The 44,477-nt window shown below is 61.3% G+C and carries 46 protein-coding genes; 24 read left to right on the forward strand and 22 right to left on the reverse strand.

Going from position 1 to position 44,477, the window contains the following annotated elements:
* Window positions 1-58: 58 nt before the first annotated feature.
* Both TU75_RS21415 and prlC read right to left on the reverse strand, forming a co-directional pair.
* Entirely contained in the window at window positions 59-325 is a 267-nt protein-coding gene (locus TU75_RS21415) for a YheV family putative zinc ribbon protein (RefSeq protein ID WP_003233693.1), read from the reverse strand.
* Window positions 322-2,373, reverse strand: a complete 2,052-nt coding sequence (gene prlC / locus TU75_RS21420) for an oligopeptidase A (RefSeq protein WP_060550045.1) — start codon at window positions 2,371-2,373, stop codon at window positions 322-324. The genes TU75_RS21415 and prlC overlap by 4 nt, the downstream gene beginning before the upstream one ends.
* A gap of 102 nt (window positions 2,374-2,475) precedes the next feature.
* Between prlC and TU75_RS21425 the strand changes: the two genes are divergently transcribed.
* Together TU75_RS21425 and TU75_RS21430 are read left to right on the forward strand one after the other, a co-directional pair.
* Window positions 2,476-3,018 (forward strand): gamma carbonic anhydrase family protein, encoded by a 543-nt coding sequence (locus TU75_RS21425; protein ID WP_060550046.1) that lies wholly within the window; start codon window positions 2,476-2,478, stop codon window positions 3,016-3,018.
* Window positions 3,015-3,674: an HAD family hydrolase gene (locus tag TU75_RS21430; RefSeq protein WP_060550047.1), complete on the forward strand. Its 660-nt coding sequence runs from the start codon at window positions 3,015-3,017 to the stop codon at window positions 3,672-3,674. The genes TU75_RS21425 and TU75_RS21430 overlap by 4 nt, the downstream gene beginning before the upstream one ends.
* A 51-nt stretch (window positions 3,675-3,725) precedes the next feature.
* On the opposite strand, the gene TU75_RS21435 is transcribed toward TU75_RS21430, so the two are convergent.
* Complete coding sequence (locus TU75_RS21435) at window positions 3,726-4,802, reverse strand: aminopeptidase (RefSeq protein WP_060550048.1); 1,077 nt, start codon at window positions 4,800-4,802, stop codon at window positions 3,726-3,728.
* A 110-nt stretch (window positions 4,803-4,912) separates the two neighbouring features.
* On the opposite strand from TU75_RS21435, the gene TU75_RS21440 reads away from it, so the two are divergent.
* Complete coding sequence (locus tag TU75_RS21440; RefSeq protein WP_060550049.1) at window positions 4,913-5,335, forward strand: PA0061/PA0062 family lipoprotein; 423 nt, start codon at window positions 4,913-4,915, stop codon at window positions 5,333-5,335.
* Here the strand turns inward: TU75_RS21440 and TU75_RS21445 are convergent, their stop codons facing one another.
* Both TU75_RS21445 and TU75_RS21450 read right to left on the reverse strand, forming a co-directional pair.
* Complete coding sequence (locus tag TU75_RS21445) at window positions 5,336-5,575, reverse strand: DUF1161 domain-containing protein (RefSeq protein ID WP_003233678.1); 240 nt, start codon at window positions 5,573-5,575, stop codon at window positions 5,336-5,338.
* A gap of 162 nt (window positions 5,576-5,737) precedes the next feature.
* The gene (locus TU75_RS21450; protein WP_003233675.1) at window positions 5,738-6,169 is read right to left on the reverse strand and encodes an OsmC family protein; all 432 of its coding nucleotides are present in this window, start codon (window positions 6,167-6,169) and stop codon (window positions 5,738-5,740) included.
* Between the two features lie 217 nt (window positions 6,170-6,386).
* On the opposite strand from TU75_RS21450, the gene TU75_RS21455 reads away from it, so the two are divergent.
* Window positions 6,387-7,388, forward strand: a complete 1,002-nt coding sequence (locus TU75_RS21455) for an LLM class flavin-dependent oxidoreductase (RefSeq protein WP_060550050.1) — start codon at window positions 6,387-6,389, stop codon at window positions 7,386-7,388.
* Window positions 7,389-7,447: 59 nt separating this feature from the next.
* On the opposite strand, the gene TU75_RS21460 is transcribed toward TU75_RS21455, so the two are convergent.
* Window positions 7,448-7,672 (reverse strand): DUF1161 domain-containing protein, encoded by a 225-nt coding sequence (locus TU75_RS21460; RefSeq protein ID WP_003233670.1) that lies wholly within the window; start codon window positions 7,670-7,672, stop codon window positions 7,448-7,450.
* A 115-nt stretch (window positions 7,673-7,787) separates the two neighbouring features.
* Window positions 7,788-8,000: a dodecin gene (locus tag TU75_RS21465; RefSeq protein ID WP_003233668.1), complete on the reverse strand. Its 213-nt coding sequence runs from the start codon at window positions 7,998-8,000 to the stop codon at window positions 7,788-7,790.
* 157 nt (window positions 8,001-8,157) lie between these two features.
* Here TU75_RS21465 and TU75_RS21470 point away from each other — a divergent pair, with 157 nt between their 5' ends.
* Window positions 8,158-8,484: an ElaB/YgaM/YqjD family protein gene (locus TU75_RS21470; protein ID WP_003233664.1), complete on the forward strand. Its 327-nt coding sequence runs from the start codon at window positions 8,158-8,160 to the stop codon at window positions 8,482-8,484.
* Here the strand turns inward: TU75_RS21470 and TU75_RS21475 are convergent.
* Window positions 8,481-9,380, reverse strand: a complete 900-nt coding sequence (locus tag TU75_RS21475; protein WP_003233662.1) for a LysR family transcriptional regulator — start codon at window positions 9,378-9,380, stop codon at window positions 8,481-8,483. The two genes, TU75_RS21470 and TU75_RS21475, sit on opposite strands and share 4 nt — an antisense overlap.
* A gap of 110 nt (window positions 9,381-9,490) precedes the next feature.
* Between TU75_RS21475 and trpB the strand changes: the two genes are divergently transcribed.
* The 3 genes from trpB to TU75_RS21490 all read left to right on the forward strand — a co-directional run bounded on the left by trpB (window position 9,491) and on the right by TU75_RS21490 (window position 12,096).
* Window positions 9,491-10,717 (forward strand): tryptophan synthase subunit beta, encoded by a 1,227-nt coding sequence (gene trpB / locus TU75_RS21480; RefSeq protein ID WP_060550051.1) that lies wholly within the window; start codon window positions 9,491-9,493, stop codon window positions 10,715-10,717.
* Window positions 10,717-11,526 (forward strand): tryptophan synthase subunit alpha, encoded by an 810-nt coding sequence (gene trpA / locus TU75_RS21485; RefSeq protein WP_015373397.1) that lies wholly within the window; start codon window positions 10,717-10,719, stop codon window positions 11,524-11,526. The genes trpB and trpA overlap by 1 nt, the downstream gene beginning before the upstream one ends.
* A 135-nt stretch (window positions 11,527-11,661) precedes the next feature.
* Window positions 11,662-12,096 carry an anti-virulence regulator CigR family protein gene (locus tag TU75_RS21490; protein WP_060550052.1) on the forward strand — a complete coding sequence of 145 codons (435 nt, stop codon included), beginning with the start codon at window positions 11,662-11,664 and terminating at the stop codon, window positions 12,094-12,096.
* Window positions 12,097-12,327: 231 nt separating this feature from the next.
* Here TU75_RS21490 and TU75_RS21495 read toward each other — a convergent pair whose 3' ends face one another.
* From TU75_RS21495 to TU75_RS21520, 6 genes are all read right to left on the reverse strand, one after another.
* On the reverse strand, window positions 12,328-13,632 hold the full coding sequence (locus TU75_RS21495; protein ID WP_003233649.1) for an MFS transporter: 1,305 nt from the start codon (window positions 13,630-13,632) through the stop codon (window positions 12,328-12,330).
* Window positions 13,633-13,809: 177 nt separating this feature from the next.
* Window positions 13,810-14,958, reverse strand: coding sequence for a galactonate dehydratase (gene dgoD / locus TU75_RS21500; RefSeq protein WP_003233648.1), 1,149 nt, complete (start codon window positions 14,956-14,958; stop codon window positions 13,810-13,812).
* Between the two features lie 48 nt (window positions 14,959-15,006).
* On the reverse strand, window positions 15,007-15,627 hold the full coding sequence (locus tag TU75_RS21505) for a 2-dehydro-3-deoxy-6-phosphogalactonate aldolase (RefSeq protein ID WP_003233647.1): 621 nt from the start codon (window positions 15,625-15,627) through the stop codon (window positions 15,007-15,009).
* Window position 15,628: 1 nt separating this feature from the next.
* Entirely contained in the window at window positions 15,629-16,594 is a 966-nt protein-coding gene (locus TU75_RS21510; protein WP_060550053.1) for a 2-dehydro-3-deoxygalactonokinase, read from the reverse strand.
* A 99-nt stretch (window positions 16,595-16,693) separates the two neighbouring features.
* Window positions 16,694-17,026 carry a DOPA 4,5-dioxygenase family protein gene (locus tag TU75_RS21515; protein ID WP_003233643.1) on the reverse strand — a complete coding sequence of 111 codons (333 nt, stop codon included), beginning with the start codon at window positions 17,024-17,026 and terminating at the stop codon, window positions 16,694-16,696.
* A 31-nt stretch (window positions 17,027-17,057) separates the two neighbouring features.
* Entirely contained in the window at window positions 17,058-18,008 is a 951-nt protein-coding gene (locus tag TU75_RS21520; protein WP_060550054.1) for a choline sulfate utilization transcriptional regulator, read from the reverse strand.
* A 103-nt stretch (window positions 18,009-18,111) separates the two neighbouring features.
* Between TU75_RS21520 and betC the strand changes: the two genes are divergently transcribed.
* The 3 genes from betC (at window position 18,112) to TU75_RS21535 (ending at window position 22,318) form a co-directional block, all read left to right on the forward strand.
* A complete protein-coding gene (gene betC / locus TU75_RS21525) occupies window positions 18,112-19,626 on the forward strand; it encodes a choline-sulfatase (RefSeq protein ID WP_060550055.1) in 1,515 nt (504 codons plus the stop codon).
* An 18-nt stretch (window positions 19,627-19,644) separates the two neighbouring features.
* The gene (gene choX, locus TU75_RS21530; RefSeq protein ID WP_015373393.1) at window positions 19,645-20,559 is read left to right on the forward strand and encodes a choline ABC transporter substrate-binding protein; all 915 of its coding nucleotides are present in this window, start codon (window positions 19,645-19,647) and stop codon (window positions 20,557-20,559) included.
* A 190-nt stretch (window positions 20,560-20,749) separates the two neighbouring features.
* The gene (locus tag TU75_RS21535; protein WP_060550056.1) at window positions 20,750-22,318 is read left to right on the forward strand and encodes a SulP family inorganic anion transporter; all 1,569 of its coding nucleotides are present in this window, start codon (window positions 20,750-20,752) and stop codon (window positions 22,316-22,318) included.
* 23 nt (window positions 22,319-22,341) lie between these two features.
* Here TU75_RS21535 and aroE read toward each other — a convergent pair whose 3' ends face one another.
* Together aroE and hemF are read right to left on the reverse strand one after the other, a co-directional pair.
* The gene (gene aroE, locus TU75_RS21540) at window positions 22,342-23,160 is read right to left on the reverse strand and encodes a shikimate dehydrogenase (RefSeq protein ID WP_015373391.1); all 819 of its coding nucleotides are present in this window, start codon (window positions 23,158-23,160) and stop codon (window positions 22,342-22,344) included.
* Window positions 23,160-24,092, reverse strand: coding sequence for an oxygen-dependent coproporphyrinogen oxidase (hemF, locus tag TU75_RS21545; protein ID WP_060550057.1), 933 nt, complete (start codon window positions 24,090-24,092; stop codon window positions 23,160-23,162). Before hemF ends, aroE begins: the two co-directional genes overlap by 1 nt.
* A gap of 161 nt (window positions 24,093-24,253) precedes the next feature.
* Between hemF and TU75_RS21550 the strand changes: the two genes are divergently transcribed.
* Window positions 24,254-25,231: an NADPH:quinone reductase gene (locus TU75_RS21550; protein ID WP_060550058.1), complete on the forward strand. Its 978-nt coding sequence runs from the start codon at window positions 24,254-24,256 to the stop codon at window positions 25,229-25,231.
* A 96-nt stretch (window positions 25,232-25,327) separates the two neighbouring features.
* Here the strand turns inward: TU75_RS21550 and tsaC are convergent, their stop codons facing one another.
* From tsaC to TU75_RS21565, 3 genes are all read right to left on the reverse strand, one after another.
* Window positions 25,328-25,885, reverse strand: coding sequence for an L-threonylcarbamoyladenylate synthase type 1 TsaC (tsaC, locus tag TU75_RS21555; RefSeq protein WP_003233629.1), 558 nt, complete (start codon window positions 25,883-25,885; stop codon window positions 25,328-25,330).
* A gap of 72 nt (window positions 25,886-25,957) precedes the next feature.
* Window positions 25,958-27,061 carry a DNA-processing protein DprA gene (gene dprA / locus TU75_RS21560; RefSeq protein ID WP_060550059.1) on the reverse strand — a complete coding sequence of 368 codons (1,104 nt, stop codon included), beginning with the start codon at window positions 27,059-27,061 and terminating at the stop codon, window positions 25,958-25,960.
* A 59-nt stretch (window positions 27,062-27,120) separates the two neighbouring features.
* Complete coding sequence (locus TU75_RS21565) at window positions 27,121-27,900, reverse strand: hypothetical protein (protein WP_060550060.1); 780 nt, start codon at window positions 27,898-27,900, stop codon at window positions 27,121-27,123.
* A 135-nt stretch (window positions 27,901-28,035) separates the two neighbouring features.
* Here TU75_RS21565 and def point away from each other — a divergent pair, with 135 nt between their 5' ends.
* The 5 genes from def (at window position 28,036) to TU75_RS21590 (ending at window position 32,598) form a co-directional block, all read left to right on the forward strand.
* Window positions 28,036-28,542, forward strand: a complete 507-nt coding sequence (gene def / locus TU75_RS21570) for a peptide deformylase (protein WP_003233625.1) — start codon at window positions 28,036-28,038, stop codon at window positions 28,540-28,542.
* A gap of 69 nt (window positions 28,543-28,611) precedes the next feature.
* Window positions 28,612-29,565, forward strand: coding sequence for a methionyl-tRNA formyltransferase (gene fmt, locus TU75_RS21575; RefSeq protein WP_060550061.1), 954 nt, complete (start codon window positions 28,612-28,614; stop codon window positions 29,563-29,565).
* A complete protein-coding gene (gene rsmB, locus TU75_RS21580) occupies window positions 29,562-30,872 on the forward strand; it encodes a 16S rRNA (cytosine(967)-C(5))-methyltransferase RsmB (protein WP_060550062.1) in 1,311 nt (436 codons plus the stop codon). Before fmt ends, rsmB begins: the two co-directional genes overlap by 4 nt.
* A gap of 22 nt (window positions 30,873-30,894) precedes the next feature.
* Complete coding sequence (gene trkA / locus TU75_RS21585) at window positions 30,895-32,268, forward strand: Trk system potassium transporter TrkA (RefSeq protein ID WP_003233620.1); 1,374 nt, start codon at window positions 30,895-30,897, stop codon at window positions 32,266-32,268.
* Window positions 32,269-32,286: 18 nt separating this feature from the next.
* A complete protein-coding gene (locus TU75_RS21590; RefSeq protein ID WP_060550063.1) occupies window positions 32,287-32,598 on the forward strand; it encodes a hypothetical protein in 312 nt (103 codons plus the stop codon).
* Between the two features lie 132 nt (window positions 32,599-32,730).
* Here the strand turns inward: TU75_RS21590 and TU75_RS21595 are convergent, their stop codons facing one another.
* Together TU75_RS21595 and TU75_RS21600 are read right to left on the reverse strand one after the other, a co-directional pair.
* Window positions 32,731-33,618, reverse strand: a complete 888-nt coding sequence (locus TU75_RS21595; protein ID WP_003233616.1) for a lysophospholipid acyltransferase — start codon at window positions 33,616-33,618, stop codon at window positions 32,731-32,733.
* A gap of 40 nt (window positions 33,619-33,658) precedes the next feature.
* Complete coding sequence (locus TU75_RS21600) at window positions 33,659-34,216, reverse strand: DNA-3-methyladenine glycosylase I (RefSeq protein ID WP_060550064.1); 558 nt, start codon at window positions 34,214-34,216, stop codon at window positions 33,659-33,661.
* A gap of 81 nt (window positions 34,217-34,297) precedes the next feature.
* Between TU75_RS21600 and glyQ the strand changes: the two genes are divergently transcribed.
* The 4 genes from glyQ (at window position 34,298) to TU75_RS21620 (ending at window position 38,697) form a co-directional block, all read left to right on the forward strand.
* Window positions 34,298-35,251: a glycine--tRNA ligase subunit alpha gene (gene glyQ / locus TU75_RS21605; RefSeq protein ID WP_003187265.1), complete on the forward strand. Its 954-nt coding sequence runs from the start codon at window positions 34,298-34,300 to the stop codon at window positions 35,249-35,251.
* The gene (glyS, locus tag TU75_RS21610; protein ID WP_060550065.1) at window positions 35,248-37,302 is read left to right on the forward strand and encodes a glycine--tRNA ligase subunit beta; all 2,055 of its coding nucleotides are present in this window, start codon (window positions 35,248-35,250) and stop codon (window positions 37,300-37,302) included. The genes glyQ and glyS overlap by 4 nt, the downstream gene beginning before the upstream one ends.
* The gene (gene gmhB, locus TU75_RS21615) at window positions 37,302-37,841 is read left to right on the forward strand and encodes a D-glycero-beta-D-manno-heptose 1,7-bisphosphate 7-phosphatase (RefSeq protein ID WP_173664773.1); all 540 of its coding nucleotides are present in this window, start codon (window positions 37,302-37,304) and stop codon (window positions 37,839-37,841) included. Before glyS ends, gmhB begins: the two co-directional genes overlap by 1 nt.
* An 85-nt stretch (window positions 37,842-37,926) precedes the next feature.
* Entirely contained in the window at window positions 37,927-38,697 is a 771-nt protein-coding gene (locus TU75_RS21620; RefSeq protein WP_003233608.1) for a lysophospholipid acyltransferase family protein, read from the forward strand.
* Between the two features lie 178 nt (window positions 38,698-38,875).
* Here TU75_RS21620 and TU75_RS21625 read toward each other — a convergent pair whose 3' ends face one another.
* Window positions 38,876-40,501: a sensor histidine kinase gene (locus TU75_RS21625; protein ID WP_060550068.1), complete on the reverse strand. Its 1,626-nt coding sequence runs from the start codon at window positions 40,499-40,501 to the stop codon at window positions 38,876-38,878.
* A gap of 372 nt (window positions 40,502-40,873) precedes the next feature.
* Here TU75_RS21625 and TU75_RS21630 point away from each other — a divergent pair, with 372 nt between their 5' ends.
* The 3 genes from TU75_RS21630 (at window position 40,874) to TU75_RS21640 (ending at window position 44,355) form a co-directional block, all read left to right on the forward strand.
* Window positions 40,874-41,596, forward strand: coding sequence for a response regulator transcription factor (locus tag TU75_RS21630; protein WP_060550066.1), 723 nt, complete (start codon window positions 40,874-40,876; stop codon window positions 41,594-41,596).
* Window positions 41,597-42,184: 588 nt separating this feature from the next.
* Window positions 42,185-43,741 (forward strand): recombinase family protein, encoded by a 1,557-nt coding sequence (locus tag TU75_RS21635; RefSeq protein WP_082630516.1) that lies wholly within the window; start codon window positions 42,185-42,187, stop codon window positions 43,739-43,741.
* Window positions 43,738-44,355 (forward strand): plasmid partitioning protein RepB C-terminal domain-containing protein, encoded by a 618-nt coding sequence (locus TU75_RS21640; RefSeq protein ID WP_231981878.1) that lies wholly within the window; start codon window positions 43,738-43,740, stop codon window positions 44,353-44,355. The genes TU75_RS21635 and TU75_RS21640 overlap by 4 nt, the downstream gene beginning before the upstream one ends.
* The last annotated feature ends 122 nt before the right edge of the window (window positions 44,356-44,477 follow it).

Here is a 44,477-nt window from a genome sequence, read left to right on the forward strand (position 1 = left end):
ATCCACCGCCATCAGGAGCAAGCCCCCTCCCACAAGTTGAATCGTGTACGAAGGGTTTTTAGTCTTTCTTCAGCTTGGGATTGGGAAAGAATTGCACCGCCTGGACCTTGGGGTCGGCCGGCGCCTTGAGCGCCGAAGTATTGACCCGCGTACCCAGTTCCTTGGGCACCGACAAGCCCTGGTCATTCAATGTGTCGGTATACCCGCAGGCCACGCACTCGCGGTGCGGCACGTCGTCTTCGGTCCACATTTTCAGCTTGTCCGGCTCGCTGCACGCCGGGCAGACCGCCCCGGCGATGAATTGCTTCTTGGTGATCACCGTCATGCTGCTGCGTCCTCACTCAGGCCGCTGTGGCGCAGCAGCGCGTCAATGGTCGGCGCGCGCCCACGGAAGTCGACGAACAGCACCATCGGTGCCTGGGAACCACCGCGCGCCAGGATCGCCTCGCGAAAGGCGCGACCGGTGTCGGCGTTGAGCACGCCGTCTTCTTCGAATTTGGAGAACGCATCCGCCGACAGCACTTCAGCCCACTTGTAGCTGTAATAGCCCGCCGCATAACCGCCGGCAAAGATGTGAGCAAAACTGTTGGGGAAACGGTTGTAGGCCGGCGGACGCATCACCGAAACCTCGTCACGCACGCCTTCGAGCACCTGCGCGACGCTACGACCATCGCCGTGGGTGGCGTGCATTTCAAAGTCGAACAGCGAGAACTCCAGCTGACGCACCATCATCAGGCCGGACTGGAAGTTCTTCGCCGCGAGCATTTTTTGCAGCAGGTCCTGAGGCAGCGGCTCGCCGGTCTCGTAATGACCGGAAATCAGCGCCAAACCTTCGGGCTCCCAGCACCAGTTCTCCATGAACTGGCTCGGCAACTCCACCGCATCCCAGGCCACGCCGTTGATGCCAGACACGCCGGCATGCTCGACGCGGGTCAGCAGGTGGTGCAGGCCATGACCGAACTCGTGGAACAGCGTGGTGACTTCATCGTGGGTCAGCAGCGCAGGCTTGCCGCTGTCGGCCGGGGTGAAGTTGCACACCAGGTTGGCCACCGGGCTTTGCAGCACGCCGTCGAGGGTGCGGCGGCGGTCGCGCGCGCCGTCCATCCAGGCGCCGCCACGCTTGTTGGCGCGAGCGTACAGGTCGAAGAAGAAACGCCCGACGTGCTGGCCGTTTTCCTTGATTTCGAACAGGCGCACGTCCGGGTGCCAGGTATCGAAGCCTTTTTGCTCGGCGATCTCGATGCCATACAGGCGTTGCACAATGGCAAACAGGCCGCCCAGCACCTTGTCGATCGGGAAGTAGGCGCGCAGGGCTTCCTGGGACACGCTGTAGCGCTGCTCGCGCAGTTTTTCGCCGTAGAAACCACTGTCCCAGCTTTGCAGGTCGGCGCAGCCCTGTTCGGCGGCGTAAGCCTTGAGCTGTTCCAGGTCCTGGGCGGCAAACGGTTTGCTGCGCTTGGCCAGGTCACGCAGGAAGCTCAGCACCTGGTCGCTGGACTCGGCCATCTTGGTGGCCAGGCTCAACTCGGCGAACGACGCAAAACCCAACAGCTGGGCCAGCTCCTGACGCAGATCGAGAATCTGTTCCATCACCGGACCGTTATCGTTCTGACCAGCATTCGGGCCCTGGTCTGACGCCCGGGTGCAGTAGGCGGCGTAGACTTCTTCACGCAGGGCGCGGTCGTGGGCGTAGGTCATTACTGCGTAATAGCTGGGGAATTCCAGGGTGATCAGCCAGCCGTCGAGGCCTTTGGCCTGGGCAGCGGCGGCCATTTGCGCCTTGGCCGAGTCGGTCAGGCCGGCGAGGGTGGTTTCATCGGTAACGTGTTTGGTCCAGGCCTGGGTGGCGTCCAACAGCTGGTTGGAAAACTTGCTGCCCAGCTCCGAGAGTTTGCTTTGCACTTCGGCGTAGCGTTTCTGCTGTTCAGGCGGCAGGTCGATACCCGACAAGCGGAAATCGCGCAGGGAATGCTCCAGGATGGTTTTTTGCGCCACGTCGAAACCGGCGGCTTCCGGGCTGTTGGCCAAGGCTTCGAATGCCTGGAACAACGCGCGGTTCTGGCCCATTTCGGTGGAATAGGCGCTCAACGCCGGCAAGCAGCTTTCGTAAGCTTGGCGCAACTCGGCGCTGTTGCACACGGCGTTCAGGTGGCTGACCGGGCTCCAGGCGGCGCCCAGGCGGTCATTGAGTTCGTCCATCGCCAGGACCAGGCCCGCCCAGGTAGGATTTTTACCCTGGCTTTGCAGGATGCCTTCAATGGCAACGCGGTTGTCGGCGAGGATCTGTTCGATGGCCGGTTGCACGTGCTCGGCACGGATCGCTGAGAACGGCGGCAGGTCGTAGGACTGCAAAAGCGGGTTGTTCGCGCTCACGGTGGGCACCTTGGCTGAAGAAAACGGATAGGACAAAGATGGGGCCATCTTAATTACAATCAACACCCATCGCAGCTATCAGCACATAAGAGAGAGGCTATCGTGACCCTTCGCACCTATCAGAACCACACGCCGACCCTTGGCGCCGGGGCTTTTGTCGATATTTCGGCGGTGGTGATCGGCGATGTCGAAATCGGCGCCGACAGCTCGGTCTGGCCGCTGACCGTGATTCGCGGCGACATGCACCGCATCCGCATCGGTGCGCGCACCAGCGTGCAGGACGGCTGTGTGCTGCACATCACCCACGCCGGGCCGTTCAACCCGGACGGTTTCCCGCTGCTGATCGGCGACGATGTGACCGTCGCCCACAAAGTCATGCTGCATGGCTGCCGGATCGGCAACCGAGTGTTGATCGGCATGGGCAGCATCGTGATGGATGGCGCCGTGGTTGAGGACGACGTGATCATCGGCGCCGGCAGCCTGGTGCCGCCGGGCAAGACACTCGACAGCGGCTTTTTGTACGTGGGCAGCCCGGTCAAACCCGTGCGCGCGTTGACGGACAAGGAGCGCGCGTTTTTCACCTACAGCGCCGCGAACTACGTGAAGCTCAAGGACCTGCACCTGGCGGAGGGGTTCGACCAGTGAGTCTGCGTTACTCCACCGTGCTGTTCGACCTCGACGGCACCCTCACCGACCCGCGCGAAGGCATCACGCGCTCGATCCAATACGCGCTGGCCAAGCTCGGCATCGACGAGCCGGACCTGACCAGGCTTGAACACTTCATCGGCCCGCCGTTGCTGCAGGCCTTCATGCAGTTCTACGGCTTCGACGAGGCCAAGGCCTGGCAGGCGGTGAATTTCTATCGCGAGCGCTTCAAGGTCACCGGACTGTATGAAAACCGCGTGTTCGAAGGCGTGATGCCGTTGCTGGAAGCGCTGAACCAGCAGGGGCGCCAGCTTTACGTAGCGACCTCCAAGCCGTGGGAATTTGCCCGGGAAATTGCGCGACACTTCGACTTTGCCAGGCACTTCAAGGTCATCTACGGCAGCGAGCTGGACGGCACGCGTACCGACAAGGTCGAGCTGATTGCACACCTGATGCGCGAGGAAGGCCTGGACCCGGCGGCAATCCTGATGATCGGTGACCGCAAGCACGACCTGATTGGCGCGCGCCGTAATGGGCTGGACTCGGCGGCGGTGGGGTATGGGTTTGGCAGTTTTGAAGAGCTGAGCGCAGAGGCGCCGACCTGGCATTTCGAGACGCTGGATGAGATGCATCAGGGGTTTTTGCAGCGCCTGTGAGACCGCTATCGGGAGCAAGCCCCTTCCCACATTTTGGCCGTGAACACCCGGCTAATGTGGGAGAGGCTTGCTCCCGATAAGACCAGCACTGGCAACCCCCTCCAACTGCCTGAGCGCCGCCTTGCGCTGCGCCACCGGCAACCCACCCAGCCTCTGGACTGCCGCATAAAACTTCACCCAGTCCCCACCTTGCTGCCTGAACAACCCGGCAAACGCCGGCACCCACTGGTCATACAGTCCGAACGGCAGCAACCGCGCATTGTTCAGCGGCTGGTCGATCCACGCGTCATAGCGCTTGTCGCCTGCCCACTGGCTGTCGCGCAGGTGCCGATACTCGCTGCGCAGACGCTCGAACTCCGCCGCCTTGGCCTGGCGCATGGCATCGGCGGCCAGAGGCTGTGCGTAGAGCTTCTCCAGGCGCGTGCGGGTGTCGAGGATCAACCGGATGAACTGGTCACGCTGCTGCGACGTCGCCAGGCTGAGCGGCGCCAGCCCTCTTGCGGCGCGCCATTGGCGGGTGCCTTCCTGCTCGACGAAGGTGGCAAATGACTCATTGAATTCGGTGTCGTCCTTCACATAGAAGCGCTGGTGCGCCAACTCATGAAAGATCAACGTGGCCAGGCGCTCATCGCCCCAGCTCATCATCGAACTCATGATCGGGTCGTTGAACCAGCCCAGGGTGGAGTAGGCCTCGACGCCACCGATGGCGACATCCAGGCCCTGTTCTCGCAACAGCGCCGCCTCACCCCGCGCCGCGCCCTGGTTGTAGTACCCGCGATAGGCCACGCACCCGGCGATGGGGAAGCAATGGTTCTGCGGCGACAGGGAAAATTCCTGCGTGGCAAAGACATTCCACACCACATACGGTCGGTGGATGTCAGCGTACAACCGGTAACTTTGATTGTCCGGCAGGTGCAGGTGCTCGCTGGCAAATGTGCGGGCTTTTTGCGACTGGGCGAGGTGTTCACGCAAGACCTGGGGCCGGGACGGGTCGGCAATAACGGCGGCCACCGGCTCCCGCGCGTGTAACAACTGCCATTGGCCGTCGGCCAGTTGGCTGTAATAACCGACGCTGGAGCAACCGCCGAGCAACAAGAGCAGCATCGCGGGAAATAAACGCCTGACCATGCGGCGGCTGCTCCTGAGTAATGGGGTCGCCAGACTATCGCGCTTGAAGGTGATTTTTCCACGCGATGACGTGTTTATACTCAAACCTCGTCCCGCGTTGAGTCCCCACCATGCGCCAGCTTCTGATTCCCGCCGCCGCTCTATTGCTCAGCGCCTGCGCGTTGACGCCCTTGCCAGCCGTCGACCCGCAGCAGGCGTGGGTCGATTTCACCACCCCCACACCCGGTGCCAAGCTGGTGATGGCAGAGCGTCTGGACGGGGAGAAACTCGATGACGGTCGCTTCTTCCAAATGCCCCCCGGCCCTCACGAACTGATGGTGCGCTTTGATTTTGAAGTGCCGGCAGGTGGCGGATTGGGCGGCCTCAGCCAGATGATGTACCGCACCTGTTTCATGACGCTGCAGTACAACCACTTCAAGGCCGGCCAGCGCTACGTGCTGGAAGGACGCTCGCTGGCGTTCACGCCCAACATCCGCCTGTATGACACTGCGCGTCAGCTGCTGGCCGAAGAACGCAGCGTCAACTGCCTCTGATCAGTCGTTGTTTTTCTGATAGATGATGCGCTTGGTGCCGTTTTCGCACGAACCGACAATCATGGCGCTGTCATGATTCTTGGCTTCTTCGGCCGTGATGATTTCCAGGGTGTAGGACGGAATCGCCTTGGCCTGGATATTCACTTCGATCTCTTTTCTAAGCTCTTCACAATCTTTTGGTGCGGCCACAGCCGATGTGGCCAATACACCGCAGATGATTGCCAAGGCAAAACGTTTCATGTGTGTAGCTCCCTGAATGCATGCGCACGGGTGTGCGCCTAGGCTGCATATGGCTATAGGACCACATTTGCGAAACGGGAGTTCTGATTTAACGCACAACTGAAGAGGTGGGAGGAGACTTGCTCCCTCCCACATCAGACCTGCAGTGTTTTGCAGGCTGCGTCAGTTAACGAGCGTGCCGTCCAGGGTGATGGTGGCGTTCAGCACCTTCGACACTGGGCAACCCTCTTTGGCCTTCTTGCTCAGCTCATCGAACTGCGCCTGGCTGGCGCCGGGAATTTTGGCCTTCAGCACCAGGTGAACGGCGCTAATGGCGAAGCCACCTTCAACCTGATCCAGGGTTACTTCTGCCTGGGTGTCGATGCTGTCAGCCTTGAGGCCAGCGTCGCCAAGGATCATGGAAAATGCCATGGAGAAACAGCCGGCATGGGCAGCACCGATCAGTTCTTCAGGGTTGGTGCCCTTGCCGCCCTCGAAACGGGCCTTGAAGCCGTAGGGCGCTTCGCGAAGTACGCCGGTTTCCGTGGAGATGGAACCCAGGCCAGTCTTGAGATCACCTTCCCAATGCGCGGATGCTTTTTTAACGATACTCATAGCGGTCTCCTCGAACGGTGGTTTTACGTAGTCAAGGATTCTGAGGTTAGACGGCGCGGCAAAGTTCATCTTGTCGGAAAAACCTAGCGATTTAGTAGGAAATTTCCTAGCCTGCTATTGAATCTCGGGTATATGCCCTCATTTTACAGAGCATGCACATGAAGCGGCAGGTTTGGTTCGTCTTGAAAGCCTGCGCCCCTATTGGAGAAGCAGGCTTATGAAATCGCTGTCCGACGTAAAGTTCTCGACCCTTGACTTGGTGCCCGTGCGGGCCGATGGCAGCCCGGCGCAGTCGTTGCGCAATTCCCTGGACCTGGCCCAGCACGTTGAAAAATTCGGCTATAACCGTTTTTGGGTGGCCGAACACCACAACATGGACGGCATCGCCAGCTCGGCCACCTCGGTGTTGCTCGGCTACCTGGCCGGTGGCACCTCGACCATCCGCGTCGGCTCCGGCGGCGTGATGCTGCCCAACCATGCCCCGCTGGTGATTGCCGAACAGTTCGGCACCCTGGAAAGCCTCTACCCGGGTCGCATCGACCTGGGCCTGGGCCGCGCGCCCGGCTCCGACCAGATGACCGCCCGCGCCCTGCGCCGTGAGCGCTCCGGCAGTGCGGATGACTTCCCGCAGGACGTGGCCGAGCTGATGGCCTACCTCGGCCCCCGCACCCCCGACCAACGCGTGATCGCCGTGCCCGGCACGGGTACGAATGTGCCGGTGTGGCTGCTCGGCTCAAGCCTGTTCAGCGCGCAACTGGCCGGTGAGCGCGGTTTGCCCTACGCCTTCGCCTCCCATTTCGCACCCCGTCTGATGCACGAGGCAGTGCGCGTCTACCGCAATCACTTTCAGCCTTCAGCCGTGCTGGACAAGCCCTACGTGATGCTCGGCATTCCGTTGGTGGCCGCCGACACCGACGAGCAGGCCGACTACCTGGCCACCTCGATGTACCAGCGCATCCTCGCGTTGATGCGCGGGCAAAGCCTGGTGCAGCGCGCGCCGGTGAACACCATGGACGGCCTGTGGCTGCCCCACGAAAAAGACGCGGTCGGCAGCTTCCTGGGCCTGGCCATGGTTGGCGGCCCGGCGAAAATCCGCGCCAGGCTTGAGGTGCTGATCGAGCAGACCGGCGCCGACGAGCTGATTTTCACCAGTGACCTGTACGAGCACGCCGACCGGATTCAATCCTACGAGCTGCTGGCGCAAGTGATGAAGGGCTGAACCCCAGGCGTAAAAAAACCGACGCACCTGCGTCGGTTTTTTATGTCTGAAGCACGGGATCAACCGCGCTTGTAGACGATTTCCTTGGTGCCGCCTTCACAGCTGCCAATCACTTGGGCATCGGCCGCTGCGCCTTTCTCGACGACATCCAGCGAATAATGCTGAACGCCTTTAGCGTCAAGCTTCGCTGCGAGTTCGCTTTTCAGCTCTTCGCAAGGCTTGCCCGCCGCCAGAGCTGTGCCTGCAATGCTCAACAAACCTACTGCCAACAGAAACTTTTTCATCCGTTACTTCCTTGCGCTGATCAAATTGAGCGTGCCGACGCATGCAGCGTCGGCACCCAATGTGTGTAGCGCAGGTTATGGCAATCGGCCAGCGGGCAAAGTTCAACTCACCCGATTAACTACTGGCAATGCGAAAGCCTACCTTGAGGGTGACCTGATAATGGGCAACCTTGCCGTTCTCGATATGACCACGGGTTTCAGTCACCTCGAACCACTCCAGATGCGTCAGGCTTTTGCTGGCCTCAGCCAATGCGTTGTTGATCGCATCTTCAATGCTGGTGGTGGACGAACCAACCAGTTCGACTTTCTTGTAGGTGTGATTACTCATGGCGTTTCTCCTAAAGGTCGTCAATCAAGACTAGCAGTGAATGTTCGTACTGCTTGAGGCGACCATTGGCAGGAGAAAGTTCAGAATTACTGCACTTTCTGAAACGGGCGCAGTCGGTATCTACACACGCCACTCAATCACTTTCAGGAGAGTTCACATGGCCAACACTTCTTTACGCAAAGCGTCGCTGGAAAGCATGGAAGCGGAGATTTCGAGCCTGCTCAAGTCCCTTGAGAGCCTCAAGGACGACGCGTCGGATGAGTCGCGCAAAACGCTGAAGGCCCTGAAAAGCAACGCCGAGAATGCTCTCAAGCACTCTCGCCACCTGATCAGCGACGCCTACGAAGAAAGCAAAGTCAAACTGCGCGAAACCGGCGTTGCTACCCGTGACTACGCACAAGAGCACCCATGGACTACCGCCGGTGTTGCGGTAGGCGCACTGGGTCTGCTGGCAGCCTACCTGCTGTGCAAACGCGGTGACTAATACGTGGTCTGGCGCGCCAGCTCAGCCTTGAGCCACTGCGCCAATTGCCCTGCGCGCCCGTCTGCGGCGCGCTTGGGCAGCCACAGCGCCAGGTGCGCCGGGGTTTCACTGAAGCCCCATGGCGCCACCAGCCGACCCGCACGCAGGTCCTCTGCGACCAGTGGCTGCGGTGCAATTGCCACCCCAAGTCCCGCCACTGCTGCTTCCAGCAAATAATACAAATGTTCAAACCCCTGGCCGAGTTTCAACGCGCCGGGTTCGATGCCGTGTGGCTGCGCCCAACTGGGCCAGGCTTGCGGGCGCGAGGTGGTGTGCAGCAGCGGTTCACCACACAAGGCTGAAGCCGGGGCCTGGCGCAGTCTTTCGTAACCGGCAAAACGCGGGCTCATGACCGGGCCAATGCGCTCGCTGGCCAACTCGAACACCTGCATGTCAGCCGGCCATGGCGGCTCGGCAAACACCAGCAGGGCATCGAGGCCTGGGCGACGGGGATCCAGATCACCATCCCCCGCCGAGAGGTGCAGTCGCAGGTCCGGCAGGTCGGCGTTCAAACGGCCCAGGCGCGGGATCAGCCAGCGCGCGAGCAAGCTTCCCGAACAACCCAGCACGAAGGGTGCATCGGCGCTGTGGCGGGTCAGTTCGTTGCACACCTCGCGCAGCCGCTCGAAGGCCTCGGCGCTTACATCGCGCAGCCGTGCGCCAGCATCTGTGAGTTTAAGGCCACGACCGTCCTTGACGAACAAGCTGACGCCCAGGTGCTCTTCGAGTACTTTGAGCTGGCGACTCACTGCGCCGTGAGTCACATGCAGCTGCTCGGCTGCCTGGCTGACGCTGTTAAGCCGCGCAGCGGCTTCAAACGCGCGCAGGGCGTTGAGCGGGGGAAGGTCTCGGCTCATCTGTGAGTTTTCCTGACAGGTTGCGGCGATCTTATCGGTTTTCAGCCTGGAGTGTGAGGGGTAGAGTGGACCTCATTGCGTCTCTCACCCCATTTTTCCTGGAGCGTCCCATGATTGAGTCCCAGACCGACCTGCGCAACGGCCCAGACCTTAACGGCCTGTTTGGCGGCTTCGGCGGCCGCTACGTTGCAGAAACCCTGATGCCGTTGATCCTTGACCTGGCCCGCGAATACGAAGCGGCCAAGATCGATCCGGCCTTCAATAAGGAACTGGCCTACTTCCAGCGCGACTACGTCGGACGCCCGAGCCCGCTGTACTTCGCCGAACGCCTGACCGAATTCTGCGGCGGCGCCAAAATCTACCTCAAGCGCGAGGAGCTCAATCACACCGGCGCGCACAAGATCAACAACTGCATCGGCCAGATCCTCCTGGCACGGCGCATGGGCAAAAAACGCATCATCGCCGAGACCGGCGCCGGCATGCACGGCGTGGCCACCGCCACCGTGGCTGCGCGCTTCGGCCTGCAGTGCGTGATCTACATGGGTACCACCGACATCGAGCGCCAACAGGCCAACGTGTTCCGCATGAAGCTGCTGGGCGCTGAAGTCATCCCTGTGGTGGCCGGCACCGGCACGCTCAAGGACGCGATGAACGAAGCGCTGCGCGACTGGGTGACCAACGTCGACGACACCTTCTACCTGATCGGCACCGTGGCCGGCCCGCACCCTTACCCCGCCATGGTGCGTGACTTCCAGGCCGTGATCGGCAAGGAAACCCGCGACCAGATGCTCGCCCAGGAAGGCCGCCTGCCGGACAGCCTGGTGGCGTGCATTGGCGGCGGTTCCAACGCGATGGGCCTGTTCCACCCGTTCCTGGACGACAAGAGCGTGGACATCATCGGTGTCGAAGCGGCCGGCCATGGCATCGAAACCGGCAAACACGCCGCCAGCCTCAACGGCGGCGTACCGGGCGTGCTGCACGGCAACCGCACCTTCCTGCTGCAGGACGACGATGGTCAGATCATCGACGCCCACTCGATTTCCGCAGGCCTGGACTACCCCGGCATCGGCCCGGAACACGCCTGGTTGCATGACATCGGCCGCGTCCAGTACACCTCGGTGACCGACGACGAAGCCCTCGAAGCGTTTCACAAATGCTGCCGCCTGGAAGGCATTATTCCTGCACTGGAAACCGCCCATGCCCTGGCCGAAGTATTCAAGCGCGCACCGAAGCTGCCCAAGGATCACTTGATGGTCGTCAACCTGTCGGGCCGCGGCGACAAAGACATGCAGACCGTGATGCACCACATGGAACAGTCCAAGCAGGAGAAACACTGATGAGCCGCCTGCAAACCCGCTTCGCGCAGCTGAAAGAACAAAACCGCGCCGCCCTGGTAACCTTCGTCACCGCCGGCGACCCGGGGTATGACGCCTCGCTGGCGATCCTCAAAGGCCTGCCCGCGGCTGGCGCCGATGTGATCGAACTGGGCATGCCCTTCACCGACCCGATGGCCGACGGCCCGGCGATCCAGCTGGCCAACATCCGCGCACTGGAAGCCAAACAGAACCTGGCGAAAACCCTGCAGATGGTGCGCGAGTTCCGCAAGGACAATAACGACACTCCGCTGGTGCTGATGGGCTACTTCAACCCCATCCACAAATACGGTGTGCCGACGTTCATCAGCGACGCCAAAGACGCCGGGGTCGATGGCCTGATCGTGGTCGACATGCCGCCCGAGCATAACGGCGAGCTGTGCGACCCGGCGCAGGCCGCAGGCATCGACTTCATCCGCCTGACCACGCCGACCACCGACGATGTGCGTCTGCCCACGGTGCTCAACGGCAGTTCCGGCTTTGTGTACTACGTGTCGGTGGCCGGTGTGACCGGTGCCGGTGCTGCTACCCTGGAACACGTCGAAGAAGCCGTGAGCCGCCTGCGCCGCCATACCGACCTGCCGATCAGCATCGGTTTTGGTATCCGCACGCCGGAACAAGCCGCGGCCATCGCCCGCCTGGCGGACGGTGTGGTGGTGGGCTCGGCGTTGATCGACCACATCGCCAACGCCAGCAGCCACGAGCACGCTATCGATGGCGTGTTGAGCCATTGCGCGGCACTGGCCGAAGGCGTGCGTAACGCGCGTAAGTAAGCGTCCCGTCAGCGCGAGGTAAAGTTCCTGATACAGAGGAATCAACCCGCGAGGGCACGGCCTAAACAGCAAGATCCAGGGATTTCGAACCTCGTTCGAAGTCCCTTTTTTTGTGTGTGCCCTGAGGAATCCCCGATGAAGATGCCCAAATCCGTGATTGCAGGTCTAGGCGTGCTGGTACTCGGCGCCAGCGCCCTGGTGCACGCCGCGCCGCCCGACCCACGCGGCGAAGGTCCCGGCCGTGATGGGCCACCCGGCCCCCATGAGCAACATGGCCCGCAGGACGACCGCCGAGGCGGCCCGCCGCCACGGGATTTCGGCCCGGTGCGTCAGATCATCCACGACAACCACGACCAGTTCGCACGCGGCGCGCCACCGCCACCCGACGTGCGCCTGGAACGCGGCCGGCCGTTGCCCCCCGGCTACTACGGCGAACGCCTCGGCCCCCGCGAGCTGGAGCGCCTGCCGCGCTATGAGGGCTACGAATGGCGCCGTTCCGGCCCGGACGTGGTGTTGATCGCGGTGGGCACCGGCATCGTCTACGAGATCCTTGCCAACGTACTCAACTGAGCAGACTTCGTGTGGCAAGCAGGCTTCTATTGTGAGCAGGCTTTTGTGGCGAGCAGGCTTGTCCTGCGTTGGGGTGCGCAGCAGCCCCCAAAACCGTGCTCTGCGCAGTGTCAGTTACACCGCGTTTTGCTGGATGGGGGGCGCTACGCACCCCAACGCGGGACAAGCCCGCTCGCCACAACAAGCCCGCTCGCCACAGGAATTCCGCTCGCCACCGCAGGCGGTTAGGGTTTACAACTCGATCCGTTCGACCTTGCCCACCAGCAGCACGTAGGACAACGCCCCAAGCAGCGCCAGCACGGCGATGTAGGTAATCGCCGGCGCAAATGAATCGCCGCTGGCCAGAAAGCCGATCACGATCGGCGTGGCAATCGCCGACAGGTTGCCGATGAAGTTGAACACACCGCCGGTCAGTCCCAGCAAACGTGCAGGGGCCAGGGTCGACACCAGCGACCAGGTGATCGACGCCAAACCATTACCGAAGAACGCCAGCGCCAGGAAGGCAATCACCCACGCCGTCGAATCCACGTAGTTGGCGCCGATAATCGCGGTGGAAATCAGCAGCCCGCTGATGATCGGCAACTTGCGTGCAAAGCCCACCGACGCTCCCCGGCGGATCAGCCAGTCGGAAAAAATCCCGGAACACAGCACGCCCACAAACGCCGCGAGAAAGGGCAGAGAGGCCAACAGGCCGGACTTGATGAAATCCATGCCACGGTATTTCACCAGGTAGGTGGGGAACCACGTCAGGAAGAACCACAGCGTGGAGTTCAGGCAGAACTGGCCCAGGTAGATGCCCCAGAGTTTGCGCTTGCTCAGCACAATGCCCAGGTCGACCCAGCTGAACGGCGCCTTTTTGGTCTGCGCCTGCATGTCCACCAGGCCGCCGCCGTCGCGGATCAGTTGAATCTCCGCCGCGTTGGCGCCGTTGAAATCCTTCGGCTCGCGGTACACCGCATACCAGATCAGCGCCCACAGGATGCCCACACCGCCCGTGGCGACAAACACCATGTGCCAGCCAAACCGGTGTTGCAGCCACGCCAGCACCGGCGTCAGAAACGCCAGCCCGACGAACTGCCCCGAGGTGTAAAAACCAATCGCCGTGGCCCGCTCGCGCTCGGGGAACCAGGTGGTCACCACGCGGCTGTTGATCGGATAAGCCGGAGCCTCGAGCGCACCGACCGCCATGCGCAACACGAACAGCGCGATAAAGCTGGCGGCGAAGCCCAGCATCACTGTGGCAATCGACCACAACAGCAAAGCGGCGGTGTAGAGGATGCGCGGCGGCACCCGGTCGACCAGCCAGCCGCCGGGAATCTGCATGGCGGCGTAGGTCCAGCCGAACGCGGAGAAGATCAGCCCGACATGCACCGGGTCGATCCCCAGGTCGCTGGTCAGAGCCGGTGCGGCAATCGACAGGTTGCTGCGGTCGAGGTAATTGATCACCACGGTGATGAACAGCAGCAAACCGATGAAGTAGCGCTTTCGGCTAGGCGTGACGAGAGAAGCCTGTCCGGTGAGGGATTCAGGTTGCATGGGGAGTGCCTCTTTTTATGTTTATTGAGGACAAATCTTGCTGACGGAACCACGGTCAATGTGGGAGCTGGCTTGCCTGCGATGGCGGTGAGTCAGCTTGCATCTCTGGCACTGACCCACCGCTTTCGCAGGCAAGCCAGCTCCCACATTTTTTTACCGCGTTCCGTCAGAGGGACATCACCACTCGGCAAAGCTGCCGTCGGCATGGCGCCAGATCGGGTTGCGCCAGCGGTGGCCGATGGCCGCGCGCTCGATCACGTATTCCTCGTTGATCTCGATGCCCAGGCCCGGGCCATTGGGGATCTTCACAAAGCCCTGGTCATAGTCGAACACGCCCGGGTCGCGCACGTAGTCGAGCAGGTCGTTGCTCTCGTTGTAGTGAATGCCCAGGCTTTGTTCCTGGATAAACGCGTTGTAGCAGACCGCGTCCAGCTGCAGGCAGGCCGCCAGGGCGATCGGGCCCAGCGGGCAGTGCAGGGCCAGCGCCACGTCGTAGGCTTCGGCCATGTTGGCGATCTTGCGGGTTTCGGTGATGCCGCCAGCATGGGAGGCGTCCGGCTGGATGATGTCGACATAGCCTTCGCTGAGCACGCGCTTGAAATCCCAGCGCGAGAACAGCCGCTCGCCGAGGGCAATCGGCGTGCTGGTCAGCGGTGCCAGCTCCTTGAGGGCCTCGTAGTTTTCGCTGAGCACCGGCTCTTCGATGAACATCAGCTTGTACGGGTCCAGCTCTTTCATCAGCACCTTGGCCATGGGCTTGTGCACGCGGCCATGGAAGTCGACGCCGATACCCACGTTGGGGCCGACCGCATCGCGCACGGCCGCCACGTTGGCCAGGGCCAGGTCGACCTTGTCGAAGCTGTCGACGAACTGCAGTTCTTCGGTGCCGTTCATTTTCACGGCGGTAAAGCCACGGGCCACGGCCTCTTTGGCGGCACGGGCAGTATCGGCCGGGCGGTCGCCGCCGATCCACGAATACACGCGAATCTTGTCACGCACCTGGCCGCCGAGCAGGTCGCTGACGGACACGCCGAGGGCCTTGCCCTTGATGTCCCACAACGCCTGGTCGATACCGGCCAGGGCGCTCATGTGCACAGCGCCGCCACGGTAGAAGCCGCCGCGATAGAGCACGGTCCAGATGTCTTCGATATTGCGCGGGTCTTTGCCGATCAGGTAGTCGGACAGTTCTTCAACAGCCGCCGCCACCGTGTGGGCGCGGCCTTCGACCACCGGCTCGCCCCAGCCGGTCACGCCCTGATCGGTTTCGACCTTGAGGAAGCACCAGCGCGGCGGGACGATAAAGGTCGTCAATTTGGTGATTTTCATCTGTTATCTCTCTTATCGATGCGGCGCCTGTGGGCGCGGAACTTGCTATCAGCTCAGGGCTTTCCAGGCGGCGACATACGCCTGGGCGCGGCTCGCGACCTGATCCACTGTCATACCCGGTTTGAACAACCCGGAACCCAACCCGAAACCCTTGGCGCCGGCGTCGCTGAACACCTGCATGTTGTCCGGAGCAATACCGCCCACCGGCAGCAGCACCGTGCCCGCCGGCAATACCGCGAGCCAGGCCTTGATCACCGCCGGGCCCATTTGCTCGGCCGGAAACAGCTTCAGCACATCGGCGCCCTCGGCCAGCGCGGCGAACGCTTCGGTGGGCGTGGCCACACCCGGCGACAGGTACAGGCCGGCCGCTTTTGCCGCACGCAACACCTTGGCATCGCTGTGGGGCATGACGATCACCTGGCCGCCGGCCGCCTTGACCTGCTCGACCTGCTCCGGCGTCAACACCGTGCCGGCGCCGATCAGGCAATCGGCGGGCAGGCTGTCGCGCAGGGTGCGGATGCTGGTGTACGGGTCCGGCGAATTGAGCGGCACTTCGATCACGCGAAAACCTTCGTCGTACAGCGCCTGGCCGATGGCCTGCGCTTCGTCAGGACGTACGCCGCGCAGGATCGCGATCAAACCGTTTTGTGCCAGTGCTTGCTTGAGCATGTCAGGCCTCCGTTGCTGGTTGAGTGAGCCCGGCCGCCACGGCCAATTGCCACAGGCCGCGCTCGGTGGCTTCCTGCGCCAGGCTGACGTGGGCGAAGCCGCAGAGGGCGAGGGCGCGTTGATAGCGGGTGCAGAGGGCGGCGGCGCCGACCAGGATGATTGACTGGTGTTTTGCGCTGCCCGGCAGCCCGGCGAGTTCATGGCCAATCATCAGACCGGAGAGGTAATCCGCCTGCTGCTCGGGCGAAAGCTCGGCGGTGAGGCCCAGGGTACGCGCGCTGAACAGGGTGGACAGCAAGCCGCGCTGGCCATCGGCCGACAGCGCCACGTGCACGCCCCGGTCAAAGGCTTCTGCCTGGAACTGTTCACAGGGCTTTTGGGTACGTCCCAGAATGCTGTGCTTACTCACTATCGCAAACAGCTCACCGGTCATGAACGTGTCGAAATGGGTAATGCGACCCTCGGCCACCTTGACCCATTTGCAATGGCTGCCGGGTAGGCCGATCAAGACGTCACCCCCCACCGGCAGGCTCTGCAGCACGCCCAGCACCTGGGTTTCTTCGCCGCGCATCACATTGGGCAAGCCGTCCGGCTCGATCACACCGGGCACAATGTGCACCTCGACACCCCGCAGGCTGCGCACCCGGTGCAAGGCCTGGCCCAGGCTGGAGACGTCGACGGGTGTCGTGCGATAGACCGCTTCGCTCCAGCCCTGGGCGCTGCCGACCATGCCGCAGGCGATCACCGGCAGATGGGGCGCAGCGTCGAGCCAGTCGCCACAGGCCGCATCAAAGGCCAACTCGAAGCCATCGGCGCAGCGCATGCCGGCGATATCGCGGGCCTCGGTGGGCAAATGCATGATGCCGGACGCCAGCGCACGCTGTTCCAGCACTACGCCTGCCGGGCCGAGTTTGTAAGCACGAAGGGAGCTGGTTCCCCAATCGAGCGCGATCAATTGCGCCTGCATCGCTTCACCTGAGTGTTCTGAGCGGATGGGCGAATATAAACCCAAGGCAGCGCAAATCTCAATATATAAATATCTGTCCCATATATAGGGAACTGGCAGTTATGTATTAAACGCGCTCAGGTTCAGCTCACGCATTGCCCCCATCCAGATTGCGTAGTCGGTGTGGTCCTTGAGGTCGTCGCCGGTGTCCGGATGCAGGAATACCACCAGGCCATTGCGATGGATCACCAGCCAGGGCAGCACCACGCCGATGTATTCGACGTCGAACGTCAGCTGGCAGCTCCAGTCCGGGTGCGGGCCCACTGGCCGTTCGTGCAGGCGCCCCATGCGCAACGGGAACAGCGCCGCGGCGTCTTCGCACAACGTGCGGGCCTGCTCGAGGGTGCTGGCGTCGAAGTAGATATGGGCGTGATAGCCCTTGATGCGTTGCATGGCGGCCTCCATAGCGAATGTGCGCCAGATGCTAGACCGCAATCGAGGGCAGGGCCAGTCCGCTCAGCGATTGTGCGCTGCTGGCCTGTTCCGCCAGCAGCCAGTCGACAAATCGCTCCACCAGCTGCCCGCGTCGTTTGCGCTGGGGCTGCACCACGTAATAGCCGAAGCGCGAAATCACCGTGTCGCTGATCGGTCGGCACAGCCAGTTCTGTTCCAGCAGGTTATCCACCAGGTGTCGCCAGCCGATGGCCACGCCCTGACCGGCAATCGCCGCCTGGATCAGCAGGGTGTAGTTGTCGAAACGCAGCTGGCCGGGCGTGGGTGCCGCGGCAATCCCCAGCTCGCGGAACACGCCACCCCAGTTGAACCACTGGCTGTTGGTCTCCTGGCGCAAGTGCAGCAGCGGGTGCTCGGGCAAGGTCTGCACGGTCAGTGGCCGCGTCTGATCCTTGAGCCACTGCGGGCTGCACACCGGGAATACTTCCTCGTTGAACAGCCACAGGCTGTCGCCCTGCTTGAAGCGGCCGTCGCCAAACAGCACGGCCACGTCGATATCACTGCGCAGGCTGGCGTGGTTGCGCTCGCTGGTCACCAGGCTCACGTCCACCTGCGGGCAGGCCTCGTGAAAGCGGTGCAGGCGCGGCATCAGCCAGTAGGCGGCGAAGGCAAAGTCGGTGGCCACCTGCAGCACTTCGTGCTGGTCCTGCTGGGTGATCGCGCTGAGGCCCTGATTGATGCACTGCAGGCCGCCCTGTACATGCTCGAACAACAGCGCGCCGGCATCGGTCAGTTCAATGCCGCGATAGATGCGATCAAACAGGCGGATCGCCAGTTGTTCTTCGAGGCGCTTGATCTGCTGGCTGATCGCCGGTTGGGTGGCGCCCAGTTCCATCGCCGCTGCCGTAAAACTGCGGTGGCGCGCTGCGGCTTCGAAGGCGCGCAGCAGGTCGAGGGACAAGTCGCCGAGGGCTTCATACATAAGTTGTGCTTATCCTAGACATTGCTTTTCATGGGCTTTACCCCGTTTTTCATGGGCTGCATGCTCAATGGCATAAACACCGCCTATGGAATGCCGATAGATCATGAAGCGCAAGAACATTCTTTTCATCATGGCCGATCAAATGGCCGCGCCGATGCTGCCGCTCTACGGACCTTCCCCGATCAAGTTGCCCCACCTGAGCCGTCTCGCCGCCCAGGGCGTGGTGTTCGACGCCGCCTATTGCAACAGCCCGCTATGCGCACCGTCGCGCTTCACGCTGGTCAGCGGCCAGTTGCCGAGCAAGATCGGCGCCTACGACAACGCGGCGGACTTTCCCGCCGATGTGCCGACCTACGCCCACTACCTGCGCCGCCTGGGCTACCGCACCGCGCTGTCGGGCAAGATGCACTTTTGCGGCCCCGACCAGTTGCACGGTTTTGAAGAGCGCCTGACCAGCGACATCTACCCCGCCGACTACGGTTGGGCGGTGAACTGGGACGAACCGGATGTGCGCCCCAGCTGGTTTCACAACATGTCGTCGGTGCTGCAGGCCGGGCCTTGCGTGCGCACCAACCAGCTGGATTTCGACGAAGAAGTGGTGTTCAAGGCCCAGCAGTATTTGTTCGATCACATTCGCGAGGACGGCGACCGGCCGTTCTGCCTGACCGTGTCGATGACTCACCCCCACGACCCGTACACCATTCCCAAACCGTTCTGGGACCTCTACGACGACAGCGACATCCCGCTGCCCGTGACGCCTGCGCAGAATGACCTCGACCCGCATTCCCAGCGCCTGCTCAAGGTGTATGACCTGTGGGACAAGCCGCTACCGGTCGACAAGATCCGCGATGCGCGCCGCGCCTATTTCGGCGCCTGCAGCTACATCGACAGCAACGTCGGCAAGCTTCTGCAGACCCTGGAAGACACCGGCCTGGCGGACGACACCCTCATCATCTTCTCCGGCGATCACGGCGACATGCTCGGCGAGCGCGGCCTCTGGTACAAAATGCACTGGTTTGAAATGGCCGCTCGCGTGCCGCTGCTGGTGAGTGCGCCGGGGCAGTTCGCGGCCGGCCGCGTCACCTCGGCCGTGTCCACCGCCGACCTGCTGCCGACCCTGGTGGAACTGGCCGGCGGCGAGCTCGACCCGCGTCTGCCGCTGGATGGCCGCTCGCTGGTGCCGCATTTGCAAGGCAAGGGCGGGCACGACGAGGTGTTTGGCGAATACATGGCCGAAGGCACTATCAGCCCCTTGATGATGATTCGCCGGGGCGCCTGGAAATTCATCTACAGCGAAGACGACCCGTGTCTGCTGTTCAATGTGCACAACGACCCGCACGAGCGGGAAGACCTTGCCCAGTCACCGGAACACCGGCCGCTGTTCGAGGCGTTTTTGACAGAGGCGCGGGCCAAATGGGACATCCCGGCGATCCACCAGCAGGTGCTCGCCAGCCAACGCCGTCGCCGCCTGGTGTTCGAGGCACTGACCCAGGGCAAGCTCAAGAGCTGGGACCACCAGCCGCTGGTGGATGCCAGCCAGCAATACATGCGCAACCACATCGACCTCGACGACCTGGAGCGCAAGGCACGTTATCCACAACCCTGCCAGAACCAATAAACAGACAGAGGGAAGGTCATGCAAAAGTTGACGGTGATACTGGGCATTCTGGCGCTGGCCAGTGCCAATGCGCACGCGCAAGCAGGCTGTGAAACGGTGAAGATGGCGGATCCTGGCTGGAGCGACATTGCCGCGACCAACGCCATTACCGGTTTTTTGCTGACGGGCATGGGCTATAAACCCAAGGTCGATACCCTGGCGGTGCCGATTACCTTCGGCGGGCTCAAGGATGGCAAGGTGGATGTGTTCCTCGGCAACTGGATGCCGGCGCAGCAAGGCTTCTATGACAAGTTCGTGGCCAATGGCGATGTGGTGCAACTGGCGAAAAACCTCGACGGCACCGAGTTCACCCTGGCCGTGCCGGATTATGTCTGGGACGCGGGCGTGCATGATTTTGCCGACCTGAACAAGTTCGCCGACAAGTTCGACAAGAAGATTTACGGCATCGGCTCCGGCGCACCGGCGAATATCTCGCTGCAGGAAATCATCAAGAAAAACGACTTCGACCTGGGCCAGTGGAAGCTGATTGAATCGAGCGAACAGGCGATGCTCGCCGAAGTGTCGCGGGCGGTGAAGAAGCAGCGCTTCGTCACCTTCCTTGGCTGGACGCCGCACCCGATGAACGTGCAATTGAAGATGCATTACCTCAAGGGCGGCGAGCAATACTTTGGCGACACCGGCAGCGTGTACACCCTGACCCGCAAGGGCTACGCGCAGTCGTGCCCGAACGTGGGCAAACTGCTGACCAACCTGAGTTTTACCCAGGACATGGAGAACAGCATCATGGCGCAGGTGGCCAACGACAAGGTCAGCAACGCCGATGCCGCGAAGGCGTGGATCAAGGCCAACCCGGCGGTACTGGACAAATGGCTTGATGGGGTGAAGACCGTGGACGGCAAGGACGCGCTGGCGGCAGTAAAAGCCCAGCTCTGAAGCGCCACCGCTGCCCCCTTTGTGGGAATGGGCTTGTGTAGGAGCTGGCTTGCCTGCGATGGCATCGCCTCGGTGTTACTGAAATACCGAGTTGCCTGCATCGCAGGCAAGCCAGCTCCCACATAACCCCTCCCACACGGGTCAGTGGGTGCTGATAATCTTGAGTCAAACCTTTCAAGCCGAGTTACAGATGCCCCGGCCTACTCGTTACACACTCTTTCCCTTCCTCGCCTGGCTGCCACATCAAACCCGCGCCAGCGTTGGACGCGACGCGCTGGTCGGTCTGAGCGGCGCGGTACTCGCCCTGCCACAGTCGATTGCCTACGCGCTGATTGCCGGCCTTCCCCCCGAATACGGCCTGTATGCAGCGATCCTCCCGGTGCTGATCGCCTGCCTGTGGGGTTCGTCCTGGCACCTGATCTGCGGGCCCACGGCGGCGATTTCCATCGTGCTCTACGCCAGCGTCAGCCCTTTGGCCGTACCGGGCTCCCGGGACTACATCAGCTTGATCCTGCTGCTGACATGCCTGGCCGGCGTGTTCCAGTGGTTGCTCGGCCTGCTGCGCTTCGGTGCGCTGGTGAATTTCGTCTCGCACTCCGTGGTACTCGGTTTCACCCTCGGCGCTGCTGTGGTCATCGCATTGGGGCAGTTGCCCAACCTGCTGGGGCTTGAGTTGCCGAGCCAGACCACCGCCCTCAACAGCCTGCTGGCACTGATCGAACATCGCGGCGAGTGGGACCACGCCTCGCTCATCCTGGGCCTCAGTACGTTGCTGCTGGGCGCGCTCCTCAAGTACCGGGTGCCGCGCTGGCCAACGCTGTTGATCGCCCTGACCCTGAGCAGCCTGGCCGCATGGCTGTGGCCGGCGATGTTCGGGCAGGTGGCGCGGGTGAGTGGGTTTATCGGCAAGCTGCCGCCATTCAGCCCGTTGCCGCTGGACCTGGACGTGATCCTGCGCCTGCTGCCCAGCGCCGTGGCGGTGGGCATGCTGGGGCTGGTGACGAGCCTGTCGATTGCGCGCGCCTTGTCGGCGCGCTCGCAGCAATTGCTTGATGCCAACCAGGACGTTCGTGCGCAGGGCTTATCCAATATGGTCGGCGGATTTTTCTCCGGCTATTTGTCAGCCGGCTCCTTCACGCGTTCGGGCCTCAACCTTGAAGCAGGCGCCTGCTCGCCACTGGCCGGGATGTTCTCGGCGCTGTGGGTGGCGTTGTTTGCGTTGTTTGGCGCAGCGCTGATCGCCCGGATCCCGATCCCGAGCATGGCGGCGAGCATTCTGCTGATTTGCTGGGGCCTGGTGGACCGACGCGCCATTGGCGCCTTGTTCCGGGTCAGTCGCGCGGAGTTCGTGGTGATGAGCCTGACGCTGCTGGCGACCTTGCTGTTGGAGTTGCAGACGGCGATTTACGCAGGGGTGCTGGCTTCGCTGTTTTTCTACCTCAAGCGCACGTCGCAACCCAGCGTCCAGCATTGGCGCGACGGTGAAGAGGATGTGCTGCGGGTGGGCGGATCGATCTTTTTTGGCGCCAGCCATTACCTGCAGGTGCGCCTGCAACGACTCGCGGGCAAGCGGGTGGTGATCGAGGCGCAGCAGATCAATTTCATCGACTATTCGGGGGTGGAGATGCTGCACCAGGAAGCACGGCGGTTGCAGGGCTTGGGGCGTAGCCTGACCTTGCGCCAGGCTCGGCCACAGGTGGTAGAGGAGCTGAAAAAACTGGAAGGCGCCGACCGTTGCCCCATCCATTTCGAAGGCTGAGCCCCTCCACAATTGGAGGGGTGTCAGGCCAACTGTCGGCGCAGTTCAGCCAGCACCGGCGCCGAATCCGGGCGCACACCGCGCCAAAGGAAGAACGCTTCGGCCGCTTGCTCAACCAGCATCCCCAGGCCATCCATCGCAACCGCCGCGCGGTGTTCAGTGGCCCAACGACAGAACGCGGTAGGCTGCTGGGCATACATCATGTCGTAGCAAAAGGTCCTGCCCGGCTCGATCAGGCTTCCCGCAATCGGCGGTACATCGCCTGACAAGCTGGCCGAGGTGGCGTTGATGATCACGTCCACCGGCTCTCGCAGCCAGTCGAAACCGCTGGCCGACACCGGGCCCAGGTCGTCGAACAGCTCGGCGAGCGATTCGGCTTTTTCCACGGTGCGGTTGGCGATGATCAGCGAGGCCGGTCGCTCGGCCAGCAACGGCTCCAACGCACCCCGCACCGCGCCACCGGCGCCCAGCAGGAGGATGCGCTTGCCTTGAAGCGTCAGCCCGGCGTTGACCGTCAGGTCGCGCACCAGGCCGGCGCCATCGGTGTTGTCGCCCAGCAAAGTGCCATCGCCCAGTTGGCTCAGGGTGTTCACCGCGCCGGCGCGCCGGGCGCGTTCGGTCAGGCTGCTGGCCAGGCGAAATGCCTCTTCCTTGAACGGCACGGTGACATTGGCGCCCCGGCCCTGCTGAAAGAACTCACGGGCACAACCGGCGAAATCCTCCAGCGGCGCAAGCAACGTGCTGTAGTCCAGTTGCTCGCCGGTTTGCTCGGCGAACATCCGGTGAATCAACGGCGACTTGCTGTGGCCGATGGGGTTGCCGAACACCACGTAACGGTCCATCACAGGGCTGCCTTGGGCGGCGTAATGCCCAGCCAGTCACGGTCCTGCAGAAAGTAGTCGGTGAGGCGCGCTTCTTCGCTGCCGGCTTCGGCCTTCCAGTCGTAGCTCCAGCGCACTTGCGGCGGCAACGACATCAGGATCGACTCGGTACGCCCGCCTGATTGCAGGCCGAACAGGGTGCCACGGTCGTAGACCAGGTTGAATTCGACATAGCGGCCCCGGCGGAACTCCTGGAATTGGCGCTGCTGCTCGGTGTACGCCATGGCCTTGCGGCGCTGCAGGATCGGCAGGTAGGCGTCGATGTAGGCGTTGCCGATGGCCTGCATGAACGCAAAGCAGGTGTCGAAATCCCACTCGTTCAAGTCATCGAAGAACAGCCCGCCGATGCCGCGCGGCTCATTACGGTGCTTGATGTGGAAGTAGGTGTCGCACCAGGCCTTGTAACGCGGGTACACGTCGGGGCCGAACCGCGCGCAGGCCTCCTCGGCCACGCGGTGCCAGTGGATGCAGTCTTCCTCAACACCGTAGTAGGGCGTGAGGTCGAAGCCGCCACCGAACCACCACACCGGCTCTTCGCCTTCTTTTTCAGCGATGAAAAAGCGCACGTTGGCGTGGGACGTCGGCACATGCGGGTTGTGCGGGTGGATCACCAGCGACACCCCCAGCGCCTCGAAACCGCGACCGGCAAGCTCCGGGCGATGGGCACTGGCGGAGGGCGGCAAACCGCTGCCGAATACGTGGGAAAAGTTGACGCCGCCTTTTTCGATCACCGTACCGTTCTCGATCACACGGGTGCGCCCACCGCCGCCGGCAGGGCGGGTCCAGGCGTCTTCGATAAAGCGAGTATCCGTCTCGAAAGCTTCCAGGGCGCTGCAGATGCGGTCTTGCAGGTCGAGCAGGTAGGCTTTGACAGCCTCGGTGCGGGTAGTCATGAGATCACCTTGAATCGGGCAAAGCTGCGCGAGGCCATGGGGCGTCGGCGGCAAATGGGCGCACAGGATAACACCGCACCCGCTGCCGCCGCAGTTGACGAAGATCACGCTTAGGAGTCCGATAGGAGGCTACGCGAATTCGAACTTGAGGAGATGTGCAGATGGCCAAACGTATCCAGTTCAGCGCCCATGGCGGCCCCGACGTGCTCGAGTATGTGGACTACACGCCCGCAGAGCCCGGCCCACAACAGGTACGGGTGCGCAACGAGGCCATCGGCCTGAACTTCATCGACACCTATTTCCGAAGCGGCCTCTACGCCCCGCCGGCCCTGCCATCGGGCCTGGGAGCAGAAGGCGCGGGCGTGGTCGATGCGGTGGGCAGCGAAGTCAGCCAATTCAAGGTGGGCGACCGCGTGGCCTACGGCAGCGGTCCGCTCGGCGCCTACAGCCAATTGCATGTGCTGCCGGCCGCCAACCTGGTGCACCTGCCGGGCGATATCAGCTTCGAACAGGCGGCCGGCGCGATGCTCAAGGGCCTCACCGTGCAATACCTGTTGCGCCAGACCTACGAGGTGAAGGCAGGCGAAACCATCCTGTTCCACGCCGCCGCTGGTGGCGTGGGCTCCCTGGCCTGCCAGTGGGCCAAGGCCCTGGGCGTGAAGTTGATCGGCACCGTCAGCTCGCCGGAAAAAGCCGCGCTGGCCAAATCCCTCGGCGCCTGGGAAACCATTGACTACAGCAAGGAAAACGTCGCACAGCGTGTGCTGGAATTGACCGACGGCAAAAAGGTGCCGGTGGTGTACGACGGCGTGGGCAAGGATACCTGGCTGACGTCCCTGGACAGCGTGGCGCCACGGGGTCTGGTGGTGAGCTTCGGCAATGCGTCGGGTGCCGTGGACGGGGTGAACCTGGGGATTCTGTCGGCGAAGGGCTCGCTGTATGTCACCCGGCCAACGCTGGCGACCTACGCCGGCAACGCGAAGGACTTGCAGGTGATGGCCGATGACCTGTTTTCGATGATCAAGAGCGGCAAGGTGCGCATTGATATCAACCAGCGCTATTCGCTGGCGGAGGCGGCAAAGGCGCAGACGGAGTTGTCGGGACGGCGGACCACAGGGTCGACTATTTTGTTGCCCTGAGGACCTCATCGCGGGCAAGCCGCTCCCACAGGTTGACCGAGTTGGAATGCGATCAAGTGTGGGAGCGGGCTTGCCCGCGATAGGCACAACGCGGTCTCAGGAAGGCCGCACCACCTCACCCGTGACCAGGTTGCGAATCAGGCTCGGGTTCTTGCGCCCACCCAACGCGCCCCCCAGCACCCGATCCACCTGCCCACGGAAATACTGCTCCACGCGAATGCGCGAGCGGGCGGCCGGGCGGCCCTGGGGGTTGGCCGAGGTGGAAATCAAAGGCCCCACCAGCGAGCACAGGTCTCGTACCAGCGGGTGATCGGTGACCCGCAGCGCGACGGTGTCATGCACACCGGTCACCCATTCGGGCAACAAATCCTGATGAGGCACCAGCCAGGTGTTAGGCCCCGGCCATGTGCTGGCCATACGGTCGATCCAGTCCTGCGGGAAGTCTTCGAACAGAAAGTCGAACTGGCGAATCGTGTCCGCCACCAGAATCAGGCCCTTGTCCACCGAGCGGTTCTTGATCGCCAGCAGACGGTCCACCGCTTCTTCGTTCCACGGGTCACAGCCCAGGCCCCAGACGGCTTCGGTTGGATAGGCGATCACTGCGCCTGCGCGAATATCCCGTGCGGTTTCCAGCACACGCCACCTGTTGACCATTTGCTCACTCTCCAGACAAAAGCTCTGCGCAGTTTACCGATCTTCCCTACAAAACCCAGCTACAAAACCTTGTTATAAAACCCGGCAGCGCGCAAGCCAGCGCCCGCTTTCGCAGATCACCTGACCTTCGAGCTCCAGTTCCGTGAGGGTGGCGAGCACCTGGGACAACGGCCGCCCGCTGGCTATCGCCAAGGCCTCGCTGGTGTGGGGTGCGGCGTGCAGCAGCGCCACCAGCGGATGGGTGACCGGCAGGGGTGCAGGGCGTGACAAGGCCTGCCAACCGCGCAATGCTTCGAGGATATGTTCGATGGTCTCCACCAGCACCGCGCCATCGCGGATCAACTGGTGACAGCCCTTGGCCCCGGGATGATGGATGGACCCTGGAATCGCATACACCTCACGCCCTTGCTCGGCCGCCAGTTTCGCCGTGATCAGCGAACCGCTGGCCATGCTCGCTTCCACTACCAGCACCCCCAGCGACAGACCACTGATGATGCGATTGCGTCGCGGGAAGTTGCCGGCCTGGGGCGCAGCGTCCAGCGGAAACTCGGAAACCACGGCGCTGCCCTGGTCAATCATCGCTGCGGCGAGCCGTCGATGGCGCTGTGGATAAAGATTTTCCAGGCCGGTGCCGAGTACACCGATTGTCTGACCACCCACGTCCAACGCGGCCTGATGCGCAGCGCCATCAATGCCCAGGGCCAGGCCGCTGGTGATGACAAAACCGGCGCTCGCCAGGCTGCGGGAAAATGCGGCAGCGGTGTCCATGCCGGGACGCGAGGCACGCCGGCTGCCGACCATCGCCAGTTGTGGTTTTTCCAGGATCAGCGGGTCGCCGGCGACGAATAAAAGCGGTGGCGCGTTATCGATCTCGGCAAGCAGCGCGGGGTACTCGGGTTGGTCCCACATCAGTAAATGCTGGCCCGCACGCTCAAGCCAGGCCAATGCCACAGCGGCGCCCTCGCGAATTTCGGGGCTGCGCCGGGCGTCGGCACTGCTGGCCGGCAAGCCGAGTGAACGCCAGGCACTGGCCGGCGCACTGATGGCGCTGGAGGCCGATCCGAACGCTTCGATCAGCAAGCGAAAACGCTTCGGACCGAGTTCAGGCAACCTGTGCAGGCGCAGCCTTGCTTCCAGTTCTGACGGGGATATTTCGTGGTGGTTTGGCGCAAGCATAGGATCATCCTTGATCGGAACAAGTTGTGGATAACTCTGTTGGTAACTTATTTAGCAACCTACTCATTGTGTTTGGCGGCAGTCTCGAAACGGTCCTGTACCGCCAACGGTTGGGAGGCATTGAGCACCAGGCCGTAACTGAGTTTTTCGTAGGTGCGAAACACCAGCAGGGTGCCGGCGCGAGCATCAGGAAGTGTCACCAACGCGCCGGTGAGGGCGTCGCGCACGCGGGCGCCGGCTTTGATCACGTTGAGCAGCTGGCCTTCGGCCAAGCCATCCCGGCGCCCCTTGTTCAGCGTCACGGCGTCCAGTACGCCGATCTGGGTCACACCCTTGGGGACATCGATGATCGTGCCTTCGATGAAAGGCCCGGGTTGCGCAGCGTCCAGGCTATGCAGCGCAATGGGCGAGGGCGCACGGAACAGGCGGTCGCCGGGTCGTATCTCCTGAGTGACCCGCTGAACGGCAAGCGTGCTGAGGTCGCCGGCGGTGATGAAACGCGCAGTGCCGATGTCATCGGCGTTAACGCCCAACAACTCCTGGGTGCGAGGATCGGTGTAGGCCTTACCGCGTCGGAATATTCCGTAAATGGGCTGCGAAGGATCCAGGTTGCCCCTGGCATGCACGCGTTCATCGTTGGCACCCAGCACACGACCGGTGCCCGCCGCGATGATATAGGGCGCGTTGTCCAGGTCCTGGGGTGAGTCGAAAATGCGGTTGTGCAATAAAAACCGCTGGATGGCCTGTTGCGTGGTGTGATCCAGGCGTGGGCCTGGCGGGGGGATCAGGGCCGTGGCAAGCGGGGCCCAGAGCAGCAAGACGAGTAGCGATTTCCTCATGGGGTGAATCTCCTTTATTATGTGCGTTCGCGTGAAACGTCAGGGCCTTCGCGGCTTTCGAACGTTTCACACCGGCTGTCTGGGTCCATCCCACCGCCGATTTGCCTCTACCTCACATGTGCAGCAATTACGCTTATGGCTATTTTGAACATCCTCGAATTTCCCGACTCGCGCCTGCGCACGATCGCCAAGCCGGTGGCCGTAGTGGACGACAAGGTTCGTCAGTTGGTCGATGACATGTTTGAAACAATGTATGAAGCACCGGGCATCGGCCTCGCCGCGACCCAGGTCAATGTTCACCTGCGCGTGGTGGTCATGGACCTGTCGGAAGACCGCAGCGAACCGAAGGTGTACATCAACCCCGAGTTCGAGCCGCTCACCGACGAGATGGGCGAGTACCAGGAAGGCTGCCTGTCGGTGCCGGAGTTCTACGAGAGCGTCGAGCGCCCGCTGCGTGTGAAGATCAAGGCCCTGGACCGCGACGGCAAGCCCTTCGAACTGATTGCCGAAGGCCTGCTGGCGGTGTGCATCCAGCACGAATGCGACCACCTCAACGGCAAGCTGTTTGTCGACTATTTGTCCACGCTCAAGCGTGACCGGATCAAGAAGAAGCTGGAAAAAAAGCATCGCCAGCAAGCTTGATGCCCTCCTTCCAAAGGCTTGCTGCGGCAAGCCTTTTTCTTTTGTGACTGTTTTTAACCGAGACTTCCCATGACCGAGCCACTGCGCATTGTTTTTGCCGGTACACCCGAATTTGCCGCCGAACACTTGAAGGCGCTGCTTGCCAGCCCTCACGCGATCGTCGCGGTGTACACCCAGCCGGATCGCCCGGCCGGGCGCGGGCAAAAACTGATGCCGAGCCCGGTCAAGCAACTGGCGCTGGCGCACAACATTCCCGTGCTGCAACCGCCGACGTTGCGCAACGCCGAGGCCCAAGCCGAACTGGCCGCGCTCAAGCCCGACCTGCTGGTGGTCGTGGCGTACGGCTTGATCCTGCCGCAGGCGGTGCTGGATATCCCACGCCTGGGTTGCATCAACAGCCACGCGTCGCTGCTGCCACGCTGGCGCGGTGCCGCGCCGATCCAGCGCGCAATAGAAGCCGGTGACCGCGAGAGCGGCGTCACCGTGATGCACATGGAGGCAGGCCTGGACACCGGCCCGATGTTGCTCAAGGTCACCACGCCCATCACCGGCGAAGACACCGGCGGCAGCCTGCACGACCGCCTGGCCGAACTGGGCCCGCCCGCTGTGATCCAGGCCATCGCCCGCCTCGCCGACGGCACCCTGCCAGGCGAGGTGCAGGACGATAGCCTGGCCACCTACGCCCACAAACTGAACAAGGACGAAGCGCGCATCGACTGGAGCCGCCCGGCCGTGGAACTGGAGCGTCTGGTGCGTGCGTTCAATCCGTGGCCGATCTGCCACAGCACGTTGAACGGCGAAGCCTTGAAAGTGCTGGCGGCCACCCTGGCCGAAGGCGAGGGCGCGCCGGGTGAAATCATCGGTGCCAGCAAGGACGGTCTGGTGGTCGCGTGCGGTGAACAGGCGCTGTGTCTGAACCGTCTGCAACTGCCCGGTGGCAAGGCGCTGAATTTCAGCGATTTGTTCAACAGCCGTCGTGAGAAGTTTTCCCTGGGCACCCTCCTTGGGGTGGCCGCGCAATGAACCCACGTCTGGCCGCCGCCAAGGCCATGGCCGCCGTCCTCAACGGCAAGGCTTCGCTGAACAGTTCTCTGCCGCCCCAACTGGACAAGGTGGAAGACCGCGACCGCGGCTTCACCCAGGATCTGGCCTTTGGCACTGCCCGCTGGCAGCCGCGCTTGTCGGCGTTGGCGGCCAAACTGCTGCAAAAGCCGTTCAAGGGTGCCGATGCGGACGTGGAGGCGCTGTTGCTGGTGGGCCTTTATCAACTGCTGTACACCCGCGTGCCGGCCCACGCCGCCATCGGCGAAACCGTCGGTTGCGCCGACAAGCTGAAAAAACCCTGGGCCAAGGCGCTGCTCAACGCCGTGCTGCGCCGCGCCCAGCGTGAAAGCGAAACCCTGCTGGCCGAGCTTGAGCACGACCCGGTGGTGCGCACCGCCCACCCGCGCTGGCTGCAAAAATCCCTCAAGGCATTCTGGCCCGAGCATTGGGAAGCGATCTGCGCCGCCAACAATGCACACCCGCCGATGATCCTGCGGGTCAACCGTCGCCATCACGGCCGTGACGCCTATTTGCAACGGCTCACCGATGCCGGCATTGCAGCCGCCGCCTGTGTGTATAGCGTGCATGGCATCGTGCTCGAAGCGGCTGCCGATGTACGCAGCCTGCCGGGCTTTGCCGAAGGCTGGATCAGCGTGCAGGACGAAGCCGCGCAACTGGCCGCCGACCTGCTCGACCTCGCCCCCGGCCAACGCGTGCTGGACGCCTGTTGCGCGCCTGGCGGCAAGACCTGTCACATCCTCGAAGTCGAAAAGGATCTGGCCGGTGTCGTCGCGGTGGACCTTGAGGCCAAGCGCCTGGTGCGCGTACGGGAAAACCTTGCGCGCCTGGGCCTGAGCGCCGAGCTGATCGCGGCCGATGGCCGTGACACTGCCACCTGGTGGGACGGCAAGCCGTTCCAGCGCATTCTGCTCGACGCGCCGTGCTCGGCCACCGGTGTGATCCGCCGTCACCCGGATATCAAGCTCACCCGACAAGCTGACGACATCACCGCCCTGGCCGTGCTGCAAGGCCAATTACTCGACGCGCTGTGGCCGACCCTGGAAGTGGGCGGCATTCTGCTCTACGCCACATGCTCCACGTTGCCGACCGAAAACACCGAGGTCATCCAGGCCTTCCTCGCGCGCACCAGCGGTGCGCGCGAGCTGGACCTGGCCACCACGGCCGGCATCAAGCAGCCCCACGGCCGTCAACTGCTCGCGCAGGAAGGCGGACACGATGGCTTCTACTACGCCAAACTGATCAAGATCGCCGCCGCACGCGGCTGAACGGTTTTAAGGGAGTGAGCGGATGAAAATCATCATCCTCGGGGCAGGGCAGGTGGGTGGCAGCCTGGCCGAACATCTGGCCAGCGAAGCCAACGACATCACCGTGGTCGACACCGATGCCGAGCGCCTGCGCAACCTCGGCGACCGCCTGGACATTCGCACGGTGCAGGGGCGTGCGTCGTTTCCGACGGTGCTGCGCCAGGCCGGCGCCGACGATGCCGACATGCTGGTCGCCGTGACCAACAGCGACGAAACCAACATGGTCGCCTGCCAGGTCGCCCACACCCTGTTCCATACACCAACCAAGATCGCCCGCGTGCGCGAAGCGGCCTACCTGACCCGCGCCGGCCTGTTCGACAATGACGCGATTCCGGTGGACGTGCTGATCAGCCCGGAACAGGTGGTCACCCACTACATCAAGCGCCTGATCGAAATTCCGGGCGCCCTGCAGGTGATCGACTTCGCCGGAGGCAAGGCGCAGCTGGTAGCCGTGAAGGCCTACTACGGTGGGCCGCTGGTGGGCCAGCAACTGCGCCAGTTGCGCGAGCACATGCCCAATGTGGAAACCCGCGTGGCCGCGATTTTCCGTCGTGACCGACCGATTCTGCCCCAGGGCGACACGGTGATCGAGGCCGATGACGAGGTGTTTTTCATCGCGGCCAAGGCGAATATTCGTGCCGTGATGAGCGAAATGCGGCGGCTGGATGAGACCTACAAGCGCATCGTGATTGCCGGTGGCGGGCAGATTGGCGAGCGCCTGGCCGAGGCCATCGAAAGCCGCTATCAGGTCAAGATCATCGAGATGAGCCCTACACGCTGCCGGCATCTGTCCGACACCCTCGACAGCACCGTCGTGCTGCAAGGCAGCGCCTCGGATCGCGACCTGCTGATGGAAGAGAACATAGCCGATGCCGATATTTTCCTGGCGCTGACCAACGATGACGAGGCCAACATCATGTCCTCGCTGCTGGCCAAGCGACTGGGGGCAAAGAAGGTGATGACCATCATCAATAACCCTGCATATGTCGACCTGATTCAGGGCGGCGATATCGACATTGCGATCAGCCCGCAACTGGCGACCATCGGCACCTTGCTGGCCCATGTGCGACGTGGCGACATCGTCAGCGTGCACTCTCTGCGCCGAGGGGCGGCGGAGGCCATCGAGGCGATTGCCCACGGTGATTCGAAGTCGAGCAAGGTGATCGGCAAGGCCATCCGCGACATTGGCCTGCCCCCGGGCACCACCATTGGCGCGATCATTCGCGACGAGGAAGTGCTGATTGCCCACGATGACACGGTCATTGCCGCCGGTGACCACGTCATCCTTTTCCTTGTGGATAAAAAACATATCCGTGACGTGGAGAAGTTGTTCCACGTGGGATTGAGCTTTTTCTGATCGAACGGAGTGGGTGCGATGCTCGAATCCCTGGAAAAAATGCTGGCCAAGGGCGTGGATAATTCACTGCTGCGCTTTGGCTTGGGCAAGGGTTATCTGGATAGGAAGGACAACCCCAGAGCGGCCGAGCATCTGCACAAGTGCGTTGAGTTCGATCCGACGTATTCGGCGGCGTGGAAGTTGTTGGGCAAGGCCCATGCCGGCTTGGGTGATAGCGCCGCAGCACGGCTGGCGTGGGAGAGGGGCATCGAGGCGGCCCTGGCCCATGGCGACAAGCAGGCCGAAAAAGAGATGGCCGTGTTCCTGAAGAAACTCGACCGCCAGGCTTGATGCAGCCCTCTGTGGGAGCTGGCTTGCCTGCGATACGGGCGACTCGGTCTTTTCAGTGGCACCGAGGTGATGCTATCGCAGGCAAGCCTGCTCCCACATTTGATCTCCATTGGCCGGGAGATCAAGGCTGCATCAATACCAGCGCGCTTCGCCCGGCGGACGTTTCTTGAAGCGCTTCATGCTCCACATGTACTGGCTCGGGTAGGCGCCGACATAGCGCTCCACCACCTTGCTCATCGCCGCGCAGGACGTGGCGGTGTCGGTGCTGTACATGTCTTCGGGCGCCGCTTCCAGGATCACTTTGTAGCCCGAGCCATCCGGCAGGCGCAGGGCGTGCAGGAATACGCCTACCGCTTTGTGGCCGGCCAGCATGTTCGGCACGAACTTGCTGGTCAGCGCCTGGGTGGCGAAGAACGGCACGAAAATCCCGGCGGACTCGGCCGGTTCCGGGTCGGCGGGGATGCCGACCTGGCCGCCTTTGCGCACTTCCTTGATCACGCTGAGAATGCCTTCCTTGGTCGACGCCGCCACGCGGTTGCCCAGTTGCACGCGCTGTTTGCGCAGCAATTCATCCACAGCCTTGAGCTTGGGCGGACGGTAGAAAATGATCGGTTTGCACTGGCTGCAATAGAAGTGATTGAGCACTTCCCAGTTGCCCAGGTGGCTGGTGATGCCGACCACGCCTTTGCCCGACGCCAGCGCCTGATGCAGCACCTCCAGGCCCTCGACTTCACGCACCAGGTCGATGGAGCGCTGCGCCGGCCAGATCCAGGCGCAGGCGCTTTCGGTGAGGGACTTGCCGATGTCCATGAGGCTGCGGCCCACCAGGCGCTCACGCTCGGCAGGGTCCATGGCAGGGAAGCACTTGGCGAGGTTGATCCGCACCGTGTCGCGGGAGCGGTTCGGGGTTTTCCACATGATCCAGCCGATGGCCGTGCCGACAGCCTGGACAGCGCGCCAGGGCAGCAGGGCAAATACTCGCAGAGCGCCTACCAGCAAGGCGCCTTTAAACTTTTCCACAGGTCACTCCTGATCGTGTGTGGTGCGCAAAACCGGCATTCTAACCGGCGTTGGCCAGGTCCGCGTAACGGTCGCAGTCCACGGTGTGGTCCATGACCATGCCACTGGCCTGCATGAACGCGTAGCAGATGGTCGGCCCGACAAAGGTAAAACCGGCTTTCTTCAAGGCTTTGCTCATGGCTTCGGCCTCGGGCGTAATCGCCGGGACCTCACTGCGGTCCTTGAAATGATTGACCTTGGGCACGCCGCCAACGAACGACCACAACCACTGCACGGGGTCTTCCAGCGCCAGCCAGGCCGCGGCATTGCGCCGGGTGGCATTGAGCTTGAGACGGTTGCGCACAATGCCCGGGTCGAGCATCAGCGCGTCGATTTCGACATCGGTGAGCTGCGCCAAACGCGGCGCGTCAAAGCCGAACAACACCTTGCGGTAATGCTCGCGCTTGCGCAAAACGGTGATCCAGGAAAGACCGGCCTGGAACCCTTCGAGCAAAAGCAACTCGAACAAGCCCTGCGCATCGCGCAGCGGCGTTCCCCACTCTTGATCGTGATAAGCCATGTACAGCGGATCTTCAGAACACCAAAAGCAGCGTGGCATAAGGCTCCAGGGGATGGTGGCGCGGCCGAATCGGGTATACTCCCGCTCTTTAAATCGCAGCCCAAGTAACAGGTGAATTTCGTGAGCCAGCCTACGCCAGCCGTGCGTACCTTCCAAGACTTGATCCTCGCCCTCCAGCAATACTGGGCCGAGCAAGGTTGTGTGGTACTTCAGCCCTACGATATGGAAGTAGGCGCCGGCACTTTCCACACCGCTACCTTCCTGCGGGCCATCGGCCCGGAAACCTGGAACGCCGCTTATGTGCAGCCCAGTCGCCGCCCGACTGACGGCCGCTACGGCGAAAACCCGAACCGTCTGCAGCACTACTACCAGTTCCAGGTGGTATTGAAGCCCAACCCGGACAACTTCCAGGAACTGTACCTGGGCTCACTCAAGCATGTGGGCCTGGACCCGCTGGTGCACGACATCCGTTTTGTCGAAGACAACTGGGAGTCGCCAACCCTGGGCGCCTGGGGTCTGGGCTGGGAAGTCTGGCTCAATGGCATGGAGGTGACGCAGTTCACTTACTTCCAGCAAGCCGGCGGCATCGAGTGCTACCCGGTGACCGGCGAGATCACCTACGGTCTTGAGCGCCTGGCCATGTACCTGCAAGGCGTGGATTCGGTCTACGACCTGGTGTGGGCTGACGGCCCGTTCGGCAAGGTCACCTACGGCGACGTGTTCCACCAGAACGAAGTGGAGCAATCCACTTACAACTTCGAACACGCCAACGTCGACAAGCTGTTCGAACTGTTCGACTTCTATGAAAGCGAAGCCAAGCGCCTGATCGAACTCGACCAGCCGCTGCCGTTGCCAAGCTATGAAATGGTGTTGAAGGCGTCCCATACCTTCAACCTGCTGGACGCACGCCGTGCCATCTCGGTGACCGCGCGCCAGCAATACATCCTGCGTGTGCGCACCCTGGCGCGTTCCGTCGCCCAAGCCTACCTGCTGGCTCGCGCCAAGCTGGGCTTCCCGATGGCAACCCCGGACCTGCGTGATGAAGTGTTGGCTAAGCTGGAGGCTGCACAATGAGTGCTCAAGATTTCCTGGTTGAACTGGGCACCGAAGAGCTGCCACCCAAGGCACTCAATACCCTGGCCGACGCGTTCCTGGCCGGTATCGAAAAAGGCCTGCAAAGCGCCGGCCTGAAATTTGAAGCGAAGAAGGTCTACGCCGCGCCGCGCCGTCTGGCCGTGTTGCTGACCGCGCTGGAAACCCAGCAGCCGGACCGCAGCATCAACCTCGACGGCCCGCCGCGTCAGGCCGCTTTCGATGCTGAAGGCAATCCGACTCAAGCCGCCCTCGGCTTCGCCAAGAAGTGTGGCGTCGAGCTCAGCGAGATCGACCAGAGCGGCCCGAAACTGCGGTTCAGCCAGGTGATCACCGGCAAGCCGACCGCCAGCCTGTTGCCGACCATCGTTGAAGACTCCTTGAATGACCTGCCGATTCCCAAGCGCATGCGCTGGGGTGCGCGCAAGGAAGAGTTCGTGCGCCCAACCCAGTGGCTGGTGATGTTGCTCGGTGATCAAGTGATCGACTGCACCATCCTCGCCCAGCAAGCCGGGCGCGATTCCCGTGGTCACCGTTTCCACCACCCGCAAGCTGTACGCATCACTTCGCCGGCCAACTACGCTGCCGACTTGCGCGCCGCTTACGTGCTGGCCGATGCCAATGAGCGTCGCGAGCTGATCAGCAAGCGCACCGAGGAGCTGGCCCGTCTGCAGGAAGGCACCGCCATCGTGCCGCCAGGCCTGCTCGACGAAGTGACCGCACTGGTGGAATGGCCGGTGCCGCTGGTGTGCTCGTTCGAGGAACGTTTCCTCGATGTGCCACAGGAAGCGCTGATCACCACCATGCAGGACAACCAGAAGTATTTCTGCCTGCTGGATGCGGACGGCAAGTTGCTGCCGCGCTTTATCACCGTGGCTAACATCGAAAGCACCGACCCGCAGCAGATCATCGCCGGCAACGAGAAAGTCGTTCGCCCGCGCCTGACCGACGCCGAATTCTTCTTCAAGCAAGACAAGAAGCAGAAGCTCGAAGATTTCAACCTGCGCCTGCAGAACGTGGTGTTCCAGGAAAAACTCGGCAGCGTCTACGACAAAGCCGTGCGCGTCTCCAAGCTGGCGGCCTACATTGCCCAGCGCATTGGTGGCGATGCAGCCTGGGCGACACGTGCCGGCCTGCTGTCCAAGTGCGACCTGGCCACCGAGATGGTCGGCGAGTTCCCCGAGATGCAAGGCGTGGCGGGCTACTACTACGCCCTTAACGACGGCGAACCCAACGATGTGGCGCTGGCGCTGAACGAGCAGTACATGCCACGCGGCGCTGGCGCCGAGCTGCCGACCACCCTCACCGGTGCGGCCGTGGCCATCGCCGACAAGCTGGACACGCTCGTCGGCATCTTCGGCATCGGCATGCTGCCCACCGGCAGCAAAGACCCGTATGCCCTGCGCCGTGCAGCCTTGGGCGTGCTGCGTATCCTGATCGACAAGAAGCTGGACCTCGACCTCGCCCAAGCCGTGGTGTTCGCGGTCGGCCAGTTCGGTGCCAAGGTCAAGCAGGCTGGCTTGGCTGAGCAAGTGCTGGAGTTCGTCTTCGACCGCCTGCGCGCGCGTTACGAAGACGAAGGCGTGGACGTCTCCGTGTACCTGTCCGTACGTGCCCTGCAGCCTGGTTCGGCGCTGGACTTCGATCAGCGTGTGCAAGCCGTGCAGGCCTTCCGCAAGTTGCCGGAAGCCAATGCCCTGGCTGCCGTGAACAAGCGTGTGTCCAACCTGCTGGGCAAGGCCGACACCCTCGGCACCGCCGACGTCGACCCGGGCCTGTTTGCCGATGCCAAGGAGTTCTCGCTGAACTCGGCTATCGCCAAGGCAGAAAACGCAGTGAAGCCGCTGATCGCCGAACGCAACTACGCCGAAGCCCTGGCGCGCCTGGCCACCCTGCGTGAGCCGGTGGATGCGTTCTTCGAAGCGGTGATGATTAATGCCGAAGATGCTGGCGTGCGGAAAAACCGCTACGCCATGCTGGCGCGTCTGCGCGGCCTGTTCGTCAACATCGCTGACATTTCGACGCTGAGCTGATCATGTTGAAACTGCTGATTCTCGATCGGGACGGGGTGATCAATTACGACTCCGACGCTTACATCAAGTCGGTGGCGGAATGGATACCACTGCCCGGGTCGATCGAGGCCATCGCGCAGTTGAGCAAAGCCGGCTGGACAGTGGCAATTGCCACCAACCAGTCCGGCATCGCCCGCGGCTATTACAGCATCGCTACCCTGGACGCCATGCACGCGCGCCTGCGCACGCTGGTGGCCGAGCAGGGCGGCGACGTGGGGCTGGTGGCGTACTGCCCTCACGGGCCGGATGAGGGCTGCGATTGCCGTAAGCCCAAGCCTGGCATGTTGAAAATCATTGCAGAACATTACAAGGTACCGTTGGCTGGGATATGGTTCGTCGGGGACAGTCTCGGTGACCTGGAGGCGGCCAAGGCCGTCGACTCTCAGCCAGTTTTGGTCAAGACCGGAAAAGGCGAAAAGACCCAGGCGAAAAACCTGCCGGTGGGCACCTTGATTTTTGACGATCTGGCGGCGGTTGCCGCAGAACTTATCAACAACTAGCAGCAGCCCTCGACTTCCTGGCCAAGGACTGTTCGGGAGTGCGCTTTAAACAGGCGGGCCATGTCCCGCAACGGTAAATGCCGCCATGTCGATTTTGCAGGCCATCAGAACCTTTTTCTTTTACCTGCTGTTGGGCACCAGTTCCTTTCTCTGGTGCACCCTGAGCTTTTTTATCGCGCCTTTCCTGCCATTCAAGGCGCGCTATCGCTTCATCAACGTTTATTGGTGTCGCTGCGCGTTGTGGCTGTCCAAGGTGTTCCTCAACATCCGTTTCGAGGTCAAGGGCGCGGAGCATGTGCCGGACCAGCCGTGCGTGATTCTGTCGAACCATCAGAGCACCTGGGAGACGTTCTTCCTGTCGGCGTACTTCTCACCCTTGAGCCAGGTACTCAAGCGTGAGTTGCTCTACGTACCGTTCTTTGGGTGGGCGATGGCCATGCTGCGTCCAATCGCCATCGACCGCGACAACCCCAAGGCGGCGCTCAAGCATGTGGCCAAAAAAGGTGACGAGCTGCTCAAGGATGGCGTGTGGGTACTGATCTTCCCCGAAGGCACTCGCGTGCCCTACGGCACCGTGGGCAAATTTTCACGGGGTGGCACCGCCTTGGCGGTCAACGCCAACCTGCCGGTGCTGCCGATTGCGCATAACGCCGGGAAGTTCTGGCCGAAGACTGGCTGGGCCAAGCGTCCAGGCACCATCACTGTGGTGATCGGTGAACCGATGTATGCCGAAGGCGAGGGGCCACGCGCCATCGCGGCGCTGAATGACCGCGCGCAAGCCTGGAATCAAGCGCAACAGAGGGCAATGGGTTCGTTGCCACCGGAGCCCATCGTGGTGGACACGCCGGTGATATGAGGTTCTGTGGATAACCTGTGCACGGATTGTTGGCTAATTGGCTTTTTATGCTTATAAACGACTGATTTATATGCATATTTCATTAGCCTATAAAATTTCGAAAAACGTGCATAAGTTTTTTCGGCATTAAAAAACCGGTCCTGGTGACCGGTTTTTTATGCACAGGACAAAAGCTGTCTCAGCAGTCATCCAACAAGGGAAGTCGCAGACTGAACGTAGTGCCCTTGCCAAGGGTACTTTCGCACCTGACATGCCCGTCATGTCGCTCCACGACCGCCCTGACCATGGTGAGTCCCAAGCCCAGCCCCTCGCTGCCCTGAGCGGAATCGAAGCGTCGGTACTGACTGAACAGCTCAGGCAGATCTTCGGCCGCGATACCTGCACCCTGATCGTTGATATTGCATTCCAGCCAGCCCTGGGCGCTGCTGTGGCGCAACGTTACGGTGGTGCCAGACGCAGAATATTTGATCGCGTTCTCCAGCACATTGAATAACGCTCGGGTCAGCAGCGATTGATCGGCTGACACCATGCCTTCGTCAGCCTCATCCAGATCATGGACCAGGTGAATACCTTTGAGATGAGCGATCACCGCTACTTGATCGAAGGCGTCCATCACCAGCATGGCGAACAGGGTCGGCTGGAAGTGATAGCCATCAGCCTCGGCCTTGGCCAGTTGCACGAATGACTCGGTCAGGTTCAAGGCACGTCGCACCTGTTGTTCAATTTGGGCAAACACCGGGGAATCGTCGCTGTGTATATCCAGCAGCGCAAGAATTGCCGAATGGGGCGCACGTAGATCATGGGACAAGAAGCGCAGCATGGTTTCCCGGTGCTGCTGAGCATCGCGTTCTTTGCTCAGGTCAGTCAGACTCAGCAACCAGCCCAGGGCAACATCACCTTCTGCCGGGAGCAAAGGCGCAATCTCCATGCGCAGACTGCGCTGATGGATATCGCGAAACTCAATAAGCTCGAGCGCCGAGAGGGCAGGGCGCACGCCATTGTGCAGAGGCGGGTAACCCAGGTCGGCCAGTTGCTCCAGCACGTTGTGGCTGACCAGCTCATTGCCGAATACCTCGCGGGCAATCCGGTTGGCCAGCAGGATATTGCCGCGAGGATCAGTAATCAGCGTCGCCACCGGCAGACACTCCAGGCCATCGGCCATAAAACGCCGAGTGTCGCGCGTACGGCTGACGGCTTGCTCCAACGCGAAGATCCGCCCCTGCAACACATCGCCCTTGCTCGCCGGTGCACGCCGGCGCTCCGGCAAGACTTTGGGCTCGTCATCCAGCCGCGCCAGCTCCCAGCCGAAATAAGCGAGGACCGCACTCAAGCGGCGCCAATTCCAGATCAGGTAGCCGAGCAGTAAACCGATCAGGCAGGCGGCAGGTGACCACCACTGGCCCAGGCGCATCAGGGTCAATGAGCCCAACACGGCGGCCGCCATGCAACCCAATGTCATCCACGACGCGTAACGCGGTCGGTAAAGCAGCAAGCCGAGCAGCAGGGCTACGAGCGTGGTCGACAGCAGCGCAGCCAACCAACCTGACACCTGCGCGGTATCTTGCCCTCCCAGCAGGCCGCTCAGTGCGTCAGCCTGGATTTGCATGTCGGCAGAGGATAGCGCGTTGAGCTTGCGAAGGCCGTCATACAAAGGATTATCAAGGGCAAGGAATGGGTTAAGGGACAGATAGGCGGTGACAGGCAACAACAGCAAGCCTATCCACAGCCACTCGCGAACAAGGCCATTGAACAGATGCTGGGCGTGGGTGGGTTGGCGCTTTTCCGGCTGGCCCCATAGCTTCATCAGGGAGCCACCGCAGGCCGGCACGTGATTAAAGATGTCATAGACCTTGGTTTCTCCTTCCAGGCCATGCTCGTCGCAAGCCAACCAATAGACGTGATTTGGGCTCAGTGAAACTTATTTTGAAGTCACTGGATAGAGGCTCAACGTAGCGTACCGGGAATGTGTCGGCGTGGCCTTTTACTTGCCAGCAGTAGCCGGTATCTTTCCTACATGCGCTCAAGCACATATTCCTCGGCTCAGCGTATAGCCAGAAGCGAAGAGCCGTTGAATCTGACCACAATTGTTCAGATTCAGCGGCTGGCATCTGCGCAGTAAGTGCCCTTGTTTGGATGGGCCGTCAGTTGCCATATTTCTCGTGAAGGGACCCACACCATGCGTGTCGCGATATTGGATGACGAACCCGCTGAATTGCGCCGAGTCGAACAGACACTGCGACAGATCCCCGGCACATCGGACCAGCCCTGGTCTGTGCATTGCTTCGAGCGAGGGGAAGAACTGCTGCGCCAACTGCGCCGGGAAAACTTCGACCTGTTGATACTTGACTGGCAATTGCCCGATATCAGCGGTATCGCATTGCTGCGCTGGACCCGTGAACATCTGGAATCACCGCCAGCGGTGATTATGCTCACCAGTCGCGACGCCGAGAGCGATATCGTCGCTGCGCTCAACAGCGGAGCCGATGACTACCTGAGTAAGCCCTTTCGCCCTAACGAGCTTAAAGCACGAGTCACCGCCGTGCTGCGCCGCCATGGTCTGCAAAAGCCCATGACGCCTGAAGTGCAAAGCTTTAACGACCTGACCTTCGACGATGCCGAACTCACCGTGACCCGCGCGGGTAAACCCATCAACCTGACCGAGCGTGAATACCGCCTGGCGAGCTGCCTGTTTGCCAACTTGGCACGACCGTTGTCTCGCGAGTATCTGTATGAGCGGTTCTGGACCCATGAAGAGATGGTGTCGTCACGGCCCTTGGATACCCACATCTATCGCCTCAGGAACAAGCTGGGGCTGACGGCGGATCGGGGTTGGCAGCTGTTGACGATCTATGGGTACGGGTATCGGTTGGAGAGTGTGGGAGTGGCAGCCGAGGGGTAATGTTCCACGTGGAGCATTTGGAAAATTGGAGGTAATAAAAAAGGCCAACGCTGAGCGTTGGCCTTTTTATTGCGGGTTCGCCTGTGTCGACGGGCAAGATGGATGTCATCCGCTACGCGATAAAAATCAACAACTTAGGATCGAATTGGGCGAGATTAATGACATGAACGCGTCAAACAAAATGTCATTTTTCGTCAAACGAGCGCAGATTACTGTCATTTCCCGCAAGCCATAAGACCCGCGCACCGACCACACTACATCTCTACTAAGCCTTCTACATAAAGGAAGGCTTCAATGCATGAGCCCGATTGACAAATTGGCAATTCCCCTAAGGTTACAACGATTCCATTCAGCATGGAACAGGCATTTTTCGAGCCCAATTGCTAACTGGCTTTGTCGTCCAAACCAGTCTTTTAAAAGCATCGCAATTGAGCCGGATGAGTCAGCAAACCGGTACCCCATAACCTTGTAACCAGACAGGCATCTGCTCAATGCCTTGTCACCATCAGGTCATAAAGCAACGCTAGGCTGAATAGAGTGGGCCAGAATTTTCTGGTCTAGAGGAGGCCTGCCTTGTCCTCTCCGTCAATGCGAAAAAGACCAGAAGACTGCTCCGACGGCTTGATAGCGGCTGCGGAATACGTTCGCATGTCGACTGATCACCAACGCTATTCCACCGAAAACCAATCGGCTTCCATCCATGCTTACGCCCTGAGCCATGGCATGGACATCGTAAAAACCTATCGCGATGAAGGCAAAAGCGGCCTAGATATCGGGGGCCGCGATGCTCTGCGTAGGCTGCTTGATGACGTCCAAGCGGGAAATATTCAGTTTCAAGTCATTCTGGTTTATGACGTAAGTCGCTGGGGGCGTTTTCAGAACACTGACGAGAGCGCGCATTATGAATACCTCTGTACCAGCTCCGGCATTCAGGTCGTGTATTGCGCCGAGCCCTTCGAGAACGATGGTTCTCCTATGGCAACGATTTATAAAGGCATCAAGCGATCAATGGCAGGGGAGTACAGTCGCGAACTCTCTCAGAAAGTTTTCGCTGGCCAATGCCACCTTGTGGAAAAGGGTTTCCATCAGGGCGGGCCCGCAGGGTATGGACTGCGCCGCGCTCTGATTGATGAGAAAAATGAGTTCAAGGCAGAACTGTCGCGGGGGCAGCAAAAAAGCATTCAGACGGACAGGGTCATCCTGATTCCTGGGCCTGAAGCTGAGATAGAAATCGTTCAACACATCTATCACCGATTCATCCACAACGGGATGAACGAACGCGAAATTGCTAACGCACTTAATGCTGACGGCGTGCTCACCGACTTTGATCGTCCTTGGAGCCGTAGCAGCGTCCACGAGGTGCTGACCAATGAGAAATATATTGGCAACAACGTGTACAACAAAACATCATCCAAGCTACGCAAACGTAGCAGCCGCAACCCGCCCGACAAGTGGATACGCTGTGATGGCGCATTTCAAGGAATTGTTTCACTAGAGGTTTTTACCTGCGCTCGCGAAATCATCCTGCAGCGTTCACACCGCCTAGATGATACACAAATGCTAGAACTGCTCCGCGCTTTACTTCAACAGGCAGGATCATTATCTGGGATGCTCATTGACGAGCAGGACAACATGCCCTCCAGCACTGTTTACATAAGTCGTTTTGGCGGACTTTTACGCGCCTATACCCTCATCGGTTACGCACCAGACCGAGATTATCGATATTTGGATATCAATCGGTCTCTACGACAACTACATCCACAGGTTTTTGAAGACGTAATAAAACACTTGGAAAACGCTGGAGCGAGTGTAGAAATCAGTGCTCAGAATGACGTATTAACAGTTAACGGTGAGTGGACGGCATCTGTAATTATCGCCCGCTGTCACTCAACTCCGGCAGGCACTCTTCGATGGAAACTGAGATTCGACATTAGCCTGGCACCAGATATCACCATTGCTGTGCGCATGGAGCGAGCAAACCTTCAAGTCCGGGACTATTACCTCGTTCCACTTATAGACATGGGCGCCTGGCCACAGAAAATGGCCGAAGAAAACAGCCCGTTAATAGACAGCTACTGCTTCGCAACGCTGGACGTACTTGATGGGCTTGCTGCCCGTTGCTCTCTGAAGGAGGCTTGTCGATGACCGTCCCCTCAACCGCACGCGACCGTATCGCACTTATACCTATCGCAGAAATTCACATACTTAACCCGCGAACGAGAAACAAGAAAATCCACCACGAGCTTATCGAAAACATCAAAACAGTAGGACTCAAACGCCCGATTACTCTCAGTCGCAAAGTCTTACCTCAGGGGCCTTTCTACTATGACCTTGTATGCGGACAAGGTCGTTTAGAAGCATTTCTTGCTCTGGAGGCCACTGAGATCCCAGCGTTCGTGATAGAAGCGCCGGAAGAAGATTGTCTTGTCATGAGCTTGGTGGAAAACGTCGCTCGAAGGCAGCACCGTCCGATCGACCTGATGAATGAAGTGGGACGCCTGAAAGGCCGAGGCAAAACAGATGCGGAAATCGCAACCATAATTGGCAGTACATCCTCATGGGTCAACATGATTGTTGGTCTGATTGAGCGAGGTGAAGAAAAACTCTTATCGGCGGTTGAAACCGGGCTGATCCCATTGAGCATGGCGACAGATATAGCCCGGAGCAGCGAAAGTGATATTCAGGATTTACTCACCGACGCTTACGAACGAGGGATCAGAGGAAAGAAAATCACCAAACTACGGCATCTGCTGGTGTAGTGGTCAACTAATCCCGGACACGACGTTAAGTTTTTCCTCGGCCCGCGCTGGGGCCAACCCATCGTTGAATTGATGAGGCCTAATCCAGTTATAGCGATGCATCAAAAAATGGCTGATATCGC

The sequence above is a fragment of the Pseudomonas poae genome, from assembly GCF_001439785.1.
GTDB lineage: Bacteria > Pseudomonadota > Gammaproteobacteria > Pseudomonadales > Pseudomonadaceae > Aquipseudomonas > Aquipseudomonas poae.

Bases quoted from the DNA above. Each gene is read 5' to 3' on its own strand.
- TU75_RS21415 (WP_003233693.1), bottom strand. From the start codon at position 325: ATGACGGTGATCACCAAGAAGCAATTCATCGCCGGGGCGGTCTGCCCG.
- TU75_RS21435 (WP_060550048.1), bottom strand. From the start codon at position 4,802: ATGGTCAGGCGTTTATTTCCCGCGATGCTGCTCTTGTTGCTCGGCGGT.
- TU75_RS21440 (WP_060550049.1), top strand. From the start codon at position 4,913: ATGCGCCAGCTTCTGATTCCCGCCGCCGCTCTATTGCTCAGCGCCTGC.
- TU75_RS21445 (WP_003233678.1), bottom strand. From the start codon at position 5,575: ATGAAACGTTTTGCCTTGGCAATCATCTGCGGTGTATTGGCCACATCG.
- TU75_RS21450 (WP_003233675.1), bottom strand. From the start codon at position 6,169: ATGAGTATCGTTAAAAAAGCATCCGCGCATTGGGAAGGTGATCTCAAG.
- TU75_RS21455 (WP_060550050.1), top strand. From the start codon at position 6,387: ATGAAATCGCTGTCCGACGTAAAGTTCTCGACCCTTGACTTGGTGCCC.
- TU75_RS21460 (WP_003233670.1), bottom strand. From the start codon at position 7,672: ATGAAAAAGTTTCTGTTGGCAGTAGGTTTGTTGAGCATTGCAGGCACA.
- TU75_RS21465 (WP_003233668.1), bottom strand. From the start codon at position 8,000: ATGAGTAATCACACCTACAAGAAAGTCGAACTGGTTGGTTCGTCCACC.
- TU75_RS21470 (WP_003233664.1), top strand. From the start codon at position 8,158: ATGGCCAACACTTCTTTACGCAAAGCGTCGCTGGAAAGCATGGAAGCG.
- TU75_RS21475 (WP_003233662.1), bottom strand. From the start codon at position 9,380: ATGAGCCGAGACCTTCCCCCGCTCAACGCCCTGCGCGCGTTTGAAGCC.
- trpB (WP_060550051.1), top strand. From the start codon at position 9,491: ATGATTGAGTCCCAGACCGACCTGCGCAACGGCCCAGACCTTAACGGC.
- trpA (WP_015373397.1), top strand. From the start codon at position 10,717: ATGAGCCGCCTGCAAACCCGCTTCGCGCAGCTGAAAGAACAAAACCGC.
- TU75_RS21490 (WP_060550052.1), top strand. From the start codon at position 11,662: ATGAAGATGCCCAAATCCGTGATTGCAGGTCTAGGCGTGCTGGTACTC.
- TU75_RS21495 (WP_003233649.1), bottom strand. From the start codon at position 13,632: ATGCAACCTGAATCCCTCACCGGACAGGCTTCTCTCGTCACGCCTAGC.
- dgoD (WP_003233648.1), bottom strand. From the start codon at position 14,958: ATGAAAATCACCAAATTGACGACCTTTATCGTCCCGCCGCGCTGGTGC.
- TU75_RS21505 (WP_003233647.1), bottom strand. From the start codon at position 15,627: ATGCTCAAGCAAGCACTGGCACAAAACGGTTTGATCGCGATCCTGCGC.
- TU75_RS21510 (WP_060550053.1), bottom strand. From the start codon at position 16,594: ATGCAGGCGCAATTGATCGCGCTCGATTGGGGAACCAGCTCCCTTCGT.
- TU75_RS21515 (WP_003233643.1), bottom strand. From the start codon at position 17,026: ATGCAACGCATCAAGGGCTATCACGCCCATATCTACTTCGACGCCAGC.
- TU75_RS21520 (WP_060550054.1), bottom strand. From the start codon at position 18,008: ATGTATGAAGCCCTCGGCGACTTGTCCCTCGACCTGCTGCGCGCCTTC.
- betC (WP_060550055.1), top strand. From the start codon at position 18,112: ATGAAGCGCAAGAACATTCTTTTCATCATGGCCGATCAAATGGCCGCG.
- choX (WP_015373393.1), top strand. From the start codon at position 19,645: ATGCAAAAGTTGACGGTGATACTGGGCATTCTGGCGCTGGCCAGTGCC.
- TU75_RS21535 (WP_060550056.1), top strand. From the start codon at position 20,750: ATGCCCCGGCCTACTCGTTACACACTCTTTCCCTTCCTCGCCTGGCTG.
- aroE (WP_015373391.1), bottom strand. From the start codon at position 23,160: ATGGACCGTTACGTGGTGTTCGGCAACCCCATCGGCCACAGCAAGTCG.
- hemF (WP_060550057.1), bottom strand. From the start codon at position 24,092: ATGACTACCCGCACCGAGGCTGTCAAAGCCTACCTGCTCGACCTGCAA.
- TU75_RS21550 (WP_060550058.1), top strand. From the start codon at position 24,254: ATGGCCAAACGTATCCAGTTCAGCGCCCATGGCGGCCCCGACGTGCTC.
- tsaC (WP_003233629.1), bottom strand. From the start codon at position 25,885: ATGGTCAACAGGTGGCGTGTGCTGGAAACCGCACGGGATATTCGCGCA.
- dprA (WP_060550059.1), bottom strand. From the start codon at position 27,061: ATGCTTGCGCCAAACCACCACGAAATATCCCCGTCAGAACTGGAAGCA.
- TU75_RS21565 (WP_060550060.1), bottom strand. From the start codon at position 27,900: ATGAGGAAATCGCTACTCGTCTTGCTGCTCTGGGCCCCGCTTGCCACG.
- def (WP_003233625.1), top strand. From the start codon at position 28,036: ATGGCTATTTTGAACATCCTCGAATTTCCCGACTCGCGCCTGCGCACG.
- fmt (WP_060550061.1), top strand. From the start codon at position 28,612: ATGACCGAGCCACTGCGCATTGTTTTTGCCGGTACACCCGAATTTGCC.
- rsmB (WP_060550062.1), top strand. From the start codon at position 29,562: ATGAACCCACGTCTGGCCGCCGCCAAGGCCATGGCCGCCGTCCTCAAC.
- trkA (WP_003233620.1), top strand. From the start codon at position 30,895: ATGAAAATCATCATCCTCGGGGCAGGGCAGGTGGGTGGCAGCCTGGCC.
- TU75_RS21590 (WP_060550063.1), top strand. From the start codon at position 32,287: ATGCTCGAATCCCTGGAAAAAATGCTGGCCAAGGGCGTGGATAATTCA.
- TU75_RS21600 (WP_060550064.1), bottom strand. From the start codon at position 34,216: ATGCCACGCTGCTTTTGGTGTTCTGAAGATCCGCTGTACATGGCTTAT.
- glyS (WP_060550065.1), top strand. From the start codon at position 35,248: ATGAGTGCTCAAGATTTCCTGGTTGAACTGGGCACCGAAGAGCTGCCA.
- TU75_RS21620 (WP_003233608.1), top strand. From the start codon at position 37,927: ATGTCGATTTTGCAGGCCATCAGAACCTTTTTCTTTTACCTGCTGTTG.
- TU75_RS21625 (WP_060550068.1), bottom strand. From the start codon at position 40,501: ATGAAGCTATGGGGCCAGCCGGAAAAGCGCCAACCCACCCACGCCCAG.
- TU75_RS21630 (WP_060550066.1), top strand. From the start codon at position 40,874: ATGCGTGTCGCGATATTGGATGACGAACCCGCTGAATTGCGCCGAGTC.
- TU75_RS21635 (WP_082630516.1), top strand. From the start codon at position 42,185: ATGCGAAAAAGACCAGAAGACTGCTCCGACGGCTTGATAGCGGCTGCG.
- TU75_RS21640 (WP_231981878.1), top strand. From the start codon at position 43,738: ATGACCGTCCCCTCAACCGCACGCGACCGTATCGCACTTATACCTATC.